The sequence below is a fragment of the Agrobacterium sp. D14 genome (assembly GCF_001526505.1).
In the GTDB taxonomy this organism is placed as follows: Bacteria; Pseudomonadota; Alphaproteobacteria; order Rhizobiales; family Rhizobiaceae; genus Agrobacterium; species Agrobacterium leguminum.
The window spans coordinates 115,181-172,235 of the sequence record NZ_ASXX01000032.1 but is presented as its reverse complement, the minus strand read 5'-3'; the positions used below and the strand labels follow the sequence as shown (position 1 = coordinate 172,235).

General features: G+C 58.9%; 56 protein-coding genes, 1 tRNA gene and 2 pseudogenes (2 of these 59 cut by a window edge). 36 read left to right on the top strand and 23 right to left on the bottom strand.

All coding sequences use genetic code 11. The annotated features are described in order from the left end of the window. Positions 1-141 carry the beginning of a PLP-dependent aminotransferase family protein gene (locus L901_RS17670; protein WP_059759144.1) on the bottom strand. It extends 1,272 nt beyond the left edge of the window, so 141 of the gene's 1,413 nt are visible here — the first part of the coding sequence; the start codon lies at positions 139-141; its stop codon lies beyond the left edge, outside the window. 116 nt (positions 142-257) lie between these two features. On the opposite strand from L901_RS17670, the gene L901_RS17665 reads away from it, so the two are divergent. Next, positions 258-1,133, top strand: a complete 876-nt coding sequence (locus L901_RS17665) for a DMT family transporter (RefSeq protein ID WP_059759143.1) — start codon at positions 258-260, stop codon at positions 1,131-1,133. Positions 1,134-1,145: 12 nt separating this feature from the next. Here the strand turns inward: L901_RS17665 and L901_RS17660 are convergent, their stop codons facing one another. The 4 genes from L901_RS17660 to L901_RS17645 all read right to left on the bottom strand — a co-directional run bounded on the left by L901_RS17660 (position 1,146) and on the right by L901_RS17645 (position 3,997). Beyond that, positions 1,146-2,258, bottom strand: a complete 1,113-nt coding sequence (locus L901_RS17660) for a GH25 family lysozyme (RefSeq protein ID WP_059759142.1) — start codon at positions 2,256-2,258, stop codon at positions 1,146-1,148. 178 nt (positions 2,259-2,436) lie between these two features. Continuing rightward, the gene (locus tag L901_RS17655) at positions 2,437-2,625 is read right to left on the bottom strand and encodes a YegP family protein (RefSeq protein WP_059759498.1); all 189 of its coding nucleotides are present in this window, start codon (positions 2,623-2,625) and stop codon (positions 2,437-2,439) included. 58 nt (positions 2,626-2,683) lie between these two features. Further along, positions 2,684-3,409, bottom strand: coding sequence for a type 1 glutamine amidotransferase (locus L901_RS17650; RefSeq protein ID WP_059759141.1), 726 nt, complete (start codon positions 3,407-3,409; stop codon positions 2,684-2,686). A gap of 138 nt (positions 3,410-3,547) precedes the next feature. Further along, entirely contained in the window at positions 3,548-3,997 is a 450-nt protein-coding gene (locus L901_RS17645; RefSeq protein ID WP_059759140.1) for a DoxX family protein, read from the bottom strand. 144 nt (positions 3,998-4,141) lie between these two features. On the opposite strand from L901_RS17645, the gene L901_RS17640 reads away from it, so the two are divergent. Continuing rightward, a complete protein-coding gene (locus tag L901_RS17640; protein ID WP_059759139.1) occupies positions 4,142-4,447 on the top strand; it encodes a SelT/SelW/SelH family protein in 306 nt (101 codons plus the stop codon). A gap of 119 nt (positions 4,448-4,566) precedes the next feature. Next, positions 4,567-4,653: transfer RNA gene (locus L901_RS17635), tRNA-Leu, on the top strand. A 188-nt stretch (positions 4,654-4,841) separates the two neighbouring features. Here the strand turns inward: L901_RS17635 and L901_RS17630 are convergent. After that, the gene (locus tag L901_RS17630; protein WP_020812471.1) at positions 4,842-5,252 is read right to left on the bottom strand and encodes a pilus assembly protein N-terminal domain-containing protein; all 411 of its coding nucleotides are present in this window, start codon (positions 5,250-5,252) and stop codon (positions 4,842-4,844) included. A 414-nt stretch (positions 5,253-5,666) separates the two neighbouring features. On the opposite strand from L901_RS17630, the gene L901_RS17625 reads away from it, so the two are divergent. From L901_RS17625 to L901_RS17585, 9 genes and pseudogenes are all read left to right on the top strand, one after another. Continuing rightward, complete coding sequence (locus tag L901_RS17625; RefSeq protein ID WP_003524475.1) at positions 5,667-5,858, top strand: Flp family type IVb pilin; 192 nt, start codon at positions 5,667-5,669, stop codon at positions 5,856-5,858. A gap of 99 nt (positions 5,859-5,957) precedes the next feature. Next, positions 5,958-6,470: a prepilin peptidase gene (locus L901_RS17620; RefSeq protein ID WP_059759138.1), complete on the top strand. Its 513-nt coding sequence runs from the start codon at positions 5,958-5,960 to the stop codon at positions 6,468-6,470. A gap of 127 nt (positions 6,471-6,597) precedes the next feature. Next, on the top strand, positions 6,598-7,404 hold the full coding sequence (gene cpaB, locus L901_RS17615) for a Flp pilus assembly protein CpaB (RefSeq protein ID WP_020810206.1): 807 nt from the start codon (positions 6,598-6,600) through the stop codon (positions 7,402-7,404). Further along, positions 7,401-8,983, top strand: a pseudogene (locus L901_RS17610) (type II and III secretion system protein family protein). The gene cpaB and the pseudogene L901_RS17610 overlap by 4 nt, the downstream one beginning before the upstream one ends. A gap of 56 nt (positions 8,984-9,039) precedes the next feature. Beyond that, a complete protein-coding gene (locus tag L901_RS17605; protein WP_059759137.1) occupies positions 9,040-9,732 on the top strand; it encodes a CpaD family pilus assembly protein in 693 nt (230 codons plus the stop codon). A 34-nt stretch (positions 9,733-9,766) separates the two neighbouring features. Next, on the top strand, positions 9,767-11,050 hold the full coding sequence (locus tag L901_RS17600) for a CpaE family protein (RefSeq protein ID WP_059759136.1): 1,284 nt from the start codon (positions 9,767-9,769) through the stop codon (positions 11,048-11,050). 33 nt (positions 11,051-11,083) lie between these two features. Further along, positions 11,084-12,556, top strand: coding sequence for a CpaF family protein (locus L901_RS17595; RefSeq protein WP_059759135.1), 1,473 nt, complete (start codon positions 11,084-11,086; stop codon positions 12,554-12,556). Positions 12,557-12,571: 15 nt separating this feature from the next. Next, positions 12,572-13,576 carry a type II secretion system F family protein gene (locus L901_RS17590; protein WP_059759134.1) on the top strand — a complete coding sequence of 335 codons (1,005 nt, stop codon included), beginning with the start codon at positions 12,572-12,574 and terminating at the stop codon, positions 13,574-13,576. Positions 13,577-13,584: 8 nt separating this feature from the next. After that, positions 13,585-14,571, top strand: a complete 987-nt coding sequence (locus L901_RS17585; protein ID WP_020810200.1) for a type II secretion system F family protein — start codon at positions 13,585-13,587, stop codon at positions 14,569-14,571. 74 nt (positions 14,572-14,645) lie between these two features. Here the strand turns inward: L901_RS17585 and L901_RS17580 are convergent, their stop codons facing one another. Further along, complete coding sequence (locus L901_RS17580) at positions 14,646-15,356, bottom strand: tetratricopeptide repeat protein (protein ID WP_003524462.1); 711 nt, start codon at positions 15,354-15,356, stop codon at positions 14,646-14,648. A gap of 256 nt (positions 15,357-15,612) precedes the next feature. Between L901_RS17580 and L901_RS17575 the strand changes: the two genes are divergently transcribed. Next, a complete protein-coding gene (locus L901_RS17575) occupies positions 15,613-17,007 on the top strand; it encodes a M17 family metallopeptidase (protein ID WP_035264577.1) in 1,395 nt (464 codons plus the stop codon). A gap of 108 nt (positions 17,008-17,115) precedes the next feature. Here L901_RS17575 and pncB read toward each other — a convergent pair whose 3' ends face one another. The 7 genes from pncB to L901_RS17540 form a co-directional block, all read right to left on the bottom strand. Continuing rightward, positions 17,116-18,420: a nicotinate phosphoribosyltransferase gene (gene pncB, locus L901_RS17570; RefSeq protein WP_003507389.1), complete on the bottom strand. Its 1,305-nt coding sequence runs from the start codon at positions 18,418-18,420 to the stop codon at positions 17,116-17,118. Between the two features lie 210 nt (positions 18,421-18,630). After that, entirely contained in the window at positions 18,631-18,990 is a 360-nt protein-coding gene (locus L901_RS17565) for a hypothetical protein (protein ID WP_031233696.1), read from the bottom strand. Between the two features lie 95 nt (positions 18,991-19,085). Then, positions 19,086-19,937, bottom strand: a complete 852-nt coding sequence (locus L901_RS17560; RefSeq protein WP_059759133.1) for an NlpC/P60 family protein — start codon at positions 19,935-19,937, stop codon at positions 19,086-19,088. A gap of 18 nt (positions 19,938-19,955) precedes the next feature. After that, positions 19,956-20,300, bottom strand: a complete 345-nt coding sequence (locus L901_RS17555; RefSeq protein WP_003524457.1) for a MarR family winged helix-turn-helix transcriptional regulator — start codon at positions 20,298-20,300, stop codon at positions 19,956-19,958. 362 nt (positions 20,301-20,662) lie between these two features. Then, the gene (locus L901_RS17550) at positions 20,663-21,769 is read right to left on the bottom strand and encodes a DUF475 domain-containing protein (RefSeq protein ID WP_059759132.1); all 1,107 of its coding nucleotides are present in this window, start codon (positions 21,767-21,769) and stop codon (positions 20,663-20,665) included. 291 nt (positions 21,770-22,060) lie between these two features. Then, entirely contained in the window at positions 22,061-22,978 is a 918-nt protein-coding gene (locus tag L901_RS17545) for a DMT family transporter (RefSeq protein ID WP_059759131.1), read from the bottom strand. A 123-nt stretch (positions 22,979-23,101) separates the two neighbouring features. Continuing rightward, a complete protein-coding gene (locus L901_RS17540; RefSeq protein ID WP_059759130.1) occupies positions 23,102-23,983 on the bottom strand; it encodes a LysR family transcriptional regulator in 882 nt (293 codons plus the stop codon). A gap of 106 nt (positions 23,984-24,089) precedes the next feature. Here L901_RS17540 and L901_RS17535 point away from each other — a divergent pair, with 106 nt between their 5' ends. The 3 genes from L901_RS17535 to L901_RS17525 all read left to right on the top strand — a co-directional run bounded on the left by L901_RS17535 (position 24,090) and on the right by L901_RS17525 (position 27,943). After that, a complete protein-coding gene (locus L901_RS17535) occupies positions 24,090-25,586 on the top strand; it encodes a CoA-acylating methylmalonate-semialdehyde dehydrogenase (protein ID WP_059759129.1) in 1,497 nt (498 codons plus the stop codon). A gap of 226 nt (positions 25,587-25,812) precedes the next feature. Next, positions 25,813-26,883: a YjgN family protein gene (locus L901_RS17530; RefSeq protein ID WP_059759128.1), complete on the top strand. Its 1,071-nt coding sequence runs from the start codon at positions 25,813-25,815 to the stop codon at positions 26,881-26,883. Then, positions 26,873-27,943: a M48 family metallopeptidase gene (locus L901_RS17525; protein ID WP_020809665.1), complete on the top strand. Its 1,071-nt coding sequence runs from the start codon at positions 26,873-26,875 to the stop codon at positions 27,941-27,943. Before L901_RS17530 ends, L901_RS17525 begins: the two co-directional genes overlap by 11 nt. Before the next feature lie 42 nt (positions 27,944-27,985). Here L901_RS17525 and L901_RS17520 read toward each other — a convergent pair whose 3' ends face one another. After that, a complete protein-coding gene (locus tag L901_RS17520) occupies positions 27,986-29,035 on the bottom strand; it encodes a Fe(3+) ABC transporter substrate-binding protein (protein WP_245289663.1) in 1,050 nt (349 codons plus the stop codon). Positions 29,036-29,208: 173 nt separating this feature from the next. Between L901_RS17520 and rirA the strand changes: the two genes are divergently transcribed. From rirA to L901_RS17485, 7 genes are all read left to right on the top strand, one after another. Continuing rightward, entirely contained in the window at positions 29,209-29,679 is a 471-nt protein-coding gene (rirA, locus tag L901_RS17515) for an iron-responsive transcriptional regulator RirA (protein WP_059759126.1), read from the top strand. Positions 29,680-29,849: 170 nt separating this feature from the next. Next, a complete protein-coding gene (locus tag L901_RS17510) occupies positions 29,850-30,896 on the top strand; it encodes an AbrB family transcriptional regulator (protein WP_059759496.1) in 1,047 nt (348 codons plus the stop codon). 141 nt (positions 30,897-31,037) lie between these two features. After that, on the top strand, positions 31,038-31,949 hold the full coding sequence (locus tag L901_RS17505) for an ABC transporter substrate-binding protein (protein WP_059759125.1): 912 nt from the start codon (positions 31,038-31,040) through the stop codon (positions 31,947-31,949). Between the two features lie 96 nt (positions 31,950-32,045). Further along, positions 32,046-33,212, top strand: a complete 1,167-nt coding sequence (locus L901_RS17500; RefSeq protein WP_059759124.1) for an ABC transporter permease — start codon at positions 32,046-32,048, stop codon at positions 33,210-33,212. After that, entirely contained in the window at positions 33,209-34,147 is a 939-nt protein-coding gene (locus L901_RS17495; RefSeq protein ID WP_059759123.1) for an ABC transporter ATP-binding protein, read from the top strand. Before L901_RS17500 ends, L901_RS17495 begins: the two co-directional genes overlap by 4 nt. Next, positions 34,144-34,884 (top strand): ABC transporter permease, encoded by a 741-nt coding sequence (locus L901_RS17490; RefSeq protein ID WP_059759122.1) that lies wholly within the window; start codon positions 34,144-34,146, stop codon positions 34,882-34,884. Before L901_RS17495 ends, L901_RS17490 begins: the two co-directional genes overlap by 4 nt. A 109-nt stretch (positions 34,885-34,993) precedes the next feature. Beyond that, positions 34,994-35,482, top strand: a complete 489-nt coding sequence (locus tag L901_RS17485) for a gluconokinase (protein WP_031234467.1) — start codon at positions 34,994-34,996, stop codon at positions 35,480-35,482. On the opposite strand, the gene L901_RS17480 is transcribed toward L901_RS17485, so the two are convergent. The 7 genes and pseudogenes from L901_RS17480 to L901_RS17450 all read right to left on the bottom strand — a co-directional run bounded on the left by L901_RS17480 (position 35,479) and on the right by L901_RS17450 (position 45,533). Beyond that, positions 35,479-36,780 (bottom strand): FAD-binding oxidoreductase, encoded by a 1,302-nt coding sequence (locus L901_RS17480; protein ID WP_059759121.1) that lies wholly within the window; start codon positions 36,778-36,780, stop codon positions 35,479-35,481. The genes L901_RS17485 and L901_RS17480 overlap by 4 nt on opposite strands. A gap of 1 nt (position 36,781) precedes the next feature. After that, positions 36,782-38,143, bottom strand: coding sequence for a glutamine synthetase family protein (locus L901_RS17475; RefSeq protein ID WP_059759120.1), 1,362 nt, complete (start codon positions 38,141-38,143; stop codon positions 36,782-36,784). A 172-nt stretch (positions 38,144-38,315) separates the two neighbouring features. Next, positions 38,316-39,563, bottom strand: a complete 1,248-nt coding sequence (locus L901_RS17470) for an FAD-binding oxidoreductase (protein ID WP_059759119.1) — start codon at positions 39,561-39,563, stop codon at positions 38,316-38,318. Positions 39,564-39,664: 101 nt separating this feature from the next. Then, positions 39,665-41,304: pseudogene (locus L901_RS17465) on the bottom strand (ABC transporter ATP-binding protein). Between the two features lie 5 nt (positions 41,305-41,309). After that, positions 41,310-42,455 (bottom strand): ABC transporter permease, encoded by a 1,146-nt coding sequence (locus L901_RS17460; protein ID WP_059759118.1) that lies wholly within the window; start codon positions 42,453-42,455, stop codon positions 41,310-41,312. Next, positions 42,455-43,549, bottom strand: coding sequence for a microcin C ABC transporter permease YejB (locus tag L901_RS17455; protein ID WP_003524435.1), 1,095 nt, complete (start codon positions 43,547-43,549; stop codon positions 42,455-42,457). The genes L901_RS17460 and L901_RS17455 overlap by 1 nt, the downstream gene beginning before the upstream one ends. 139 nt (positions 43,550-43,688) lie before the next feature. Continuing rightward, positions 43,689-45,533: an extracellular solute-binding protein gene (locus tag L901_RS17450; RefSeq protein ID WP_059759117.1), complete on the bottom strand. Its 1,845-nt coding sequence runs from the start codon at positions 45,531-45,533 to the stop codon at positions 43,689-43,691. Positions 45,534-45,738: 205 nt separating this feature from the next. On the opposite strand from L901_RS17450, the gene mepA reads away from it, so the two are divergent. The 4 genes from mepA to dapB all read left to right on the top strand — a co-directional run bounded on the left by mepA (position 45,739) and on the right by dapB (position 49,275). Beyond that, positions 45,739-46,788, top strand: a complete 1,050-nt coding sequence (gene mepA, locus L901_RS17445; protein ID WP_059759116.1) for a penicillin-insensitive murein endopeptidase — start codon at positions 45,739-45,741, stop codon at positions 46,786-46,788. A 100-nt stretch (positions 46,789-46,888) separates the two neighbouring features. Further along, positions 46,889-47,272: a methylglyoxal synthase gene (locus L901_RS17440; RefSeq protein ID WP_020812947.1), complete on the top strand. Its 384-nt coding sequence runs from the start codon at positions 46,889-46,891 to the stop codon at positions 47,270-47,272. Between the two features lie 22 nt (positions 47,273-47,294). After that, complete coding sequence (locus tag L901_RS17435) at positions 47,295-48,317, top strand: glucokinase (RefSeq protein ID WP_059759115.1); 1,023 nt, start codon at positions 47,295-47,297, stop codon at positions 48,315-48,317. A 130-nt stretch (positions 48,318-48,447) separates the two neighbouring features. Next, positions 48,448-49,275, top strand: a complete 828-nt coding sequence (gene dapB / locus L901_RS17430) for a 4-hydroxy-tetrahydrodipicolinate reductase (RefSeq protein WP_059759114.1) — start codon at positions 48,448-48,450, stop codon at positions 49,273-49,275. A 9-nt stretch (positions 49,276-49,284) separates the two neighbouring features. On the opposite strand, the gene phnF is transcribed toward dapB, so the two are convergent. Then, entirely contained in the window at positions 49,285-50,022 is a 738-nt protein-coding gene (gene phnF, locus L901_RS17425; RefSeq protein ID WP_059759113.1) for a phosphonate metabolism transcriptional regulator PhnF, read from the bottom strand. An 82-nt stretch (positions 50,023-50,104) separates the two neighbouring features. Here phnF and phnG point away from each other — a divergent pair, with 82 nt between their 5' ends. The 9 genes from phnG to phnD all read left to right on the top strand — a co-directional run. Continuing rightward, on the top strand, positions 50,105-50,566 hold the full coding sequence (phnG, locus tag L901_RS17420) for a phosphonate C-P lyase system protein PhnG (RefSeq protein ID WP_020812951.1): 462 nt from the start codon (positions 50,105-50,107) through the stop codon (positions 50,564-50,566). Then, positions 50,566-51,174, top strand: coding sequence for a phosphonate C-P lyase system protein PhnH (gene phnH, locus L901_RS17415; protein ID WP_059759112.1), 609 nt, complete (start codon positions 50,566-50,568; stop codon positions 51,172-51,174). Before phnG ends, phnH begins: the two co-directional genes overlap by 1 nt. 1 nt (position 51,175) lies before the next feature. Next, positions 51,176-52,285, top strand: coding sequence for a carbon-phosphorus lyase complex subunit PhnI (locus L901_RS17410; RefSeq protein WP_059759111.1), 1,110 nt, complete (start codon positions 51,176-51,178; stop codon positions 52,283-52,285). A 133-nt stretch (positions 52,286-52,418) separates the two neighbouring features. Beyond that, positions 52,419-53,321, top strand: coding sequence for an alpha-D-ribose 1-methylphosphonate 5-phosphate C-P-lyase PhnJ (locus L901_RS17405; protein ID WP_059759110.1), 903 nt, complete (start codon positions 52,419-52,421; stop codon positions 53,319-53,321). Further along, a complete protein-coding gene (phnK, locus tag L901_RS17400; RefSeq protein ID WP_059759109.1) occupies positions 53,318-54,094 on the top strand; it encodes a phosphonate C-P lyase system protein PhnK in 777 nt (258 codons plus the stop codon). Before L901_RS17405 ends, phnK begins: the two co-directional genes overlap by 4 nt. A gap of 4 nt (positions 54,095-54,098) precedes the next feature. Then, the gene (gene phnL, locus L901_RS17395) at positions 54,099-54,806 is read left to right on the top strand and encodes a phosphonate C-P lyase system protein PhnL (protein WP_059759108.1); all 708 of its coding nucleotides are present in this window, start codon (positions 54,099-54,101) and stop codon (positions 54,804-54,806) included. Beyond that, positions 54,803-55,420 (top strand): DapH/DapD/GlmU-related protein, encoded by a 618-nt coding sequence (locus tag L901_RS17390; protein ID WP_059759107.1) that lies wholly within the window; start codon positions 54,803-54,805, stop codon positions 55,418-55,420. The genes phnL and L901_RS17390 overlap by 4 nt, the downstream gene beginning before the upstream one ends. A 237-nt stretch (positions 55,421-55,657) precedes the next feature. Then, positions 55,658-56,518, top strand: a complete 861-nt coding sequence (phnC, locus tag L901_RS17385; protein WP_059759106.1) for a phosphonate ABC transporter ATP-binding protein — start codon at positions 55,658-55,660, stop codon at positions 56,516-56,518. An 85-nt stretch (positions 56,519-56,603) separates the two neighbouring features. After that, on the top strand, positions 56,604-57,055 hold the 5' portion of the coding sequence (gene phnD / locus L901_RS17380; protein ID WP_035264407.1) for a phosphonate ABC transporter substrate-binding protein. The gene runs 454 nt beyond the window's last position; the window shows 452 of its 906 coding nt (coding positions 1-452); its start codon is at positions 56,604-56,606; its stop codon lies beyond the right edge, outside the window.

The following is a 57,055-nucleotide window of genomic DNA, read 5'->3' as shown; positions in this document are numbered from 1 at the left end:
GGTGGAAACCTGCATGGTCTTCGCCAGCGCCCTGACCGACGGCAGGCGCGCGCCCGGCACGAGGCTGCGCGAGGCGATGCGTTGCCGCACACTTGCCATCACCTTTTCTATGCGCGTGCCCGTAGCGACTTGTCCGTCCAAACTTTCCTCCAACTGTACCGCTTGTGATACCATAACAGTTTGTTGAAATTGTATATGATTGTCGCTGTTCCTGCCAGCCATTCGGGATCAAGAAAGGCAAAACGCAGGAGTTGACAATGGACAAGACGACGAGCGGCTGGCTGAGCGGCCTGACAGGCGTGGTGATATTCAGCGGTTCGCTGCCCGCGACACGCATTGCGGTAACGGGTTTCGATCCGGTGTTCCTGACCGTCGCCCGTGCCAGCATTGCCGGCCTGCTGGCGCTGGCGCTGCTGTTTCTGTTCAGGCAAAGGCGCCCGGCGCGCGATGATCTGACATCGCTTTTCATCGTCTCGCTCGGTGTCGTGGTGGGCTTCCCGCTATTGACCGCGCTCGCCCTGCGGCATGTCACCTCGGCGCATTCCATCGTTTTCGTGGGGCTCTTGCCGCTCGCGACAGCAATCTTCGCCGTGCTGCGCGGCGGAGAACGCCCACGCCCGGTGTTCTGGTTCTTTTCCTGTCTTGGAAGCGCGCTTGTTGCGGGGTTTTCCCTGTCGAATTCGTTTGCCGCCGGGATCGAGGCCTCACTGGCCGGCGATCTTCTGATGCTCGGCGCAATCATCGTCTGCGGGCTCGGCTATGCGGAGGGTGCTGCCCTTTCCCGCAAGCTGGGCGGCTGGCAGGTCATTTCCTGGGCGCTGGTTCTTTCCCTGCCGGTAATGTTGCCGCTTGCTTTCTTCACCGGGCCGGAAACGCTTGCCGGCATCGACCCGCAGGCCTGGGCCGGCCTTGCCTATGTTTCCCTGTTCAGCATGCTGATCGGCTTCATCTTCTGGTATCGCGGACTGGCGCTTGGCGGCATCGCAGCCGTCGGCCAGCTGCAACTGCTTCAGCCCTTCTTCGGGCTCGCACTTGCCGCGACTCTGCTGCATGAGGAGGTGAGCCCGGCCATGATCGCCGTTACGCTTGTCGTGGTGCTCTGTGTTGCAGGCGCGCGAAAATTCGCGCGCTGAAGGCCGCCATCGTCAGCTCGAACGGCGGTCCACCCAGCGATGCCATGCATCCTCACTGCCGTTGAAGACATTGAGATCGATGCGGCCATCGACGCCATGCGACAGGCCGGAACCGGAATATTGCCAGAACAGCCACTTGCGGCCGGGATAAACCACTGACGGATGCTGGGCGACGGCGCGCAACCAGAAGGGGTAGTCCTGGAATTCGCCCTGGAGGTTGTCCTTGTAAAAATCGGGCGCCGTATAAATGATCGGCCGCTGGCCATAATGGCGCTCGAGCTTGTCCATGAAGACGCGCATCTTTTCCAGAACGCGTTCGCGGGAATGGCGCATCTTGCAGCTCGATTCGCCGTTATATTCCACGTCGATAACCGGCGGCAGCGCGTCCGGGTCGCGCGGTACATTACGAATGAACCAGTCCGCCTGTTCGCTGGCGTTGCGGCACCAATAGAAGAAGTGGTAAGCGCCGCGGCGAATGCCCGCTTCCTTCGCGCGCTGCCAGTTGGTGCGGAACATCGGATCGAGATGGTCGCCGCCATCCGTCGCCTTGATGAAGGCGAAATTGGCGCCGCGCGTGCGCAGCTGCGGCCAGTTTATATTGGCCTGCCAGCGGGATACATCCACCCCGTGGACCTGAAAATGACGCGGCTGGACCCTGCCGAAATTGATCGGCTTGGCATCGCTGAAGCTGGAGCGGAAAATGCGCGAGCGAATCTGCGCACCGGCGCTCGCCGCCGGGGCCGCAGCCATGGCCAACTGTACCGGACGCTCCATCTGGTTGATCGCGGGACGCTCCGCCGGCCGCACCATTCCGGCCGCCTGTGACGGAACCGGCAAACGGATTTCAGGTGCATTCTGCGTTAACGACGCCCTGGGGGTGACAGCGGAAAAGGCCTTGGGTTCGTCAGGCACCGGCCCGCCCCATGCCAGAACTTCCTGCCGCGGCTGGGCGGCGATGGCCTGGGTACCGACGCCTGCCTGCGGCACCGGTGCGGATGGCGTGACCGAACTCGTCGTTTCCTTCGAGGGCAAGCCGGCCATCAGGCTTTCCGGCCCGGAACTGGACGTGCAGCCTCCAAGCAGGAAGCAACCGAAGAAAAGTGCTGGCACAGCCGATGAACGCATGAGAACCCGTACGCAAAACAAATCGGGGGCACTCTGATGCCGCCCGGAGACCTCGAAATACAAATGCTAACGGAAGATTATCAAAAAAGACTGAATCTTATCTTTACGTCGGCACCCGCCGATGCGCCCGTCATTTCTGGCAGGCGAAACGGTTCGAGTTCTCGCGCAGCGGCGCGGCTCAGGCCGTCATGGCGGTCAGATCGACAGTGTCGGCACCGGGAGAATTTCTCTTGATCGATTCGATCGCATGGATGGCCGACGCCTTCGCCTTGTATCCTTCCGACGAGAACATTGTTTCCCCGTTGGATGCCTTGAAGCGAAAACGGTATTCACCGGCCTTGTCCTGATAGATTTCGAATTTGTACATGATCTTTGCGCCTCCTTTCGCGCGGTAGTCCATCAGCCGCAACTCTGTTCGGCCTCGATCACTTTCGCAACGGAAAATCGTCGATCTCAATGAGCCGTACCCAGGCTCGAGCGATTTCAAGCCCGGCTGCATCGGCCATTTCTGCGCGCAAGCCACGGTGGTCACGATAATTCTCCAGCCAGCCCGGCGACATTCTTTCGACGGAAGCAGGAAACGCCTGACACCAGCCGTCAACCACGGCGGTCGAGGCCTCGAAATGGAATTGCGTGCCATAGACTGCCCGGCCGATGCGAAAGGCCTGATTTCGTGTCGCGCCATTGGTCGCAAGCCGCGTGGCGTCCGGCGGAAGCGTAAATGTATCGCAATGCCACTGAAAAATCGGGAAGGTCTTTTCCAGCCCGGCCAATAGCGGATCGGACACGCCCTCTTCCGTCAGGGATATATCCTGCCAGCCGAATTCCGGCGGCCCCGAGAGAATATTCTCTCCGCCATAGGCGCGCGCCAGCAACTGGCTGCCGAGGCACACACCCATGACCGCTTTACCAGCATCGCCAAAGGCTTTCATGAGAAGGGAGAGATCGGCAAGATACGGATAAAGCGCATCGTCAAGCGCGTTCTGTTCGCCGCCCAGAACGACGAGCGCATCATGGTCGGCGGCATCGGTAGGGAGAGGCTCACCCGCATAGGCGCGGATGACGTGGATTTCCGCCGCCGCTTCTTCCAGCGCTACGCCGAGCTGCCCATGCGGTGTACCCGCCATGTTTTCTATGATTGCGACGCGCATAAGACCTCGTGGAGACGACAATGGATTCAACCGGCCAAGAGTGCCGATCGAATCCAGCTTCACCACGAGAAAAATCGATTTTCAAGAGCCGCGACATCGTCAGTGCGACGACAGGCGGATGACCTGATCTGGTGCGCCTTAGAATTCACGCGCCAGCTTGGCGTCTGCCGAATGCCGGTTGCCGCCGCGAACGGCGAAGAACAGGAAAATCGCGGCCCAAAGAATCGATTTTTCCGCGCCGTCAAGACCTTCCGCCTTTACGATGCCGTGAAAATAAACGGTTACCAAAAGAACGATCATGGCCGCGAAGGATGCCGGCCGTGTGAACAGGCCGATGGCGACCAGAATTCCGCCGAAAAATTCCGTGGCGGCAAGCAGCGGCGACCAGAAGACGCCGGGATAAAAGCCGAGGCTCTCCACCATGCCGACCGCGCCGAAAGGATTGACGATCTTGCCGAACCCATGGGTGACGAGGAGAAGCCCGGCCGTTACGCGCAGGATCGTCTCCACCAGATCATGTGTCGCATTATAAAGCGGTGCGACCGCCGGAACGAAAAGACGCTGACGATTATTCTCGAACTGGGCCATAGGATCTCCACGTTTCAGCCTTCGACAGCTTCTCTGTTCGCAAAGCCGCATGATAAGAACAAGCGTACGCCCGGTAAAACATGAGTATTATAGTTGACATTATCGTGAACATTATTGCCGCCGGGCGGTGAAGGAGACGTGAGGATGACCGAGACCAAACCCCGCATAACCATCCGCTACTGCACGCAATGCAACTGGCTGCTTCGGGCAGGCTGGATGGCGCAGGAAATCCTGCAGACCTTCGCTTCCGATGTCGGCAAAGTCAGCCTCGTTCCCTCAACCGGCGGCCTGTTCGAGATCACCGTGGACGGCACGACCATATGGGAACGCAAACGCGATGGCGGTTTTCCCGGCCCAAAAGAACTCAAACAGAGAATCCGTGACATCATCGACCCGGAGCGCGACCTCGGCCATGTGGACAGAACGAAGCATGAAGGGCTCGACACCTGACCCGGCGACATGTTTCAACAGCCCCAACCAAGTTTTTTCCCTTTAAAATCAATGATCGTCATAAAAGTTCAAAAAGTCTGTTGACACCGGGCGGCTGCCCTCGTACATCGCTCTCCGTCGCCCAGATGGCGGAATTGGTAGACGCGCCAGCTTCAGGTGCTGGTACTCGCAAGGGTGTGGAGGTTCGAGTCCTCTTCTGGGCACCATTCCATTTTTGATCTTAGCCAGATCAAGAACTTAGCCGAAAAAACAGCAACATATAGCCGACCGGTAAACGCCGGGAAGCGTGTTGCTTTTTTCGCTTTTTCCAGTTGTGAAAAAACTGCTAGCTAGGCCACTTCCGTTTTACCGGAAGCCCCGCCGTCCTGTCAGAATTATGATTGACCTTGCAGCGTTACGGCTGAGCGTCCTTGTCGCCGCTGTTTTGCGAATGCTGTTCGCAATTCGGCGTACAGGACAGAACGGTCCGCTCCGTCTGCCGGAAAACACGCACCGTATTGCCCTCGTCGATAGAGACGAGAATGCGTTCATCCACGATTGGATTGCCATCGGCATCCAGAAGCACGAGATTGGTTGTGCCGAAACTGCGACCCGTCAAAACAATCGTGGTGGCATCGGCAACCGTGGCATCGGCGACTTTGGAGTTGCCGACGATAACCTTGCTGACGGCGCGGTCGAGACGAAGGACACGGGCGTGATTCATCGAAACGCGCAAAATGTCATCCTCAGCAAAGGCGGGCTGCAGCGAACCCGATAGAAAGACGGACAAGCCGACCACAATTTTCGCCAATTTTCCGGATGACACGCGTTTGGCCCTTGCTCACTACCCGCACTTTATTGCTCCACAGAATGCGCGGTTTTAGTGAATGAAGCGTTAAATGGCGGAAATCCGCAACGAGGATGGTAACCATTCGTAATGTATTGATATTTTCACGTCTCTTTGCCCCGCGTCAAAACTGAACAGCTGCGCCTCTTTCAACCGAAACTTAGCCGGACGAGAGAAATGGCCAGCGTCTGAATATATTTGTTTATCAGCAAATATAAAAATGCAGACAATACTTTTCGTTTTTATTTACCAAGAGAAACTCATCCTGCCGTTTACTTTGAGTTAATCGTTTTTTTTAAGCGCTTGGAAATCGCTCCGTTGTAGTTTGAACCCAACCGAACAACGGAGAACAGTTGTCGGCGTGCTGAACCAACACAAGTTAGGAGAGACCCTATGACCAAGATTTTCGCTCGTTTCCTCAAGGATGAATCCGGTGCTACTGCAATCGAATATGGTTTGATTGCTGCACTTATTTCCGTTGGCATCATCGGTGGTACCACGGCAGTCGGCGGTAAGCTGAAAGACACTTTCACTTTCATCAGCACCTCGTTCACGAACTCGAAAGCCTCCACCGGCGGCGTTTGATTGATAAAAAGTATAATGCAGGTGATTTACCCAGAATTGGGAAATCACCTGCATTTGCTATTCTTCCAGCTGAATTGGATAGATTAAGGCAGGGTAATCATGATCGTTGCAGCGATTTTTCTTATTGTCCCGCTCTGCCTCAGTTTCGCTGCCTTGAACGATCTTTTCAGCATGACGATCCCCAACTCGATAACCGTCGTGCTCTTGCTATCTTTCGCTTTCGTTGCGCCCCTGTCGGGAATGGATTTGCAGACTTTTATCTTAAGTCTCGCAGGCGGCCTCGCCGTTTTTCTCTGCTGTTTTATGCTCTTCGCTGCCAATGTCATGGGTGGAGGAGACGCAAAACTGTTGACTGGAGCGGCAGTCTGGTACGGCTTCAACATTTCTCTCATAGAATTTTTACTTGCGGTGACGCTGATCGGCGGCGCATTGACAGTTGGCATACTACTGCTGAGATCACGGTCACAGGAAATCATAGCCATCGGCATACCGATCCCTGATTCCCTTATGGTTGCCAAGAAGATTCCATACGGTATCGGTATCGCTGCAGCGGGGCTTCTGACCTATGGGAATTGCCCCCTCGTAAAAGCGGCGATCACAAGCCTATACTAGATCAGGATTTCGATCCCAATCGTTTATAGAATTGTTAACTACAAATCCAAGCACACTATTAACCATAATTATACCAATCGCGCGCCATCCTCGGGGAAGAAGAATCTGATTCCCTCAAGGATCGAGCATGAAACCGTCGCGTATCTTCATTCTTTCCGTTGCTCTGGTGGCCGCCGGTCTTGCCGGCCTTGTCGCCATGCAGATTTCCGGCGCGAAGCAGGTCATCGAAAAAGCAGAAACGATCATCCAGAAAGAACCGACGGTCAACGTTCTCGTCTCTTCGGTCAATCTGCCCGTCGGTAGCCGCCTGAACGACAGTTCCGTGCGCTGGACACCCTGGCCACAGGGCAATGTGGTCGACAGTTTCATAACGGAAGCGAAAAGGCCTGACGCCATCACCGAACTCACCGGCGCGGTCGTGCGGCTGCCTCTGTTCGAAGGTGAACCGATCCGGCCGGAAAAAGTGGTCGATTCCAGCACGCGCATCATGTCCTCGCTTTTGCCGGCCGGGAAACGCGCTGTCGCCACCGAGATTTCCGTCTCGACAGGCGCAGGCGGTTTCGTTCTGCCGAATGACCGGGTCGATGTGATCATGGTCCGCAAGGGCGACAACAACAACTTTCTGACCGAAAATGTTTTGAACAATGTTCGTGTCCTGGCAATCGATCAGCAGATCAAGGAAGGCGAGGACGGAACGTCGGCGGTGGTTGGCGCAACCGCCACGCTCGAACTCACACCGGAACAGGCGAAGATCATAACGGTGGCGCAGCAAATGGCGGACCGTCTCACGCTTGCTTTGCGCTCCGTCGCCGATGCGCAGGAAAACGATACGCTTTCGGCTGGCCATCTTCTCAGCGGCGGTTCCGGACAGCCGGAAATTCAGGTGATCAAATCCGGCTCGATCGTGAAGAGCGGTCAAGGAGCATCACAATGACCGGAAGGCTCATGACAAATCGTCTCAACCAACGCCTGCGTTCATCGATAGCGGGTGGGCTCGCATTCTGCCTGGCCTTTTCAGGCGTTCCCGGCCAGCATTCCCCCAAGTTTCTGCGCGTCAGCGAAGCGGAGGCGCAAAGCGCAAGCATCGTGCGGATTACCGAAAGCGGCACAGGCATTCGCAAGCGCTTAAAGCTGGGTTTAAACAAGGCGCTGGTCATCGACCTGCCCGAAGATGCACACGACATTCTCGTTGCCGATCCGAGCCTTGCCGATGCCGTCACCCGCACGTCCAGGCGTATTTATCTTTTCGGTAAAACGGTAGGACAGACCAACATTTTCATTTTTGGTGAGGGCGGCCGGGAAATCGTCAGTCTCGATCTGGAAGTAGAGCGGGACATCTCCGGACTCGAGGCGAATATTCGCCGTTTCATTCCTGAGTCGGATATCAAGGTAGAAATCGTTTCGGACAACATCGTTCTTACAGGATCGGTGCGTACACCGCAGGACTCCGCACGCGCCGTTCAACTTGCCGACGCCTTTCTAAAAGGCGGTGAGGCCACCACCCGTAATATATCTCTGACAGGCGGTGACAATGGCGGCGATGCAGCGATTTTTGCGGAGCGCCGGCAGGTATCGCAAATTGTCAACATGCTGACGATTGAGGGGGAAGATCAGGTAACACTGAAGGTTACCGTCGCCGAAGTGAGCAGACAGGTTCTGAAGCAACTCGGCTTCAACGGCTCCATCAGCAGTTCAACAAGCGGTAATGGTTTCGAATTTGCGAATCCGTCTAATCTTGGCAATGTGATCGATGGCGCGTCAAGAATTGCCAGTGGTGCGATAGGCTCGGGGTCTCTCAGATTCGCTTCTTATCTCACTGCAATGGAGCAGGCGGGCGTCATGCGTACATTGGCGGAACCAAGCCTGACGGCTATTTCCGGAGAGCAGGCAAAGTTCTACGTCGGAGGCGATTTCAGAATTGCCGGAGAACAGGAAGTCGACATCGACGAGGACACCGGGCGGCCCACAATACGCGCACGACCAATACTGTCGATTATGGCATCACGTTAAACTTCAAGCCTGTGGTGCTTTCGCCAGGCCGAATAAGTCTCAAAATTGAAACCAATGTTTCCGAGCCCACCTACGAAGGCAATGTTGTAACCGGTAATTCGGGCCGCACGGTCCCAGGTTCGACCTACATGTCGGTAAGAAAGCGCGAAACCTCCACAACGGTCGAGCTTCCCTCGGGGGGATCGATCGTGATCGCAGGTCTCGTTCAGGACAATGTCCGTCAGGCCATGTCCGGGCTTCCGGGCATGTCGAAAATCCCGATTTTCGGCACGCTTTTCCGCAGCAAGGACTTCCTCCGCAACGAAACCGAACTGGTCATCATCGCAACGCCCTATCTGGTGCGGCCCGTTGCCCGCAATCAGATCGCCCGGCCAGACGATAACTTCAATCCGGAAAACGACGCAGCCATGTATTTCATGAACCGCGTCAACAAGGTCTATGGCCGCAAGGATCAGGTTCAGGCCGCGCCCTATCAGGGGTCAGTGGGGTTCATCTACAAATGACGACACGCACACAAAATCCCCTCATTACAGCAAGCCCGGTCAGGGCAGGAAACGTCATGAAGGAACCCTATTCCTCCTTTTCCCCCTACCTTTCCGGAAGACGGATCGGCCTCGTCGTCGTTGCCGCGCTTGCCGCCGGCCTGTTGCAGGGCTGCGCACGCGATCCGATGACCACCAACGCCATTCCCGACGATTATCGCACACGCCACCCGATTACCCTGTCGGAAGCGGAGCATTCGCTGGATATTCCGGTCTCGGCCAGCGACAGCCGGCTGACCACAGCGATGGCGGATAATGTCCGCGGTTTTGCCCAGAATTATGCGTCGATGTCGACCGGGATCATCAATATTCAGACCCCGTCGGGATCGGCCAATTCGGCGTCCGCGTCACGAATGGCGAAACAGATTCGCTCGACGCTTTCCGGCGCGGGTGTGGCGCCGGGCAACATCATGGAGACGCGTTATGCCGCTTCCCCTAATGGCGACGCCTCCCCCATCCGCCTGAGCTATGTCGCCGTTACCGCCATGACCGGCCAGTGCGGCCAATGGCCCGAGGATCTCTCGGATAATACCTTCGCCAACAAGAACTGGTACAATTTCGGGTGCGCGTCCCAAAGCAATCTCGCGGCGCAGATTGCCAATCCCATGGATCTGGTCGGTCCGCGCGGCATGAGCCCGATCGATGCCGAGCGCCGCGCGGTTGTCATCGACACCTATCGCGGCAAGACTTCGACCGCGGCAACAGATTGATGCGAATCCAACATTTGTCACGGCAGGAACGACGATGAGCGCTGTAGAATATGATATCAAGCCAAGCGGCGGCACAGAAGCCGAGCCGCCCGTGCGCGCTTCGGATATGGACCACCTGCGGCCCCTGCCCCGCATTTCCGTTCACGCTTTCTGCGTCAGCGACAATATGCAAAGCGTCATGGACGCATTGTCCAGCGACCGGCGCATGAGCAAGGTCACCCTGCGGGTGACCAAGGGCGATATCAATGCGGCAGCCACGATGTTTTCCACGTCGCCCACGCCCAATCTCATCGTTCTTGAAACGGCAAGCTCACCCGCCTCGCTGCTGGACGATCTCGCGCCTCTGGCGGAGGTTTGTGATCCTTCCACGCGTGTCATCATCGTCGGCCGGCACAACGATATAACGCTCTATCGCGATCTCATCCGTAATGGCATTTCCGAATATCTCGTCGCCCCGGTCAATATGGCCGATCTCCTGGCTTCGATCGCCGCGATTTTCGTCGATCCGGAAGCGGAGCCGCTGGGCCGCAACATCGCCTTCATTGGCGCCAAGGGCGGCGTAGGCTCGTCCACCATCGCGCATAATTGCGCCTTCGGCATTTCGAGTCTTTTCTCCACGGAAACCATTCTGGCGGATATGGACCTTGCCTATGGAACGGCGAATATCGATTTCGATCAGGACCCTGCCCAAGGCATGGCTGAAGCGGTCTTTTCGCCGGAGCGACTGGACGAGGTATTTCTCGACCGTCTCTTGACGAAATGTTCCGATCATCTGTCGCTTTTGGCAGCGCCGTCTCTTCTCGACAGGACCTATGATCTCGATCGTCAGGCGTTTCTGCCGATCCTCGAGGTTTTGCAGCGCAGTGCCCCGGTTGCGGTTCTCGATCTTCCCCACCAATGGTGCGACTGGACGCGGGCAGTCCTTTCGGAAGCCGATGAGGTGGTCATAACGGCGGTTCCCGATCTCGCAAACCTGCGCAATACGAAGAACCTCTTCGACGCGCTGATCAAGCTGAGACCCAACGATAAATTGCCGCATCTCGTTCTCAATCAGGTCGGCATGCCCAAGCGTCCGGAAATCGCGCTGGCGGATTTCCTTGAGCCGCTGGAAATCGAGCCGATCGCGATCATCCCATTCGACGCACAATTGTTCGGAAATGCCGCCAATAGCGGCCGTATGATCAGCGAGATGGATGAAAAATCCCAGACGGCGGAAACCTTTTCGCAAATCGCCCACACCATCACAGGCCGCTCCGTACTGCGCAAAAGCAGGCGCGGCGGTCTGGAAAAACTGAAGAATATTCTCAAGCGCAAGTAGGTCTTCTGCCTGCGTCCTTAGACGGAAACGCCGATGTTCGGAAAACGCGGGCCTGAAGGCCCAGCCAGAAGCACGAAGCCGGATCTTGCTGCACCTGCGCCCATGCAGGTGACGACAGCGCCTGAGCCTCGTTCTGCTGCAATTGACACTCTTGAACCTGGCCAATTACCGGCAATGCGTCAAGCAACCGCAAGCGCACCGCCCGCGCAGAGAAAACGCGCCCGCACGGAAGATTACTACAATACCAAGAGCCAGGTATTTTCCGCACTTATCGATACGATCGACCTATCGCAGCTCGCCAAGCTCGACGCGGAAAGTGCGCGCGAGGAAATTCGCGATATCGTCAACGACATCATCACGATCAAGAACTTCGCCATGTCGATTGCCGAGCAAGAAGAACTGCTCGAAGATATCTGCAACGACGTTCTCGGTTACGGGCCGCTGGAGCCGCTTCTCGCACGCGACGACATTGCCGATATCATGGTCAACGGTTCCGGCCAGACCTTCATCGAAGTCGGCGGCAAGACCATCGAATCCGATATCCGCTTTCGTGACAATGCGCAATTGCTTTCCATCTGCCAGCGCATCGTCAGCCAGGTCGGCCGACGCGTGGATGAATCGAGCCCGATATGCGATGCGCGCCTGCCGGATGGATCGCGCGTCAACGTCATCGCTCCGCCGCTTGCCATCGACGGTCCGGCGCTGACGATCCGAAAATTCAAGAAGGACAAGCTGACACTCGACCAGCTCGTACGTTTCGGAGCGATTACGCCCGAAGGCGCGACATTGCTCAAGATTATCGGTCGCGTCCGCTGCAATGTCGTCATTTCGGGCGGCACCGGCTCGGGTAAGACGACGCTTCTCAACTGCCTGACGAGCTTCATCGACAAGGATGAACGCGTCATCACCTGTGAAGACACCGCCGAACTGCAGCTGCAGCAACCGCATGTGGTGAGGCTCGAAACGCGTCCGCCCAATATCGAAGGGGAAGGCGAGATCACCATGCGCGATCTCGTCAAGAACTGCCTTCGCATGCGGCCCGAACGCATCATCGTCGGCGAAGTGCGCGGACCGGAAGTTTTCGACCTTCTCCAGGCCATGAACACCGGTCACGACGGTTCGATGGGAACACTTCACGCCAATACGCCACGCGAATGCCTCAGCCGTATCGAATCGATGATCGCCATGGGCGGCTTCACCCTGCCGGCCAAGACCGTGCGTGAAATCATTTCGGGATCGATCGATGTCGTCATTCAGGCGGCGCGTCTGCGCGACGGCTCGCGCCGGATAACGCAGATTACGGAAGTGATCGGCATGGAAGGCGATGTCATCGTCACCCAGGATCTGATGCGATACGAAATCGAAGGCGAAGATGCGAACGGCAAGCTGATCGGCAGACACATATCGACCGGTATCAGCAAACCGCATTTCTGGGATCGCGCACGTTATTACGGCGAAGAAAAACGTCTGGCGGCCGCGCTCGATGAGATGGAAAAGACATCCTAAGGGAAAGCGACTGCCATGGACCCGACAATAGTGTTACTGGCCGTACTTGTCGCCATCTCGGCAGGAGCACTCGCCTACGTCTTTCTTTTCCAGCAGATAGAGGTCGAGAAAAAGACCACAAGCCGTTTCAAGCGGGTGCAGGCCGCAGAGACGGATCACGTAAATATCAAAGCTGCACGCGATCGGGTCCAGGAACTCAGCAAGCGCCGCAAATCCATGCAGGACAGCCTGCGGGATATGGAAAAAAAACAAAATGAAAAGGCGAAAAAAGCAAAAAATGTGAGCCTGCGCGATAAACTCGTGCAGGCTGGGCTGGCAATCTCCGTTCGGCAGTTTCATCTCCTGAGCGCAGGTGCTTCGGCTTTCGCCACTCTCATCGCACTTCTATATGATCTATCATTAATAACCGCCCTGCTCATAGGCGCAGTGGTGGCTTTAGGGCTGCCCCGTTGGGTATTGGCGTTTATCCTCAAGCGCCGGCAGAAAAAATTCCTTGAGGAGTTTCCCAATGCGCTGGATGTCATGTGCCGCTCAATCAAATCCGGATTGCCGCTGAATGACGCCGTGCGACTGATCGCGTCGGATGGTCAGGAGCCGGTGAAAACAGAGTTTCAGCGGGTCGTAGACGCGCAGCAGGTTGGTATCGGGATTCCCCAAGGGATAGAGCGCATGATGCTGACCATGCCGCTTTTCGAAGTCAGCTTCTTCAGCACCGTCATCAATATCCAGGCACAGGCAGGCGGCAATCTTTCGGAGGCCTTATCCAATCTTTCAAAGGTATTGCGTGACCGAAAGAAAATGCGCGCCAAAGTGAACGCTCTGTCCATGGAGGCAAAAGCGTCGGCCGTCATTATCGGCGCATTGCCTTTCATTGTGATGCTGCTGGTGCACTTCACGTCGCCCGACTATCTTGCAGTCCTCTTCACGGATATGCGCGGGCACATCATTCTGGGTGCATCCGGACTATGGATGCTCATCGGAATTTTCATCATGCGCCAAATGATCAATTTCGATATTTGAGGTCACCGATGACGGGAAATCTCCTTTCAGACCTGACGAATCCGCAAACTATCATTGCGATTCTCGTAACAGTGGCAGTTTTCGCCACCCTTTATACGCTCATTACGCCTTTCTTCGAACGAAAGGACTTTGCCAAGCGCATGAAAGCCGTATCGTCGGAGCGGGAACTTATTCGCAGCCGCGAGCGCGAGCGTCTGGCAACTGCAACCAGAGACGGCAAGGCCTCCCTGCGTGGCAACAACAACAAGTCCGCACGGCGAATCGTTGAAAAATTCAATCTCCAGGAAGCGCTCGCCGACAAGAACACAATGAACAAGCTGCGTGCAGCCGGTTTTCGTTCGCAAAATGCGCTTAATACATTTCTTGCTGCCCGATTCATATTGCCGTTCATTTTTCTGGCCGTCGCATTCACCTGGATTTTCGTTCTCGGAAATCTTGCGGATAAAGCCTTCTTCATTCGACTGATGGCCGTTCTTCTTTTCGGCTATATCGGCTTTTATGCTCCCAATATCTACGTTTCTAACCGCATGACCAAGCGACAGGCCTCGATCAAGCGGGCTTGGCCAGATGCACTTGACCTGATGCTGATCTGCATCGAATCCGGCGTATCAATGGAAGCAGCCATGCGCCGCGTGGCGGAAGAGATGGGTGAACAGTCGCCTGAACTGGCGGAAGAAATGATCCTGACGACAGCGGAATTGTCCTTCCTTCAGGACAGGCGTGTCGCGCTTGAGAATTTTGGTATGCGCACCCAACTGGACGGTGTCAAAAGCGTGGTGCAGGCCCTCATCCAGGCGGAACGATATGGCACGCCGCTCGCACAGGCTCTGCGCGTTCTCGCGCAGGAAGGTCGAGACGAGCGAATGAATGAAGCTGAGAAAAAGGCCGCAGCGCTGCCGCCCAAACTGACTGTGCCGATGATAGTGTTCTTCCTGCCGGTTCTCATCGCCGTTATTCTCGGGCCTGCCGGCATTCGTGTCGCCGACACGTTCTAGCGACGGAAACGCGCAGGAGCGAAACCGGAAATCGTTCGATCAGGGCGCAACCCTTCTATACCTGCGAAAGCGTATCAACCAGCCGGCTTGCCGTCCTTTTTCGCCAGTTGCTGCCAGGAGTTCTGCTGCGAAAGCATGGCACGCAGATAGGTGAGGTTTGCCTGCGCCTGCTGTGGCGAGAGTTCCTGAACCGCGATGCGCTCGGCTTCGGCAAAGCGGCCCTGTAGACCGACCACGAGCGCAAGGTTCTGGCGAACGCGGCTATCGGCGCCCGGCTGGGCGATGGCGGATTGCAGATATGTTTCGGCAGTGCGCGGATCGCTCGACAGGACATAGGACATGCCGAGGTTGGACAATACGCTCGGGTCGTTCGGCTTCAGGTCAAGCGCCTGCCTGTAGCGGGAACGCGCCTCGTTCGAGCGTCCAAGTTGATCGAGCACGGCGCCCTCGGCGGAATAAAGCCGCCAGTCGGGCCGGTCCGGCGTCTGTGCCCGCTGGATGGTCGAAAGCGCCTGCTCCAGCTGGCCGGCGGCGGCCTGCGATTTGCCATAGGCGGCAAGCACATCACGGTCGGCCGGATTGGCGATGGCGATCTGCTGCATGACAGCGAGAGCCTGTGTGTTCTTGCCGGTCATCATCAGCACGCTGGCATAATTCATGCCGACCGATTTGTCCTTAGGGCTGCGCTCATAGGCTTTACCGGCGCTCTCCTCCGCCTGCCGAAGCTGCTCCATGTTCATGTGATCATAGGAGCGTGTGGCGGCGGGAATGGAGCCGGTGGACATGCGATCGGGCTTGTTGGTGCCCGCGCATCCTGAAACCGCAAGAACCAATGCGGCAAGACACGCTCCCCGCAGCAACCCTGTCCGGCCTGTCTCGCCCAAAGAAAATGCAGTCATGGCAGCGCCCCCGCCCAAGAATGATCAATCTTGCGCCCGACACACGACAGACTCACATGACGCAACTTTCGCTTAAGCAATAATCTGTTAACCCTAACAGAGCGTTAATCGCACCGATTCTCGACATTTACGGAAGCATACAATGGCGCCTTATCAGTTCATCGAACGCCCAACCCCTTTCAGCTCCAAGGCCGGCAGCACATTGCCGGTTTTCGCCGTCACGCCGGCCCATATCGAACAGGGCGCCATCGACCCTGTCGCTCTGGACTGGGCGAAGAAGGCGGGGTTCAAGGCAGAGGCAGGCGCCATCCTCCTCGTTCCTTCCGCCGATGGTTCGCTGGGCGGCGTGCTTCTCGGCCTCGGCGGCAATCCCTCGGAAATCCCCTTCATCACCGGGAAACTCGCCCGTGAACTGCCGGAAGGCGAGTGGCACATCGAGACAGCACCACTGACGGCCAATCGCCTCGCTCTCGGTTTCGGTCTCGGCAGCTACCGCTTCGACAAATACAAGACCACCAAGACGAACGGGGCAAAGCTCCTTATTCCGCAGGATGCAGAAGACGGCGAGATCAAGCGCGTTCTGGCAGGCGTTTTCCTTGCGCGCGACCTCATCAATGTTCCGGCCAACGATATGGGACCGGATGAGCTTGAGATTGCCTTCCGCGCGCTTGCCGCCCATTACAAGGCGAAGGTGAAGGTCACTACCGGCGATGATCTGCTCAAGGAAAACTTACCCCTGATCCATGCTGTCGGCCGGGCCAGCGAAAGCGCGCCGCGGCTTCTGGAGATGAACTGGGGCAAGAAGGGCAATCCGCGCCTCACCCTCGTCGGCAAGGGCGTCTGCTTCGATACAGGCGGCCTCGATATCAAACCCGCCGCTTCCATGGCGCTGATGAAGAAGGATATGGGAGGTGCGGCCAATGTCCTCGGCCTTGCGCTGATGATCATGGATGCGAAACTGCCGGTCGATCTTCGCGTTCTCGTGCCCGCGGTCGAAAACTCCATCTCCTCCAATGCCTTCCGCCCCGGCGATATCTACCGCAGCCGCAAGGGGCTGACGGTGCAGATCGACAATACCGACGCTGAAGGCCGTCTTGTTCTGGCGGATGCGCTGGCCTATGCGGACGAAGATGCACCGGACCTGATGATCGACATGGCGACGCTGACGGGCGCTGCCCGCGTCGCGCTCGGCCCGGATCTGCCGCCCTTCTATACCGATGACGAGGATTTAGCGCATGATATCGCGGAAGCCAGCATCGATACGGACGATCCGCTGTGGCGCATGCCGCTCTATATGGGCTACGACAAGGATATCCGCTCACGCGCAGCCGATATCACCAACGCGCCTTCGGGCGGCATGGGCGGATCGATCACCGCCGCCCTGTTCCTGAAGCGTTTCGTCACCAATACCAGGCGCTGGGCGCATTTCGATATTTACGGCTGGTCTCTGAGCGAGAGGCATCACTCATCGATCGGCGGGGAAGCGCAGGGTATCCGCGCACTCTTCCATTACATCGCACACCAGTTCGCGAAGTAATCTGCTGATAGGTTCGGGCTTCCACGGGCGCTTCCTCAACCGGAGCGCCCGTTCTCAATTTAGAGCATTTCCGGATGGAAAACGGGGCTCAACTTTTCCTGAAAAAGCTTAAACCAGAACCTTCTGTTCCTTGTGGTCCTCTTCGCCGAAGAACTTCAGGTAACGCTCCACTTCGGCCGGGTCGCCGGTGGCCTTTTGCGGATTGTCCGAGAGTTTCACCGCTGGCCGGCCATTGGCGTCGCTCACCTTGCAGACGATGGAGATCGGCTTGAGGCTGGCGATGGTTTTTGGCGCGCAGCCGGCAAAATCATTGGTGAGGTTGGTGCCCCAGCCGAAGCTCATGCGAACCCGGCCTTCGAAATGCCTGTAGGTGTCGATAATGGCGTCGACATCCAGACCGTCGGAGAAGATCAGCATCTTCTTGCGCGGATCGCGGCCCATCTTCTGCCACCACTCGATGATCTTTTCGCCGCCTTCGATAGGCGGCGCACTGTCGGGACGAAAACCCGTCCAGTCTGCCACCCATTCCGGCGCATTGCGCAGGAAAGCCGCCGTGCCGAAGGCGTCGGGAAGCACGATCAGCAGGTTGCCGCCATAAAGCCGGTTCCAGTCCTTCAGAACCTGATAGGGTGCTGCGGCCAGCTCCTCATTCGTTTGCGCCAGCGCTGCTACCACCATGGGCAGTTCATGTGCGTTCGTGCCCACGGCTTCGAGATCGGAATCCATGGCGAGCAGGACGTTACTCGTACCGGTAAAGGCGGGCCCGATGCCTTCCTTCAGCGCTTCGACGCACCAGCGTTGCCAAAGGAAGCTGTGGCGGCGGCGAGTACCGAAATCGGAAATGCGCAGGCCCGGCAGTTCCCGCAGCCGCTCCACCTTCTCCCACATCTTGGCCTTTGCGCGGGCATAAAGCACATCGAGCGTGAAATAACCGAGCGAACGCATGGCGCTGCGCGAGCGCAACTCGTTGATGATGGCGAGCGCCGGGATTTCCCAGAGCGTCGTGTCCATCCAGCGGCCATGAAAATTCAGCTCATATTGCCCGTCGCGCTTGAAAAGCTCGTATTCCGGCAATTGATAGCTCGACAGCCAGGAGAGGAATTCCGGCTCGAAAATCTGCGAGCGTCCGTAAAACGTGTTACCCGCAAGCCAGATGTTTTCCTTCTTGGAAAGACGCAGGGTGCGTGCATGATCGAGCTGTTCGCGCAGCTCCATCTCGTCGATCTCTTCCGCCAGCCGCACGGTCTTCGTGCGGTTGATCAGCGAAAACGTCGCGTCGACCTCCGGATAGAGTTTCCAGATCATCTGCAACATCAAGAGCTTGTAGAAATCCGTATCGATCAGGCTGCGGACGATAGGGTCGAGTTTCCAGGTATGATTGTGGACACGCGTGGCTATATCGGTCTTCGTCATACTCGCATTCCCCAATATCGGCCAAAGGTCAGAATAGCCGATGTCATTCCGCACCCCGGCAGGTATCAACCTGTCATGCGGAAGATTTATCTGAAAAAGCGACAACAAGTCCAGAGCACCGGCCAGGCAAATGCCCGCCGCCACCGCTCACGCATCGATTTTCCGAAGAGCGCAATGGGGTTTTCGGTCAGGTGCTGGAGCGATGCCGCCTCAAAAGGTCGGGTCTACGGGGTTTATGCCGGGATACCAGTCCTTGGAAACCGGGTTTCTGCCGCCGAAGCTGGAAATTCCGTTTTCATCGGTGCAGCGGTAACCCTGAACGGGAAGTCCACGGCTGCCGAAAACATTCCGGTAGGGGCCGCGCGAATATCCGGTCGAGCCAAGTGCGCTGTGGCAATTGTAACGGACCTTTGGCTGCAGCGTGCGCGGATCCTTGACGCCGGGCAGGTTTGCATAGGCATCCGGTGCGGGGGCAAAACCGTTCTGGAAAACAGTCTGCGCCTGCGCCGACGCGCTCAGCAAAACCGCCGTAAGGATCGCTGCCAATCGTGTCGCCGTTCTTGTCTTCATCGATGCCGGTCCCGAACCATCATCCAACCGATGTAGGCTGTCGGCGGCTCTCGCACAAAGGGCCGGGCAGGCACAATTTCGTGAAAGCCGCCTTTTCAGTCTTCCAGGCGTCGAAAAGCCGTCGGCTTTTCGTAAAGCCAGCCGATGCGCTCGATGGCCGCATCGAGATTTTCGCGTGCGACATTCATCGTATGGCCATTGGCATGCAGCAGCGTTTCCTCGTTTTCCATGAGGCCGACATGGCCCTTCCAGAAGACGAGATCGCCGCGACGCAATTCATCCCGCTCTATTTCCACGCCGAGCGACTTCACCTGCATGTCGGTATCGCGCAGAACCCGCCGACCCGTCATGGCCATGGAAAGCTGCACGAGGCCGGAACAATCGATACCGAAGCCGGAACGGCCGCCCCAGAGATAGGGGGTCTCGATAAAGCGCAGCGCCACCGCCACATAGTCCTCTTCAAGCGCCGCATCGACGGCGCGGCAATGGGCGGCGATGATGCCTTCGCCCTTTTCGGTCAGCAGGTAACGGGTGCCGCGTGTCTCCGCCTCGCCGACGATCTGGATCAGGCTACCCATGGACAGCGCTGCGACCGGCGGTTTGCGCAATTCAGCGGCTGGATAGAGAAAAGTGCGCGGTGCAATCACCCGATGGGTGGCGACAACGACATCGCCGATCGCCGTTTCCGGCACATAGCCGGCATAACCATCCGCATCCGCCTGCACCCATGCCCAGCCGTTCGCGTGCTCGAAAACACGGATGGTTTCGCCAGACAGCAGCTCGGTATCGATGCCGGCGGCAAGGTCCGGCGTGGGCCGCAAGCCAACAACCGGCACCGCGATCTGCGCGGACGAGCCGCTGACAAAACGTTCGGCCTGCACCACGCCCTGCAGCTTTTCATCGGCGAGATCGGAGCGGAAGACATTCAGGCGGCGGTCGAGCATCATGGGTTTCACATCCAGAGGTTAGATCTTGCGTGCCTGATCAATAATCAGATCGCCGAATTTTTCCAGATAAAGCGCACCGGCCACGGTGCGTTTTATCACGACATTGCGCTTGTCCCGCTCATCCCGAACCCGGTCGACCAGTCCGAGAGCACCGAGACTGTCGAGGGCGCGGGTAATAACCGGTTTGGTCACACCCAGCATGGCGGCGAGGCCCCGCACGGTGTGCGGCGGCGGCACAAGATAAATCTGCAGCAGGATGGCGGTTTGACGCAAGGTCAAATCCGGCTGATCGTCAATGACCTGCGCCGTGGATACACGATGCCAGAGACCCAGGGCCTCCGTGGGCGACAATTGTGCAGGCAAACCGTGACCCTTCCAGTCGTTGTCTTATCGTTTTCATTCAACCGAACGGAAAACTCAAGAACCATCCCGCACAAACAGAACCGCCGCACGGCGCAGATCAGAAAGATCGCGCGGCGCGGCGGTATTTGTTGACCCGTTTTCGAGCCATGATGTCCCCTCTGGACTTGCAGAATGAGATGCAGGAAGCGTGCCAGTTTTGATGCAACGCACAAATACTCGTAAAAACAGCGACTTAAGGCAAAAATTCCGCCTTTTGGCGAAATTTTTCGCAAAGGATAAACAGCAACAAAAACAGGCAAAAAATAATTCAATGCTTAAAAACTGCCTTCCGCCGCGACAGCGGAAGGCAAGGATATCGCGGATCAGATTTCCGCGCCACGCGCGGCATCGACCGCATCGGCACTCTGTCGCCGGTTATAGCGGATCGACGACCAGAGCGAGATGCCGATCAGGCCCGCACCGCCAAGCCCCGTGATGACCTCCGGTATATGCACCATGGTCTGCACGTACATGATGACGGACAGGATGAGGATCGCATAAAAGGCGCCGTGCTCCAGATAACGATATTCGGCCAGAGTTCCCTTCTCGACCAGCATGATGGTCATCGAACGTACATACATGGCGCCGATGCCGAGGCCGATGGCGATGATGAAGAGGTTCTGCGTCAGCGCGAAAGCGCCGATAACGCCGTCGAAGGAGAAGCTGGCATCCAGCACTTCGAGATAAAGAAACGCACCGAAGCCGCCTTTCGCCGCGCCTTCCAGCATTTCCTGGCTGCGGTCGAGAATGCCGCCGACGACTTCCACCAGCAGGAAGGTCAAAAGACCCCAGATCGCCGAATGGAAGAAGGTGTTAGCCGCGACCGGACCAAGTTCCGGATTATCGCTAGCACCGATGATGCGGGAAAAGATCAGCATGACGACCAGCACGAAGGCAATCTCGATGCCCTTGACGGAGGAATAGGTTGCAGCCTTTTCCTCGATCCAGCGCACCCAGTGCACGTCCTTTTCATGGTCGAAGAAGAAGTTGAGACCGACCATCATCAGGAAGGTGCCGCCGAAAGCCGCAATCGGCAGATGGGCGTCACGCATGATTTCCGCGTAACGTTCCGGCTGCGTGGCCGCCATCACGATTGCCGTCCACGGGCCGACATTGGCCGCGACGACCACGATGAGCAGCGGGAAGACGATACGCATGCCGAAAACGGCAATCAGGATACCCCAGGTCAGGAAGCGATGCTGCCAGACCGGTGTCATATCCTTCAGCTTGTTGGCGTTAACGATGGCGTTGTCGAAGGAAAGTGAGATTTCCAGCACCGCCAGCACGACGCAGATGAAGAAGATCGTCGCCGTGCCGCCGACCGTTCCGGTCATTTCCCAACCGAGATAACCGCCGAGGATCAAACCGACCACGGTGACGATAAAAGCCCACTTGAAGTAGGTAAGGGTGTTTTTCTGGGCAGCGCTCATGTCCGGTCGCCTCCCAAAACGAGGGCGTTCACGGACTGACGCAGGGCGTCAGGCCGCACGCAGAAAGCACGCGCGCGAAGCACATTCAGGTTTTTCATAGTTTTTAATCCGCCGGCCAATTTTTGCAGGCGGTACCGACATCGCGAGAGCGCCGTAAAACTCTCGCCAGAGGGGCCCGGCACCTTTGTTTCCTCTGCCGTTGCGAGACAAATCATCGCAGGGCTCTTTCTTACTCCTCGAAGATCACGCCTTCGTCAAGTCCCGTGATCGTGATCAAGGCCCTGAGAAAGATCAAACCTGCTCCGCGGCCAGTCCTTCAGCGGTTTCACGGCGGCGTTTGAGAGTATTTTCGCGGAAGAAGATATAAAGGCCGGAAAGAACGATCAGGCCTGCGCCGACGACGATACTCGTCTGCGGCACATCGCCGAAGAACAGCCAGCCGAAAATCACCGCCCAGAGCAGCAGCGTATATTGCAACGGTGCGACGGTGGCGGCATCGGCGAGTTTAAGCGCCCGGTTGACCAGCACATGCGCCGTCATGGCGACGACGCCGAGCAGACCAAGGAATGCCAGATCGAAACTGGACTGAACCGGCAGCCATCCCGATGGCGTGAGGAATACCGCGACAATGCCCGCAAGCGCCGCACCGATGATCTGCCAGAAGGCAAGCACCGTATCCGGCGTATTGCGCAGCTGGCGGCCGGATAACATCATGAAAGCGAAAGCGGCGCTGCCGAGGATGGAAAAGAGTGCGGCGGAGGTGAGGCTTGCCGAACTGGGCTTGAGCGCAATGAGAACGCCGACAAAACCGATGGCGATGGCAGTCCAGCGACGCCAACCCACCTTTTCTCCGAGCAGAAACGGTGAGAGCGCCGCCACATAGATGGGGGCGGCCAGCCAATAGGTCATGACATCGGCGAGCGGCAGGGCCGCGACCGCGAAATAGAAACAGAAAAGCTCTGCGGTGGAAAAGAAGACGCGCGCAAACTGAAGGCCGGGATGCTCAATTCTGACAAGGCCAGAGAGGCCGGCACGCCAGACGATCGGAACGAGGATAATAAGCGCCGCCGCGCTGCGAATGAGGATCACCTGACCCTGGCTATAGGTGGCTACGAGCCATTTTCCCATGGCGTCGTTCAGTGCGAAAAGCAGCATTCCAAGCAGCATGACGGCCACGCCGAGGCCAGTCGGCGAAAGCTTACGTATCATAGACATGTCAGTTCCGATCTCTCCCAATGGCTGCATTGGTCGTCCAGCCAGCCATCCTTTGTCAAGCCCCGAACGGCCGGGCCCGAACAATTAATAGTACTAATAATATCGGCATGTGGGATGTCAGGTGAAGATTCGCCGTTCTTCGGCTACGAGTTCCTGGAGAAAATCGACCACCGTGCGGACGCGGACCAGTTGACGGGCGGATTCGTGATAGGCCGTCCAGTAGGACCGGCTGATGGTGAGGTGCGGCATGATCCGCAGAAGTTCTGGATATTGCCCGGCGATGTAATTATGCAGGATGCCGATACCCGCACCGGAACGCACCGCCTCTGTCTGACCGGTGGCGCTGGAGATTTCAAAGGCAGCGTCCCAGTCGCGCATGATCTCACCGGTAAAGTTCAGTGAAGGCGAAAAGATCAGGTCCTCCACATAACCGATCCGCCGGTGGCGCTTCAGCGCCTCGACATCATGAGGCGTTCCATAGTCAGCCAGATAATCCGCGGAGGCATAGAGGCCCAGCGAATAATCAGTGAGCTTCGAAAACATCAGCCTGCCCTGCTCCGGCCTTTCGATGGTGATGGCTATATCGGCCTCGCGCTGCGACAGGGAGAAAGAGCGCGGCACCGGCACGAGCTGGATTTTCAGATCGGGATAACGCGCCGTCAGCCGGCCGAGCCGCGGCGCGAGGAAGGAAACGCCGAGACCATCCGGCGCGCCGATGCGCACCGTTCCCGCCACCGCCGTATCGACGCGGCCGAGATTAGCCTGGGCATTCAGCATTTCGGTTTCCATGCGCTCGGCCCCGGCAAGAAGGCGCTGACCTTCTTCGGTCAGCTCGCAGCCATTGGTGCTCCGCAGGAAGAGCTGCGTGCCGATGGCCGCTTCCAGTGCGGAAATGCGCCGGCTGAGGGTGGCATGGTTGACGCCAAGCTTTCTGGCCGCCGAAAGAAACTGGCCGCTTCGCGCCACGCTTAGAAACAAACGCACATCATCCCAGTTCACGGCACCCTCCTTATGTCTATTTTTGCACAATGGATGCTTATTTCAGGCGATTGATTTGTGCAAATCGAAAGGTAATGCTGCGCCATCACATTCTGGAGGAAAACCCATGAAGGAAATCGGTCATTTCATTAACGGCAAGCATGTGCCGGGCACCAGCGGCCGCACATCGAATGTCTACAACCCCGCCACCGGCGAAGTTCAGGCAACTGTCGCGCTTGCAAGCGACGCCGAACTGCGCGCCGCCGTGGAAAGCGCCAAGGCTGCGCAGCCGAAATGGGCCGCCACCAACCCGCAGCGTCGCGCCCGCGTTTTCTTCAAGTTCGTCGAACTTCTGAACCGCGACATGAACGAACTGGCGGTGCTGCTCTCCAGCGAGCATGGCAAGACCGTCGAGGATTCCAAGGGCGATATCGTGCGCGGCCTCGAAGTCTGCGAATTCGTCTGCGGCATTCCGCATCTGCAGAAGGGCGAATTCACCGAAGGGGCAGGCCCGGCCATCGACATGTATTCGATCCGCCAGCCGGTTGGCATCGGCGCGGGCATCACCCCGTTCAACTTCCCCGGCATGATCCCGATGTGGATGTTCGCGCCGGCAATTGCCTGCGGCAACGCCTTCATCCTCAAGCCTTCCGAGCGCGACCCGTCGCTGCCGATCCGTCTTGCCGAACTGATGATCGAAGCCGGTCTTCCGGCCGGCATCCTGAACGTCGTCAACGGTGACAAGGGCGCCGTCGACGCCATCCTGACCGATCCCGATATCGGCGCGGTCTCCTTCGTCGGCTCGACACCGATCGCCCGTTACGTCTATGGCACGGCCGCCATGAACGGCAAGCGCGCGCAATGCTTCGGCGGTGCGAAGAACCACATGATCATCATGCCGGATGCCGATCTCGACCAGGCGGTAAACGCGTTGATGGGCGCAGGTTACGGTTCGGCGGGCGAGCGCTGCATGGCTGTTTCCGTTGCGGTTCCGGTTGGTGAGGAGACGGCAAACCGTCTCGTCGAAAAGCTCATTCCGCAGATCGAAAGCCTGAGAATCGGCCCCTATACCGACGACAAGGCCGATATGGGTCCGCTCGTCACCAAGGAAGCGCAGACGCGCGTCAAGGGCCTGATCGACAGCGGCGTCGAACAGGGTGCGAAGCTTCTGGTCGATGGCCGCGACTTCAAGCTGCAGGGCTATGAAGATGGCTATTTCGTCGGCGGCTGCCTGTTCGACCACGTGACCCCTGATATGGACATCTACAAGACGGAAATCTTCGGACCCGTTCTCTCCGTCGTTCGCGCCAAGAATTACGAAGACGCGCTGGAACTGCCGATGAAGCATGAATATGGCAATGGCGTCGCGATCTATACCCGCGACGGCGACGCCGCCCGCGACTTCGCAAGCCGCGTCAATATCGGCATGATCGGCGTCAACGTTCCGATCCCGGTTCCGCTTGCCTATCACTCCTTCGGCGGCTGGAAAGCTTCGAGCTTCGGCGACCTCAACCAGCACGGGACGGATTCGATCAAGTTCTGGACGAAGACCAAGACGATCACCTCGCGCTGGCCGTCGGGTATCAAGTCGGGCGCTGAATTCGTGATGCCGACAATGAAGTAAGCGGGCAGAGCCCTCTACATTACAAAGAGCCTCGCTGTTTTCACGGCGGGGCTTTTTCGATTAAAAGATAACTTAAAAAATCAAGTTTTTCCTTCAAAATATTTCCACTTAAAGCTGTTATGGCGTAAGAGAGCAGTTGCGGCGTGGGGACGCTGCCAAACCGACGATAACGGGGAAGCCTGCAAACTCAATCTGCCCGGAGAGGGGCATGTCATGAGGGACTATTATGAGTGATATCTCAGTGAGTGCGGATCGGCGCGCGCTTGAACGCGGCTCGTTCAGCGGAAATGCCAAGGAATATTTCGGAATCTGGATCGTCAATATTCTGCTGACGATCATCACCATCGGCATCTATTCCGCCTGGGCAAAGGTGCGCCGTAAGCGTTATTTCAATGGCAATACCGTGCTGGCCGGTCGCGCCTTCGGTTATCACGCCACCGGCGGGCAAATCTTCAAGGGCCGACTGATCGCCTTTGCCTTCATCGTCGTCTCGCAGCTCGTCGGCCTCATCCATCCCTTCCTGGTTTTCGTGCCGGCAATCCTGCTGATGGTCTTCTTTCCATGGCTGATCACGCGCAGCATTCGGTTCAATGCGCGGGTGACGAGCTATCGCAATGTGCGTTTTGATTTTGTTGGAACGGCATGGGGCGCCTTTGTCTCCATCCTGCTTGGCAGCCTCGTTGCGTTCTTCTCCTTCGGCATTCTGGCGCCGCTGTCCAGCCGCTGGGCGAACCGCTATATTTTCAGCAATCTGCGTTACGGCGACCGGCCTTTCAGCGCCGATCCCAGAATCGGCAAGCTCTACCGGGTCTGGATCATTCCCGCGATCATGGTGGTGATCGGCGGCATCGTGGTCGGCTTTTTCGGCATTGCCGCCTTTGCGGCCAATAGCGCGATGCTCGAAGACGAGACGGCAGCCATGGCCACGGCGCTGGCTTCCCTTTATGTCGGAATTTTCGGCGCGTTTCTGGTCTATGGTCTAGCGGGTGTCGTCTATCGCACCGGCGTTCGCAATGTCGTCATCTCCTCCATGCTGCTGGACGGAAAGCACGACCTGCACAGCGATCTTCATCGCGGCCGCTACCTGTGGATCGTCATCTCCAACCTCATCGTCACCGTCTTCACGCTTGGCCTGATGCGGCCATGGGCGGCGGTGCGCGAGGCGCGATATACCGTCGAACGCACGGCAATCCGTTTCAATGGCGATGTCGGCGAGGTTCTCTCCTCGATGGAGGCGACAGGCGCCGCCGTCAGCGCCGAATATATGGATATGGAAGGTTTCGAATTTGGTTTCTGATACCGGAGAAACCGTTGCGGGCGAGTGGCATGCCGCTCGCTCCAACCTTTCCAGCGTCGCCAGGCTGAAGCTTGGCGGCACGGTCCTTCTCGTGCTCGACGCGAAGGACAACCACGTCAGAACCCAGGCCGAGATAAAAACGGTCGAGATCAGCCACCGGGTCGGCACCATTCCCCGGGAGTTGCATTTTCCCGACGGGTCGCTGTTCGAAACCCGTGACAATGATGGCGTGGACCGGCTGCTTGGCCAGCACATTACCAAGCGTTCCGGTTTCGTGCACTGGCTGGAACAGTTCCGCCCACGACTGATCGGCATCACCGCCGCAGCCGTTCTTCTGGCTTACGGCACCTACAAGCTGGCGCTTCCGGCGCTGGTGGAACTGGCGGTCGCCGTAACGCCGCCCATTGTTCCGCAGGTCATGTCGGCCAGCACCATGCAGGCCTTCGACCAGGCGGTGTTTTCTCCAAGCGAACTTCCGCAGGAAGAGCAGGACGCCATCCGCGCGGAATTTGCCCGGATCGTCGCCCATGCGGAAGGTTCGCCCGAGGACTACAAGCTGAATTTCCGCAAGGGCGGTTATATCGGCCCCAATGCCTTTGCGCTTCCCGATGGTACGCTGGTATTGACGGACGAGCTGGTGGAACTCGCAGGCGACGACAGGCAGATGATCACCGGGGTTCTCGCCCATGAAATCGGCCATGTGGAATATGAACACAGCCTGCGGCAGCTTTACCGCGCCGCCGGGGTTGCCGGTCTTGTCATGCTGATTGCCGGCGATGTCGGTTCGGCCATGGAAGATATTCTCACCCAGGGTGGCGGTCTTCTGGCGCTATCGCATTCGCGCGATGCCGAGCGGCAGGCAGACCAGCGCTCCGTCGAACTGATGCGCAAGGCCGGGCTCGACCCAACCGCCATCGAACGGTTCTTTGCGCTGCTGGAGGAAAAGCTGGGCGACAAGGACGGCACCAGCATCGTGTCCACCCATCCCGGAACGCCGGAAAGGCGCAAGGCCATTCTCGATTACAACGCTTCCCTGGATAACAAACCGGCGGGTAACTGACCCGCCGGTATCGCAACTCTCAGAGTTCGATCAAGAGCAAACTCAGTTGGTCGGACCGTCGTTGAAACCCACTTCATCCACCAGTTCGGACGCCTGCTTGCGATGGGCCGCTATGTCCGTCAGCGGCAGCTTGTCCGGATTGATGGGGCCGAAGCCCTTCACGACATCGGATGGCTCCGCGCCGGGCAGAACCGGATATTCGAAGACCTGCTTGGCGTAGATTTCCTGCGCCTCGCGCGAGGCCAGGAATTCCATCAGCTTCAGCGCATTGTCTTTGTTGGGGGCGTATTTCGTCAGCGCCATGCCGGAGATATTCACATGCGTGCCGCGATCCCCCGCATTGGGAAAGATCACCCGCACCGATCCGGCCCATTCCTTTTCTTCCGGCTCGCGATCATTGGTCAGCATCAGGCCGACATAATAGGTGTTGCCGAGCGCGATATCGCATTCACCGGAAAAGATCGATTTCGCCTGGCTGCGGTCGGTTCCGTCAGGCTTGCGAGCAAGATTGTTCTGCAGGCCGGTCAGCCATGTGCGGGTATAATCGACGCCGTGATGGGCGATCATCGAGGCGATCAGCGCGATATTATAGGAATGCTGGCCGTCGCGAATGCAGATCTTGCCCTTCCATTTCGGATCGGCAAGCTCCTCATAGGTAATATCCTTCTGGGTCACCCGCTCCTTCGACGCATAGACCACCCGGCCGCGCGTGGTGAGACCAAACCATTCGCCGTCGGGATCGCGCAGATTGGCGGGGATATCCTTTTCGATGACGGGATCGTTGAGGACCGGCTGGGTAACCTTGCCCTCCTTCGCCTCGACGAGACGGGCGATATCAACCGTCAGCAGCACATCGGCCGGCGAATTGACGCCCTCGGCCTGAATGCGTTCCACCAGCCCCTTGTCGAGAAAAAGCACATTCGCCTCTATCCCGGTTTCCTTCGTGAAAGCATCGAGCAGCGGCTGGATCAATTCAGGCTGGCGATAGGAATAGACGTTAACCTCCCCCTCTGCCAAAGCGACGGGTGCGGCGACAAGGATCGTCAGCCCTGAAAAAACGGCAGCGGAAAAGTATGATTTCAAGCTTGCCATTATGAATGCCTCCATTACATTCCGATTCTTGACTTGTTTGTTCATGAATCATCCGGACGGTCAACAAGGCTGTTCGAGAAATATCGGATGGGTGCCAGTTTTTTCAGTTTCTGGAATTGTTCTAAACTGAAAAAGAGACTATATAACTCCACATTGAGAGTTAGGAGACCAGCATGCGCTTGACCAAACAGACCAACTATGCCGTTCGCATGTTGATGTATTGCGCCGCCAATGAAGGCCATCTGAGCCGCATTCCCGAGATCGCCAAGGCCTATGGCGTTTCGGAGCTGTTCCTGTTCAAAATCCTGCAGCCGCTCAACAAGGCGGGCCTGGTGGAAACCGTGCGCGGTCGCAACGGCGGCGTGCGTCTTGGCAAACCCGCCGAAAAGATCAGCCTGTTCGACGTGGTGAAAGTGACTGAAGACAGCTTCGCCATGGCCGAATGCTTCGAGGACGGCGCTGTGGAGTGTCCGCTTGTGGATAGTTGCGGCCTCAACTCGGCGCTTCGCAAGGCGCTCAATGCCTTTTTCGACGTTCTGGCGGAATATTCGATCGACGATCTCGTCAAGGCGCGGCCCCAGATCAACTTCCTGCTGGGCCTCGATACGGAAATGCCGAAGATCGCCGCCCTTCCGGCTGCCTGATCATCCCGTTGCCGCATCGGCAATTGCCATAGCCCGTGTCCTTCAGGCCACGGGCTTTTCTTTTATAGAATACGCATGAAATGTAATATTTTTGATCCTGCGTGTTGACGTCGCGAATGGAAGCGGCGCATTTGGTCGCGAGCTTTTTCAAGCAACCAATCAGCGTCGCAATGATCATCAAGCCTGAATTCCATACATTTGCGCTCACCGCGCTCGTCGGCAGCATAGGGGCGCTACTCGCCAGCCTCATCGATATTCCGGCACCTTTTCTTTCCGGCCCGGCGCTTGCCGTGACGATCACGGGGCTGGCCGGTGTAAGGCTTGGCGTTCCCGCCTTCATCCGCAATGCCTGTTTCGTCGTCGTCGGCATTTCCATGGGAACGAGCGTGACGCCCTCCGTGATCGACGCGGCAAAGACCTGGCCCCTGAGCTTCGTCGTTGTGCTCGTCGCTGTCGTTATCATGCTCTATGTCGCCTATTGGATCCTGCATTATGGCTTCGGTTACGACCGGACAACGGCGATGCTGGGCGCCTCTCCCGGTCATCTCAGCTATATCATCAGCCTCGGCGCAGAGACGAAAAGCGACCTTGCGACCGTCAGCATCGTGCAAAGCGTGCGGGTGCTGGCGTTGACGCTTTCCGTGCCGCTGATCGTCGAATATTTCGATCTCGTCAGCACGGAACCGCTTGTGGCCAACCCGCCAATGGGCCTTTTCACGCTGGCGCTGACCATCGGCGCATCGCTTCTGACCGGCTGGCTTTTCCTGCGCTGGAAGTTTCCGGCCGCGCTGCTGCTCGGCGGCGTCGCCATTTCCATCGGCACCCACATTACCGGCCTTACCGAAGGCGGCGTTCCCACCTGGCTCAGCCTGCCCGTCTATGTGCTGATCGGCTGCCTCATCGGCACGCGCTTTTCGAATGTCTCACTGATGGACGTGCGGAAAGGCTTTCTGGCGGGCTTTGTCGTCACCATCGCCGTGATGCTGATTGCCGGAAGCATTGCCTGGGTGATTTCCGGCGTGACCGGCGTTCCGCTGAATGCCGTCATGATCGCCTATTCGCCGGGCGGCCTGGAAACCATGGCGGCGATGGCGGTGATGATGCATGCCGATACCGCCTATGTCGGCTCCCACCACGTCATCAGACTCCTGTTTCTTTCGGTTCTCATGCCGCTCGTCATGGGCAAGGACGCACGCAAGCGCGATGGCGAAACCTGACCATCGGCGTGTAGCCGGAGCCATCGACGCGAAAACGCAGATGGCATGCAACCATTTTTCCTCCCGGCCGTTTATATTCCGCCGCAATTGCGGCGGCGATCTTTCGCCTGTTCGGCAGGCTGACCCACCGGAGGAACATTCATGAACCGCTTGATGACGTTGACGGGCGCTGGACTTGTGCTTGCCCTTTCTGTTTCCATCGCTCAGGCGCAGGTGGTCGTGTCGTCGAAGATCGACACGGAAGGCGGTGTTCTCGGCAACATCATCCTCGCCGTCCTCAACCAGAACAAGATCGAAACGACGGATCGCATCCAGCTTGGCGCCACGCCGGTTGTGCGAAAAGCGATAACGGCCGGCGAGATCGACATCTATCCGGAATATACCGGCAACGCCGCGTTCTTTTTCTCCAAGGCCGACGATCCGCTCTGGAAAGATGCAGCCAAGGGCTATGAAGAGGCGAAAACACTCGACTTCGACGCGAACAAGATCGTCTGGCTGACGCCATCGCCGGCCAACAACACCTGGGCGATTGCGCTGCGCAAGGATGTCGCCGACAAGAACAATCTGAAGACGCTTTCCGATTTCGGCAAATATGTTGCCGATGGCGGCGAAGTCGTCCTTGCCGCTTCTTCCGAATTCGTCAACTCCGCCGCTGCGCTCCCTGCATTTCAGACCACCTATGGCTTCACCATGAAGCCCGACCAGCTGATCACGCTTTCCGGCGGCGACACCGCGGCCACCATCGCCGCCGCCGCCAACCAGACCAACAACGCCAATGCCGCCATGGTCTATGGCACGGATGGCGGCATCGCGCCTTCAGGTCTCGTGGTGCTGGAGGACGACAAACATGTGCAGCCGGTCTATCAGCCAGCGCCGATCATTCGCGAAGAGGTTCTGAAAAAGCACCCGAATATCGAAGAGTTGCTGAAACCCGTGTTCGAAAAACTCGATCTGGCAACGCTGCAGGATTTGAACGCCCGCGTACAGGTCGGCGGCGAACAGGCCAAGGCCGTGGCGCTCGACTTTCTGACAAAGAACGGCTTCGTCAAGTAACCGCTCGCGGCGCCGGAGCGGGGTGCGGGAACCGGTGCGTTCCCATGAACCCGTCCCAATTCAGAGTACACGGGCCAGAAGACAGGGGAGCAGGATTTGACGAAATGGCCTGACAAAGTGGGCGTGGTGATTTCGTGCCTGCTTCTTTATGCGCTTTTTGCATCGCCTTTCATGACATTCCGTGCCAACCGGATCGTTCAGGGTGAGACACGGACGATCTTCGAAGCGCTTCCGGGTTCGACTGCAACTATTCTCGCCACCATCGTTCTTCTTTCGGCCTTCATCGCCTTTTTCCGCTTTCCTACGCGATTGAAGCTCGCATTCGCGCTGGTCGGTCTTGCGGCACTGGCGGTTTTCGTCGGGCAGGCGGCTTCTTTCCTCACGCCGGACGGTAACGGTTTTGCCCGCGTTTCACCTGCCAGCGGCTTCTGGCTGATATTTGCCGGGCTGGCTCTGCTCGCCACGGATTGTATTGCGCGTCTTGAGCCGAAGCCCGTTGCCCGGATTTTGTTGCTGCTGGTAGCCATCGCCGCGCTCGCGGCCGTGCTGACAAGCGGCCTCTGGAACGACCTCTCCATCATCAAGGAATATACCGGCCGGGCCGATATATTCTGGACCGAGGCTTTGCGGCATGTGGAACTTGCCATCGGCTCGCTGATCGCAGCGACCGTAGTGGGTATTCCCCTGGGGATACTCTGTTACAAGGTCGAACGGTTGCGCGCAGGCGTGCTGAACAGCCTCAACATCGTCCAGACCATCCCCTCCATCGCCCTTTTCGGCCTCTTGATCGCCCCGCTCGGGTGGATTGCGGCCACTGTGCCGGGTGCCGCGAAAATCGGCATTGCCGGCATCGGCATGGCGCCCGCTTTCGTGGCGCTGTTTCTTTATTCGCTGCTGCCGGTGGTTTCCAACACAGTGGTCGGTCTTTCCGGCGTTTCGCAGGCGGTCCGGGAGGCGGCGCGCGGGCTTGGCATGACGCCGGTGCAGCGGCTGCTGCGGGTGGAATTTCCGCTGGCCATGCCGGTCATCCTCACCGGCATCCGCATCGTGCTGGTGCAGAATATCGGCCTGGCGACGATCGCCGCCCTGATCGGCGGCGGCGGCTTTGGCGTTTTCGTATTTCAGGGCATCGGGCAGACAGCGATGGACCTCGTGCTGCTCGGCACCGTGCCGACCGTTCTTCTCGGCTTTGCCGCCGCGATAACACTCGATGCCCTCATCGACAGCAATCTCTTCAGCGCAGGCGGAAGGCAAAAGGCATGATCGAAATCGACACCATCACGAAACGATATGGCGATGCAGCCGTCGTGGATCAGGTATCGCTAACCGTCCCGCCGCGCACCGTCACCGTCATCGTCGGCACGTCAGGATCGGGAAAAACCACTCTGCTGCGCATGATAAACCGGCTGGTGGAGCCGACCTCCGGCGCGATCCGTATCGACGGTGAGGATGTCAGCGCCATACCCGGCTTCAAGCTGCGCCGCCAGATCGGCTACGCCATTCAGGGCCATGGCCTGTTTCCGCACCGGACGGTGGCCGAAAATATCGCGACCGTTCCGCAGCTGATCGGCTGGGATCGCAAGCGGATCGAGGCGAAGATCGACGCGCTGATGCATCTCTTCCAGCTCGATCCCGCGCTTTATGCCGACCGTTTCCCGCATGAACTCTCAGGCGGTCAGCAGCAGCGTGTCGGCGTGGCGCGTGCGCTCGCCGCCGAACCGAACATTCTTCTGATGGACGAACCCTTCGGCGCGCTGGACCCGGTGATCCGCGCCAAGGCCCAGAACGATCTTCTCGATATCCAGAAAAAGCTCGGCGTGACCGTCGTTCTCGTCACGCACGATATGGACGAGGCCTTTCATCTGGCGGATCGTATCGCCGTGATGGACAAGGGCCGTATCGTGCAGGACTGCCCGCCGGCCGAACTGGTGCTGAAACCGGCGACGGATTTCGTGCGCACCATGATCGGCGAAAACGAACGGGCGCTGAAACTGCTGTCCGTTCTCTCCGTTGCCGATGTTGTGGAGCCGGGAAACGCAGAGGGCGAACCGCTCACCGAGCATACAAGCCAGCGCGACGCCCTGTCGGCTATGTTATGGGCGGGCTGCGATGCCTTGCCGGTCGTCAGGGACGATGGGCAACCCGCCGGCCGGGTTCGGCGTGACGTTCTCCTCCAGCGTGCCGCCGGAGCCCCATGAAAAACGCCTTATCCTTGTTTGCCCTCGGTTTCCTGACGCTGGCGCTGATCATCTTCCTTGCCGTGCCGCAGCTCTTCGCGCCGGTGTTCCGCCCTCTCGTACAGGCCAATGCACCCGCAATCTACACGCAGGCCAATCTGTTTTCCCTCACGCTGTCGCATCTAACAATCGTGGCGATTGCCACGGGGCTCGCCACGCTCACGGCGGGAGCACTTGCGGTTCTCGTCACCCGGCCATTCGGGGCGGATTTCCTGCCGCTGTCGCGCAGCATCGTCAATATCGGCCAGACCTTTCCGCCGGTAGCGGTGCTGGCGCTGGCCGTACCGATGATCGGTTTTGGCGAAAAACCAACGCTCATTGCCCTGTTTCTCTACGCGCTTCTGCCAGTATTCGAAAATACGCTGACGGGTCTTACGACCCTGCCCGCCACGGTGATGGATGCCGCAAGAGGCAGCGGCATGACCGGCTGGCAACGCCTTGTCAAAGTGGAGTTGCCGCTGGCCCTTCCAGCCATTCTCGCCGGCATCCGGCTTTCGGCGGTCATCAGCCTTTCGACCGCGACCATCGGCTCGACCGTCGCGGCGCGTACCCTCGGCGAAGTGATCATTGCCGGCCTGCAATCCAACAATCTCGCCTTCATTCTTCAGGGCGGGCTGATCGTTGCGGCGCTGGCGATCCTGATTCACGCTGTCTTTTCCGCGATGGAAAAGACTGCGGCGCGCAAAACCGGGCACTGACACAGGCAAGCCCCCGCATTTTTATATTCCCGATGCCTGCCGCACATGGTAGGGGCTGACCGTCGAAACAGAAACATTCGAGGTTCGGGTGACACAGGCAATTGTCGTGATGGGAGTGAGCGGCTCCGGCAAGTCCACGGTCGCGGAAGCAGTGGCGGAGAAACTGGGCGTTGCTTTCATAGAGGGCGACAAGCTTCACCCGAAATCCAACGTCGATAAAATGTCCGAGGGTATTCCGCTGACGGACGAAGACCGCTGGCCCTGGCTCGATCTGATCGGCGCGGAACTGCGCAAGGGCAGCGAAAGCAATGGTGTCGTCGTTTCCTGCTCGGCGCTCAAGAAAATCTATCGCGACCGCCTTCGCAAAGCCACCGGCGGCCCGCTGGCTTTCGTCTATCTGGATGGCAGTCTGGAGCTTCTCAGCCGGCGCATGGGCGAACGCAAGGGCCATTTCATGCCGCTTTCGCTGCTGCAGACCCAGCTCGCCACGCTGGAAGTGCCGACCGGCGAACCGGGCGTCGTGACCGTCAGCATCGATGCCACACCGGAGGATATTGCGAAGAACGCACTTTCCGGTTTGAAGACGGTGACGTTCTAAAATCCGAGCCTGTCGCGCAGGCCGTACCACCATGCGCCAAGCACGGTCAGCGGCACCCGGAAGGTCTTGCCGCCGGGGAACGGATAGTTCGGCAGCGAACTCCAGATATCGAAACGTTCGGCGTGGCCGGCAACGGCCTCGCCCAGTATCTTGCCGAGCAGATGGGTTGTCGTAACACCATGGCCGCTGTCGCCATGCGAGAAATAGATATTGTCCGACAGCCTGCCCATATGCGGAATGCGCGTCAGGGTCAGCGCGAAATTGCCGCTCCAGGCAAAGTCGATTTTCGTTTTTTCCAGTTGCGGGAAGGTTTTGAGCATGTTCGGGCGGATCACACCCGTCAGATCGGCCGGATCGCTGCCGCCATAACCGATGCCGCCGCCATAGAGCAGGCGATTGTCCGAGGTCCGACGATAATAATCGAGAATGTAGTTGGCATCCTCAACGCAATAATCGGCCGGCAGAAGAGCCTCGATCAGATCGGCATCGAGCGGCTCCGTCGCCATGACCTGGCTTGAGACCGGCATCATCCGGTCGCCGATTTCCGGCAAGAGTTTGCCGAGATAGGCGTTGCCGCAGACGAGGACATATTTCGTCTTGACGCTGCCTGTTGCCGTGCGCACCACGGGGTTTGCGCCCTGCTCCACCGCAATGACCCGCGAATTTTCGAATATGCGCGCACCGAGACTTTCGGCCGCCGCCGCTTCGCCCTGCACCAGATTGAGCGGGTGGATATGCCCGCCGAAGCGGTCAATCATGCCGCCGGCATATCGATCGGTCTTCACATAGTTGCCGACATCCGCCTTCGAGACCATTTCGAGACCGCCATGGCCGTGTTTCTCCCAATGGGTTTTGTGAGCCTCCATCTCGCGAATCTGTTTCGGCGTGAAGGCGGCGAAGAAACCGCCATCGACCAGATCGCAATCGATGGCGTATTTGGCGATGCGGTTGCGGATGATCGCGCCGCCTTCAAGCGACATTTCGCCGAGTTTCACCGCCTTGTCATTCCCGTAACGGCCTGCAATGGTTTCGAGATCGCGGCTATAGCCGTTGACGATCTGGCCGCCATTGCGACCCGAAGCGCCGAAACCGACGCGAACGCCTTCCAGAACGATAACGGAATAGCCGCGCTCACTGAGTTCCAGCGCGGCGGAAATGCCGGTGAAGCCACCGCCGATGATGCAGACATCGGCGTCCAGCGCGCCTTCGAGTGTCGGCCGCACGGTTTTGACATTGGCGGAGGCCGCATACCATGACGATGTGTGGCCGGGATTGGGAATATTCGTTACCTCAGCCATTTCACACCGTCCTGATATAGGCGTCATATTCGACGTCGGTTACACGCAGGGAAAATTCGGAAAGCTCCTGCTGTTTGCAGGCGGAAAACAGCGTGCGGTACTTCTGGCCGAGCGTCGCATAGGCAAAGCTCGAGCGCGTGAAGCGCTGCAACGCATAGTCCCAGTTGGTGGGCAGCGGCTCGTGATTGATCGCGTGGCTATCGCCGGCAATCGCGCCGCCCGGTTGGCGCTTCTCCTTCATGCCGGCCAATGCGGCGCTCAGGATCATCGCGACAACGAGATAGGGATTGGTGTCGGCGCCCGCGACCCGGTGTTCGATACGGGTCGCGGCCTTGCTGGCAACGATGACACGCACAGCCGCCGAGCGGTTGTCGATGCCCCAGGAGGCATAGGTCGGTGCGTGTTCGCTGGGGGTCAGGCGGCGATAGGAATTGGCATGGGGGGCGAAGATCGCCATGCTTTCACCCATGTTTTCCAAGAGGCCGCCGACAGAATGCATCAAGGCATCCGATGGACCGTCCTCTCCGGCGTAGATGTTCCTGCCGTCCCTGTCGAGAACGGAAAAATGCACGTGCATGCCATTGCCGGCCTGCAACCCGTAAGGCTTGGCCATGAAGGTGGCATCAAGGTCATGCCGCCGCGCCACGCCCTTGACGATGCGTTTCAGGAAGACCGCGAAATCGGCCGCCTGCAATGCATCCGGCACATGGTTGAGATTGATCTCATATTGGCCGGGACCGTTCTCCCGCAGCGTCGTATCGGCAAGCACGCCCTGTGCGCGGCAGGCCGTGGCAATATCATGGAAGACGTCTTCGAAATCCTGCAGTTCGGAAATCGACAGAACCTGTGTCTGGCCCGTATGCCACCGGCCCTCGCGGCTGTGCGGCGGACGAACGGGATCAAGCGCGGAGCGAACGGGATCGATCAGGTAAAACTCGAGTTCGGTGGCCACGACCGGCGTGAGGCCGGCCTTTTTATAGGCGCCCAGAACCTGCGCCAGAACATGGCGCGGATCGCCATAAAAGCCGGTTCCATCCGGGTTTTTCATTGCCAGCAGAACCTGTGCCGTCGGGCGGCCAAGCCATGTCACCCGCGACAGCGTGCCTGGAACGGGGAAACAAAATCCGTCCGGATCGCCCGTGCCTTCCGCAAGACCTGCGGCATGCACATCCCGGCCCCAGATATCCAGCGCATAGACCGACCGGGGAATGGCCATTCCCTTTTCAAGAACGTCGATTGCCCGTTCGCGCGGAATCCATTTGCCGCGCGGCACGCCGTTCGCGTCTATGACGAAAGCTTCGAGAATTTCGATATCGGGGTTATCGGCGAAAAATTTATTTGCGTTTTCAATATCATCCATCATGCACCAGCAAGCCGTTTCCATCTCGTTTCATGCGCAGCGAGTTGCGCTAACGAAAGTCGTCCTGCTGCTGATAGATGAGAAACCTCGCCACCATGATGACGTTTCGCCCCTTTTCCCTTTGCATGCGACCATGTTACGTGGCCTGTCCCCGGAAGGCCAGCGGATTTAGCTATCAGGGATTGAACCTTTCCGGGCGATAGGCGTCGATGGCGATAACCGGCGTTTCACCCAGCATGGTTTCCGCCAGCACACGGCCGGTGATCGGCCCAAGTGTAAGGCCATGGTGGGCGTGGCCGAAAGCAAACCACAATGTTTTATGGCGCGGCGCTTTGCCGATGATCGGCATCATATCCGGCGTGCAGGGCCGCGCACCCATCCACGGTTCCGCATCCAGCCGGCCGCCGAGAGGAAAGACGGTGCGCGCCACCCGCTCCGCCCGCTCGATCTGCACGGGAGATTTCGGTGCATCGCGTTCGGCAAATTCAGCGCCCGTCGTCAGGCGGATGCCCTTTCGCATCGGCGCAAGGAAATAACCGCGCTCGGCGTCGATCAGCCAGTTATTGAGCTTCGTGCCCTCCTGCGGCGCGTAATGCATGTGGTAACCGCGTTTCACACCAAGCGGAAAACGATAACCCAGCCGTTCCGTAACGGTGTCCGCCCAGGGGCCTAGCGCCACGACGGCATGTTCGGCCTCGACCGCGCCGGTTTCGGTGCGCACCGTCCACCCGCTCACCGTCTGGCTGAGGGTGGAAGCATCACCCCTGACGAAGCTTCCGCCGAGGCTCTCGAACAGCCGGACATAAGCGAGCGTCAGCGCATGCGGATCGCGCACCGACCAGGGATCGTTCCATTTCAGGCCGCCGACGAAATCATGGCTCAGATGCGGTTCGGCTGCGGCAAGTTCCTCGGCGTCGAGTTTCGTATGGGAAATACCGTGGTCGCGCGCCAGACGCTCGGCGAAAGCAAAATCGGCATCCCGCCTTGCGGCGGTTCTGTAGGCCTCCATCCAGCCGTTCTTGACGATGAGATCGCCGGCCTTCGCCTCGTCGATCAAAATGCTGTGCTCCGAAACCGAATGCTCGATCAGCGGCGCATAGGCGCGAGCAATTGCCGCATGGCGCGAGGCTGCGGAATTGTACCAGTAGCGGCCGAGAAAAGGCGCGATCTTCGGCAAAGCGGAGAGGTGATAGCGGGCATCGATGCTGTTGTTCAGGGAATAGCGCAACAGCAGGGCGAGATCTTGCGGGAAGGCATAAGGCACGACACCTTCTCTCTGGATCAGCCCGGCATTGCCGAAGGAGGTCTCCTCGCCCGGCCCGCGCCGGTCGACCAGCACCACCGACTTACCCCTGCGGGCCAGCTGCAGGGCGATGGAGACCCCGATGATCCCTGCACCCAAAACGATCACATCCGCTGCCATGGCAATCAATCCGTTTCCGCATCACATGCCCCTCAACATGGGTCGGCATTTTCCGCGAAGCAACAGAAAAATCATCACCTTAACAGAAACCGCAACGCGGCCTACTGGCTTATCGCCTTCGTTTTCATCGCCTCGATGTTGAAGGCGGCCGCCAGCAACGCCTTGGTATAGTCCTGCTGCGGGTTGGCGAAGATTTCCGCCGCTGGGCCGCTCTCCACCACCTTGCCGTGGCGCATGACGATCAGGTCGTTAGCGAGCGCCTTCACCACCTTCAGATCGTGGCTGATGAAGAGATAGGCGAGTTCATGTTTCGCCTGCAGATCGCGCAGCAGATCGACCACCTGCGCCTGCACGCTCATGTCGAGGGCGGATGTCGGCTCATCCAGCATGACGAAACGGGGTTTAAGCACCATGGCGCGGGCAATGGCGATGCGCTGGCGCTGGCCGCCGGAAAATTCATGCGGATATCGCCAGCGGGTGGCTGGATCGAGGCCGACCTCTTCCAGCGCGGTGGCGACACGCGTATCGCGCTCGTCGGCAGACAGAGACCGCTCATGCACCTTCAAGCCCTCGGCGACGATCTCGCCGACCGACATGCGCGGGCTGAGCGACCCATAAGGATCCTGAAACACCACCTGCAACCGGTTTCTGAGCGGCTTCATCATTTCATAGGAATAGTGGTCGATCGACTGGCCGATGAAGCTGATACGCCCCTCAGACGCAATCAATCGCGAGAGGGCCAGACCGAGCGTCGTCTTGCCGGAGCCGGATTCGCCCACCACGCCCACAGTCTGGCCGGCGCGCAGGGTGATATCGATGCCATCCACCGCCTTCACATGGTCGACCACCCGGCGCATCAGCCCCGCCTTGATGGGGAACCAGACCTTGATATCGTCGCCCTGCATGACCACTGGTTTGCTGGCGTCGGAATAGGGAGGCTCGCCCTTTGGCTCCGCCGCCAGAAGATGGCGCGTATAGGCGTGCTGCGGATCGGTAAACACCTGCTCCACCGTACCGGTCTCGACAATCTTGCCCTTGGTCATGACGCAGACGCGGTCGGCAAATTTGCGGACAATGCCGAGATCGTGGGTGATGAACAGCATGGACATGCCGTGCTTCGTCTTCAGATCACTCAGAAGCTCGAGGATCTGCGCCTGCACCGTCACGTCGAGCGCCGTCGTCGGTTCGTCGGCGATCAGCAGTTTCGGCCGGTTGGCAAGCGCCATGGCAATCATCACGCGCTGCCGCTGGCCGCCGGACAATTCGTGCGGATAGGCCTTCAGGCGCTTTTCCGGTTCGCGGATACCCACCTGCAACAACAGTTCCAGCGTGCGCGCCCGCGCCTCGGCCCCGGTAATCGCCTGATGCAGTTCCAGAATCTCGCCGATCTGCCGCTCGATGGTGTGGAGCGGGTTGAGCGAGGTCATCGGCTCCTGGAAAATCATGGTGACGTCGTTGCCGCGGACCGCGCGCAGGGAGCGTTCCGGCAAAGTCAGCATATCCTTGCCGTCGAACAGGATTTTTCCCGACGGATGGCTTGCCGCCGGATAGGGCAGCAATTTTAGAATGGAATTCGCCGTGACCGATTTGCCGGAACCGGACTCCCCAACGAGGGCGACGACCTCGCCCGGCATCAATCGAAGGAGACGTGGTCGACAGCGATGCTGGTCGCGCCGCCCTGATGGAAGGCGACGGAGAGATCACGGACGGAGAGAAGCGGCTGAATATTTGTTTCCGTCATGACGATCACCGGAACGTCTTGCGTGGGTCGAAGGCGTCGCGCACCGCTTCACCGACAAAAATCAACAGTGAGAGCATGATGGACATGGTGAAAAACGCAGTGAGGCCAAGCCAGGGGGCCTGAAGGTTGTTCTTGCCCTGCGCGATCATCTCGCCCAGCGACGGCGATCCGGGCGGCATGCCGAAGCCGAGGAAATCGAGCGAGGTAAGCGTCGTGATCGAGCCGGATAGGATGAAGGGCAGGAAGGTCAGCGTCGCCACCATGGCGTTGGGCAGAAGGTGGCGGAACATGATCGTCCAGTTACCGACGCCAAGCGCACGGGCGGCGCGGACATATTCGAAGTTTCTGGCCCGCAGGAATTCGGCGCGCACGATGCCGACGAAGCCAACCCATGAAAAGAGCAGCATGATGCCGAGCAGCACGAAGAAGCCCGGCGGCAGGATGGCCGCGATGATGAGCAGGATATAAAGCACCGGCATGGACGACCAGATTTCGATGAAACGCTGCAACAGCAGGTCAGTCCAACCGCCGAAATAACCCTGGATCGCACCGGCGGTGACGCCGACAAGGGCCGACGCAATGGTCAGCGTCAGGCCGAACAGCACGGAAATACGGAATCCATAGATCATCCGCGCCGTGACGTCGCGCGCCTGATTGTCGGTTCCGAGCCAGTTGAGATTGCCAAGCGTGCAGCCGGGATCGACATCGCCCTGCGGGTAAGCCGAGCAGCGATCCTTTTTATCCATCAGCCAGAAGGGCGCTGTGGGCGCCGAATGGGGAATATTGGAATTGACCGTCTGATAGGAATAACGGATCGGCGGCCAGATCATCCAGCCATTGGCGTTGATCTCATCCTGAATGAAGGAGGATTTGTAATCGGTCTGGGCCAGGAACCCGCCGAATTTTTCTTCCGGATAATCCACCATGACCGGCACCAGAATCTCGCCCTTGTAGGAAGCGAGAATGGGTTTGTCATTGGCGATGAATTCCGCGATCAGGCTCAGGAAAAACAGGATCAGAAACAGCCAGAAGGACCAGTAACCGCGCCGGTTTGCCTTGAAATTCTGCCAGCGGCGCTTGGTGGTGGGCGAAAACCACGGGCGCTTCGGCTTTTCTATCGTTTCGGCGGCGGCGGTATGGGCAAGCGTCATCACACGTCCCTCCGCTCGAAATCGATACGCGGATCGATCCATGTATAGATCAGGTCGGAAATCAGACCGACCACGAGGCCCATCAGCGAGAAGATGAAGAGCGTGCCGAAGACGATCGGGTAATCGCGATTGACGACCGAGAGATAACCGAGGCGGCCGAGACCGTCGAGCGAGAAGATATTCTCGATCAGCAGCGATCCGGTGAAGAAGGCCGAAATGAAGGCACCCGGAAAACCGGCGATCACGATCAGCATCGCGTTGCGGAAGACATGACCATAAAGAACTCTACGTTCGGTAAGGCCCTTGGCGCGGGCGGTGATGACGTACTGTTTCTTGATCTCGTCGATGAAGGAATTCTTGGTCAGAAGCGTCGTCGTCGCGAAGGCCGAGAGTGACAGTGCGATGAGCGGCAGGGTCAGGTGCCAGAAATAGTCGATGATCTTCTGCCACCAGTTCAGCTGATCAAAATTATCCGACACCAGACCGCGCAGCGGGAACCAGTCGAAGAAGGATCCGCCGGCGAAGAGCACGATAAGCAGGATACCGAAAAGGAAGCTCGGCACGGCATAACCGATGATGATGATGCCGGAGGTCCAGACATCGAAGGTCGAGCCGTCGGACACGGCTTTCTTGATGCCGAGCGGAATGGAGATGATGTAGGAAATGATCAGGATCCAGAAGCCGAGCGAGGCCGAGACCGGCAGCTTGTCGATGATGAGATCGATCACCGAGGAATTGCGGAAGAAGCTGTCGCCGAAATCGAAGCGGATATAATTCCACATCATTTCGAGAAAACGGGTGAGCGGCGGTTTGTCGAAGCCGAACTGTTTTTCGAGCTTGGCGATCAGTTCCGGATCGAGACCCTGCGCGCCGCGATATTTCGAACCGCTGTCATCGAAACCGCCGGACTGGCCCATGAGATCGCCGCCGCCCGAGAGCCGGTCGGAGGCGCTGTCGCCCTGCCCGGTCAATTGCGCGACGACCTGTTCCACCGGCCCGCCCGGTGCGAACTGGATGACGAGAAACGAAATGCCCATAATACCGACGATGGTCGGGATCATCAGCGCCAGACGTCTGAGGATATAGGCGCCCATCAGCCTCTGCTCCCGGCCGATACGTCAGCGGTTTTCGTTTCTGTCAAACCAGGTCCTTTCCTGAAAGCGCTGCCTGCGCTTTAAGCGATTCGTCTCGCCCTATGTGAATCAAGCCTTCGGCGCGAAAGCAAGGCCAGCGTCAGTTCGCGGCCTGGCTGGACCACCATGCTTCCGGAAAACCGACACCATATTGGGGCAGGTTTTCCGGACGGATGAGCGTGTTCCAGTAGGCGATGAACATCTCGCCGCGGTAGAATTGCGGTATGACGTAACTGTTTGCCAGAAGTACCCGGTCGAGCGCGCGTGCGGCGGCGACCTGTTCATCCCGGTTGGGCGCAAATATGACCTTTCTGACCAACGCATCGACGGCGGGGTTCTTGATGCCGGCAATATTGTTGGAACCCTGCCTGTCGGCGGCGGCCGAGCCCCAGAAATCCGCCTGTTCGTTTCCGGGGTTCGCGGAAGTCGCCCAGAGCTTGACGATCACGTCATAATCGAAGCTGCGGGTGCGGTTGGTATATTGCGAGGCGTCGACGGTCCGGATCGTCGCGTTGATGCCGATCTTCTTCAGATTCTGGACATAGGGAAGGATGGTTCTTTCCATGCCGGCGGAATCGATCAGAAACTCCATATCGAGCGGCTGTCCGGTTTTCGCATTGACCATGCGGTTGCCGCGCAGCTCGTAACCGGCCTCTTTCATCAGCTTGACCGCCTCGCGCAGATTGTCACGCTGCTTGGCCGGATCACCCGCGACCGGATTGCGATATTCGGTGGTGAAAACCTCCGGCGGAACCTGATCCTTCAGTTCCTGAAGAATCTCCAGCTCTCGCCCGGTCGGCAGGCCGGACGAGGCCAGTTCACTGCCCATGAAGAAGCTGTTGATGCGCTGGAACTGGCCGTAAGCCAGCGTTCGGTTCAGCTCCTCGAAATCGAAAGCGTAGTTGAGTGCCTTGCGCAGGTTCGGGTTCTGGAACTTTTCGCGGCGCATGTTCGGCACAAAGGCCTGCATGATGCCGACGGAACGATAGATATTCGGCAGTTCTTCCTTCTTGACGCGGCCTTCCTTGACGGCCGGGAAATCATAACCCGTGACCCAGCGGCTGGAGGAGGCTTCCTGACGGAAATCGACGGTGCCGGACTTGAAGGCCTGGAATTCCACATCCTGATCGGCAAAGAAGGTGTAGGCGATGGTTTTGAAATTGTTCAGCCCGACATTCACGTTGACGTCCTTGCCCCAGTAGTCGTCGCGGCGTTCGTAAGCGATTGTCGAGCCGGGAGAGACTGAGGCAATCCTGTAGGGGCCGGAACCCATCACCGGTTCCAGCGTGCCGCGCGATATGTCGCGCGGCTTGCCATCCGGGCCGGCGGCTTCCCACCAGTGCTTGGGAACGATCAGCAATTGCCCGACGATCTGCGGCAATTCGCGATTGTTCTTTTCGTCGAAAGTGAAGGTGATGTCCCTTTCGCCGCTCACCTCCGCCTTGGTGACATGGGTGTAATAGGTCGCAAGCTGCGGGCTCAGATCCTTGGCTTTTTCGAAGCTGAAGACGACATCCTCCGGCGTCACCGGCTTGCCATCGGCCCATTTCGCCTCGGCGCGCAGCCGGAAGGTAGCTTTCGAAATATCGTCCGGATAGCTCACGCCCTCCGCCAGAAGACCGTAGGAGGCCGACAGTTCCTCTTCCGTCGATTTCATCAACGTATCGAAAACCAGCGAAAGGCCGGTCGCCGCCTCGCCCTTGGCAAGCAGCGGATTGAGGGTATCGAAGGTGCCCGCCGTCGACAGGCGAAGGGTGCCGCCTTTCGGCGCCTTGGTGTTCACATAGTCGAAATGATCGAAGCCATCGGGATGTTTCAGTTCCCCGACCGTCGAAATCCCCTTTCGCCACACATCAGCCGATTGTGCGAAGGCCGCCGCCGGTATCAGCAGGGCGGATGCCGCAAGAGCAATGAGGAGACGGGATTTCAGTGGTGCCAATATCATCGGGGGAATGTCCCTGTTTTCGCGTTTGTTGAAGAGAGCATAAAACAAAGATTGGCAAAAAACAGATGCGCTGGCTCACAAGCTCTTTATCCGCACCTTTATCCTCCCGCTTTGCAACAGGCGGGGCGAAACATGGTTTCAACAAAATCCCGTTCCAGTTTATCTTAAGGGGAAGAGAATCATCTGATCGGACGGGCACGACGATATGACGGCGGGATCATCGAGAGTTTTCAAGGCGGCCATGCTGGCGATTTCGGTCGTCTCCGCGCTGCAGTTGCAGATGGAAACCGCATCGGCCGAGGACAGGCCCGCGAAAGAAGTGTTCGGCCACATGGCGCTGCCTTCCGCCACGGGCTCGCAGCCGATCGGCTCCTATGCCAAGGGCTGCCAGTCCGGCGCCATCGCCATGCCGACGGACGGTCCCGGCTGGCAGGCCATGCGCCTTTCCCGCAACCGGCGCTGGGGCCAGCCTCAGATGATTTCCTTCCTCGAGCAATTTTCGCAGGATGCCCAGAAGATCGGCTGGCCGGGATTGCTGCTGGGCGATATTTCCCAGCCGCGCGGCGGGCCGATGCTGACAGGCCATGCGTCGCACCAGATCGGCCTCGATGTCGACATCTGGTGGCGACCGATGCCGACCCCGCGGCTGAGCGTGGAGCAGCGCGAAACGGTGCCTTTCATCTCCATGCTGGACAAGAGCAAGTTCCTGACGGTCGATGACCGCAAGTGGTCACCGCTCAATGCCCGGCTGGTGATGATGGCGGCAAGCTACCCGCAGGTGGAGCGTGTCTTCGTGAACCCGGCGATCAAGCAGAAACTCTGCCAGACATGGACCGGCGACCGCACCTTCATGGGCAAGATCAGGCCGATCTACGGCCATGACGAGCATTTCCACATCCGTCTCGAATGCCCGCCCGGCGCGCCCAATTGCAAACCGCAGGCGGCCGTGGGCAAAGGCGACGGCTGCGACAAGTCGCTTGCCTGGTGGTTCAGCAAGGAACCATGGGCGCCGCCGAAAAAGGACCCCAATGCCAAGCCGGTGAAACCGCGCCCGGTCATGGTTTCCGATCTGCCCTCGGCCTGCGCCGCCGTGGCTGCCGCCCCTTCCGCCAATCCCGAGGGACTTGCGGCCCAGGCCTATTCGCCTGCTCCGGCAACGCGCCAGCAAAACGTGGAACAGGTCATTCAGGCAGCCCCCGCCCTGCAGCCGCCTTCGGATATTCCGCTTCCCACCCAGCGCCCGACATTGAACTGAAACAGAAATGGGGCATTCAACAGCTTCCCTTTTCAAATGGCGGCAAGCTGTTATAGAAGGCTTCAAATCGATTTAATTCTTGATGGAACGGGCTGGGACCATGGAAGAACAACGCTGTATCGCGCTCATCGCTCATGACGAGAAAAAGGACGATATGGCGGATTTCGCCCGTCATCACCAGAAAGCGCTCGCCGGTTTCAGGATCGTCGCCACCGGCACGACGGGCGGGCGCGTGCAGGAAGCCTGTCCGGGGCTCGAAGTCATTCGCCTCAAAAGCGGACCTCTCGGCGGCGACCAGCAGATCGGCGCGATGATCGCCACCGGCGAGGTGGATATGCTGATCTTCTTCACAGACCCACTGACGGCCATGCCGCATGATGTTGATGTAAAGGCGCTGACCCGGCTTGCTACGGTTTACGATATTCCCATGGCGCTCAACCGCGCCACCGCAGAAAATCTCATCGACTTCCACGTCGCCAATTGAACCTCCCAACATGGAACAGGCAATGCCGAAGACGTCCGATACCGAATATCTGTCCTTTCCGATCCTTCTTGGCGACATCGGCGGCACCAATGCCCGCTTTTCCATTCTGATCGATTCCTTTGCCGAACCGGTGCACCTTACCACCGTGAAGACGGCGGAATATCCGACCATCGATGACGCCATCCAGCAGGCGGTTCTGGACAAGACCTCGCTCCAGCCGGTCTCGACCATTCTGGCGATTGCCGGCCCCATCGAAGGGGACGAGATTCCGCTCACCAACTGCCATTGGGTCGTCAGGCCGAAGGACATGCTGGCCAATCTCGGCCTGAAGGATGTCATCGTCATCAACGACTTCGAGGCGCAGGCTCTGGCGATTGCAGCGCTTGACGACGACAACCGCGAATCCATCGGCTCCGGCCGCAAGGATGTGCTGGCATCGCGCGTCGTTCTCGGACCGGGCACGGGACTTGGTGTCGCCGGGCTGGTTTACGCCCGCCATATGTGGTTCCCGGTGCCCGGCGAAGGCGGCCATATCGATATCGGCCCGAGAAGTGCGCGTGACTATGCGGTTTTCCCGCATATCGAAACCATCGAGGGCCGTGTCGCCGGTGAGCAGATCCTTTGCGGGCGCGGGCTGGTCAATCTTTACCGGGCCGTCTGCACCGCCGATGGCATCGAGCCTGTCTTTTCCGATCCGGCCGACATTACCTCACAGGGCCTTTCGGGCGAGAACCGGCAGGCGAAAGAGACCCTGTCCCTTTTCAGCACCTATCTCGGCCGCGTGGCCGGTGACCTCGCGCTGATTTTCATGGCCAAGGGCGGTGTCTATCTGGCCGGCGGCATTTCGCAGAAGATCATTCCGGCGCTGAAGAGCCCGGAATTCCGGGCTGCCTTCGAAGACAAGGCGCCGCACAGCGCGCTGATGCGGACCATTCCCACCTTCGTCGTCACCCATCCGCAGGCGGCGCTTTCCGGCCTCGCCACCTATTCGAGAACGCCGTCCGATTTCGGCCTGTCGCTGGACGGGCGACGCTGGAGGGCCTGATCGTTTCCAACGGTCAGCCCTTCGTGATGCTTGCGAAGCGGGCGGGCGGTCTTTAACGTCGCTGCTGCAAACATCAATCGACCGATACCGGCGGATCTCGATCCGCCCGAGATGAAAAGTGAGTGACAGCATGGGCAGCAGCGGCATGAAACTGGTGGTGGTCGGCGCGGCGGGCCGCATGGGACAGGCGCTGATCCGCCTCATTCACCAGACGCCCGGTGTCCAGCTACATGCCGCCGTCGCGCGCGAAGGCTCGGCTTTTGTCGGCCGCGATGCGGGCGAGATCGCCGGTCTCGGCCCGATCGGCGTCGAGATCACCAGCGATCCGCTGCAGGCATTTCTGCATGCGGAAGGGGTGATCGATTTCACCTCGCCAGCAACCAGCGTCACCTTTGCCGGCCTCGCCGCACAGGCCCGCATCGTGCATATCATCGGTACCACGGGCTGCTCAGCGGAAGACGAGGAAAAATTCAAAGCGGCGTCGCGCCATGCCCGCATCGTCAAGTCGGGCAATATGAGCCTCGGCGTCAACCTGCTCAGTGTTCTCACACAGCAGGCGGCGCAGGCGCTGGATGCGCAGAACTGGGATATCGAAATCCTTGAAATGCACCACAAGCACAAGGTGGATGCGCCCTCAGGCACCGCCCTTCTGCTCGGCGAGGCGGCGGCGGCGGGCCGCAAGGTCGATCTCACCACATCTTCCGTTCGCGTGCGCGACGGGCATACGGGTGCGCGTGAAGCCGGGACCATCGGTTTTGCCACGCTGCGTGGCGGCTCGGTGATCGGCGAACATTCGGTGATCTTCGCCGGAGAGGGCGAGCGCGTGGAGCTTTCGCACTATGCCGGCGACCGCTCCATTTTCGCACGCGGCGCGATTGCTGCAGCCGTCTGGGCCTTCGACAAGAAGCCGGGCTTCTATTCGATGCTGGATGTGCTGGGGCTTTCGCAGGCGGAGTAAGCTTTCGGCTTAATTCTCCACCGTGAATTCGACCGTATCGGCCGAAAAACGGCTGATGGCATATTGCACCGGCACGCCATCCATATCAGCATTCAGCGCCTGGGTGACGAGCAGGATCGCGCCCGGCGACAATTCGAGATCAGCCAGATCCTGCGTGTCCGCATGGCTGGCGGAGATGACGGTGGAAATACGCACGTAATCCGCCACGCCCAGCATATTGAAGGCAGCGGTAATCGAGCCGCTCTTCTGATAGGCCTCCCCTATTCCGACGAAACGATCGGCCGGAAACCATGTGGTCGAACGGGAAACCGGCCGGTTATCGGCCTTGCGCAGCGTTTCGAGACGTATGAGCGGCGCACCCGCCGGCAATTGCAGCCGCGCCGCCAGATCGGCATTGGCCGGTTCGGTTGTGTGGGAAAGAAGCAGCGCCTCCATTTCCTTGACCTGATCGGCGATCCCCGCCGTGAACCGTGTGCGCCGTGAAATCGGAAAACTCAGGCGCTCCTTGCGGGCGATCATGGTGCCACGCCCCTGCACCGGCTCGAGAATGCCTTCACTGGCGAGTGCGGCAATGGCGCTTCGGACGGTATGACGGTTGACGCCGAATTTTTCGGCCAGCGCCATTTCCGGCGGCAACATGCCGGTTTCATCGTGATCGCCCGCCGCGATCTCGCCTCTGATCCTGTCGGCGATCTGCCGCCAGAGCGCCACGCCGTTCTTTCTTTTCATCGCTGCCGAAGGGCTCATGTCACACGCTTGTCATTCACGAACGTTAAATGTACCTTATATTGTATAGTTGTCTATATCAATAGACATTAGAGGTCAAGCGATGATTCACGAAACTGCAGACTTGCATGCAGACAGAAAGCGGGTGGCGGCGCTTCTTGCCCGCGCCACCGTGCAGGAACTCGAAACCGTCTGGAACCGGCAGGATGAGAGCCCCCGGACGGAAAATGTGCGCGGGCCGGAAACCGGCCTCGTCATGGTCAAGGGCCGCATCGGCGGCGGCGGCGCGCCCTTCAATCTGGGTGAGACGACCGTGACCCGGGCAACCGTCAAGCTTGCCTCGGGCACCGTCGGTCACGCCCATGTTCTCGGCACCGGCCGCAAGAAGGCCTGGTATGCCGCCGTTTTCGATGCGCTCTGGCAGGAAAGCCCGACCCGCGGCTTTATCGAGACCGAGCTTCTTTCACCGGTCGAGAAGCGACTGGCCGAGGAGAAGGACAGGAAAACAAAAGAGACCGCCGCCACCCGGGTCGATTTCTTCACCATGGTTCGAGGAGAGGATTGATGAGCGTCAAGGCCGAAGCATTGACGGGCGGTTTTTCCGACGCCGTCTTCGATTCCCAACGGATTTTCAAGAAACTCATGGATGGCATGGCCCGGCCGGGCACGCCGCAGACAATCGAAACCGCGGTCGCCCCGCCATTGCCTCTCGCCCCCGCCACCGGCGCGGTCCTGCTGGCGCTCTGCGATCACGATACGCCGGTCTGGCTGAGCGGCGCGCTACGAAAAACCACCGTCCCCGGTTGGGTCGCATTTCATACCGGCGCGGTCGCGACGGATGAAAAAAATGCGGCGCATTTCGCCGTCATCGAAGCGGGCAGCGCCATAGCCTCCTTCGGTCTCTTCGCCCAAGGAAGTCAGGAATATCCCGACCGCTCCACCACGATCATCATCGAGTTGCCTGATCTGGATGGCGGGCGGGAATTGCTGCTCTCCGGCCCCGGTATCCGCCACGTCAACATCATCAGCCCAACAGGCCTGCCGGACATATTCCCGAGGCTGTGGGCGGAGAACAATGCCATTTTCCCGCGCGGCGTCGATGTCATCCTGACATCCGCCGACAGATTTGTCTGCCTGCCGCGCACGACGCGCATTCAACCCGTGGAGGCATAAGATGTATGTTGCTGTCAAAGGCGGGGAAACCGCAATTGCCAACGCCCACCGGCTTCTGGCCGACAAGCGGCGCGGAGACCGCGACCTGCCCGCGATGACGGTCGCGCAGATCGTTTCGCAGCTTTCGCTCGCCGTCGACCGGGTGATGGCGGAAGCGTCTCTTTACGATCAGTCGCTTGCAGCCCTTGCCGTCAAGCAGGCCCGTGGCGACATGATCGAGGCCATCTTCCTGCTGCGCGCCTACCGCACGACGCTGCCGCGTTTCGGTTATTCGGTTCCGGTCGATACCGCTGAGATGACGGTGCAGCGGCGCGTTTCCGCGACCTACAAGGATTTGCCGGGCGGACAATTGCTGGGACCGACCTTCGATTACACCCATCGCCTGCTCGATCCTTCGCTTCTCGAAGACGAAACCGTTGAGACAGCCACCCAGCGCGAAGGCGAGCCGGAACATGTCATGCGGGTTTCCGATATTCTGGCCCAGGAAGGGCTGATCGAAACCGACGGCGATATGCCGGCTGACCATATTGCCGGCGACCTAACACGGGAGCCGATGGAATTTCCAATGCCGCGTGACCTGCGCCTGCAATCGCTGGCGCGCGGTGATGAGGGTTTCCTTCTGGCGCTCGCTTATTCGACGCAGCGCGGCTACGGCCGCACCCATCCGTTCGTCGGCGAAATCCGCATCGGCGAGGTGGCGGTCGAACTGGACGTGCCGGAACTCGGGTTTTCCGTCTCGCTGGGCGACATACAGGTCACCGAATGCCAGATGGTCAACCAGTTCAAGGGTTCTGCCAAGGCGCCGCCGCAATTCACGCGCGGCTACGGTCTGGTGTTCGGCCAGAGCGAGCGCAAGGCGATGGCCATGTCGCTGGTCGACCGGGCGCTGCGGGCAGGCGAATTCGGCGAGGACGTCGTGGCCCCCGCGCAGGACGAGGAATTCGTCATTTCACACGCCGACAACGTTCAGGCGACGGGTTTCGTCGAGCATCTGAAACTGCCGCATTACGTGGATTTTCAGGCCGAACTCGGTCTGGTCAGGAAAATGCGTGCCGATTTCGAGGCGATCAACGCCAATGGCGCGGAGTGGATGGGCGATGCGGCCGAATAGCTCAGCGGCTGTGCTGCTCGCCAAACCAGTAAGCGCAAAAGACGGTCGATGCTGCAAACACAGCAAAGAACACGGCTGCAAGAATTCCAATCTCCATGAGCTTGTACTCCTTTTTTCACAAGGCTAACGCGCAATGCTTGAAGAAGTTTCATTTCACGACGGACTGGCTGCCTACAACTTCGCCTATCTGGACGAACAGACCAAGCGAATGATCCGCCGGGCGATCCTGAAAGCCATCGCCATTCCCGGTTATCAGGTTCCCTTCGCTTCCCGCGAAATGCCCATGCCCTATGGCTGGGGCACCGGCGGCGTGCAGGTAACCGCCTCCATTCTCGGTCCAGAGGATGTGCTGAAGGTCATCGACCAGGGCGCAGACGACACGACCAATGCGGTTTCCATCCGCGCTTTCTTCCAGAAGGTGGCGAATGTCGCGGTTACCACCCGCACCAAGGATGCGACCATCATCCAGACGCGGCACCGCATTCCGGAAGAAGAACTGCATTCGGGTCAGGTTCTCGTCTATCAGGTTCCCATTCCTGAGCCGCTGCGCTTCCTCGAACCGCGCGAGACCGAAACGCGTGTCATGCACGCGCTGGAGGAATACGGCCTGATGCACGTCAAGCTTTACGAGGATATCGCCCGCAACGGCCGTATCTCCACCACCTACGCCTATCCGGTGAAGGTGGCCGGGCGTTACGTGATGGATCCGTCGCCTACCCCGAAATTCGACAATCCGAAAATGCATCTCTCGGACGCCCTGCAGCTCTTCGGCGCAGGACGCGAAAAGCGCATCTATGCCGTGCCGCCCTATACCGACGTCGTCAGCCTCGATTTCGAGGACCATCCCTTCGAAATCCAGCGCTTCGACAAGCCCTGCGCGCTGTGCGGTGCGGAGAATGTCTATCTGGACGAGGTGGTGCTTGATGATAAGGGCGGGCGGATGTTCGTCTGCTCCGATACCGATCATTGCGAGGACCGCCGCGCCCATGGCCATAAAGGCCACCTGCTGGCGGATGTGAAGGAGGCCGCAGAATGAGCGACGCACCGCTTCTGAAAGTCAGGGACGTTTCCAAATATTACGGCGAGCGGGCCGGTTGCCGCAACGTCTCATTCGAGCTTTATCCAGGCGAGGTTCTGGCCATTGTCGGCGAATCCGGTTCCGGCAAGACCACGCTCCTCAACTGCATTTCCACCCGGCTGATGCCGACGGCGGGCAGTGTGGAATATCGTATGCGCGACAGCTCGGTGCGTGACCTCTATCACATGGGCGAGGCCGAACGGCGTTTCCTGATGCGGACCGACTGGGGTTTCGTGCACCAGAACCCGGCGGACGGGCTGCGCATGGCGGTTTCGGCCGGCGCCAATGTCGGCGAGCGGCTGATGGCCGTCGGCAACCGGCATTACGGCAATATCAGGCAATCGGCCAGCGAATGGCTGGAACGGGTGGAAATCGGCACCGACCGCATCGACGACCAACCACGCGCCTTTTCCGGCGGCATGCGCCAGCGCCTGCAGATCGCCCGCAACCTCGTCACCTCGCCGCGCCTCGTCTTCATGGATGAACCGACCGGTGGGCTCGATGTTTCCGTGCAGGCGCGCCTGCTCGATCTGGTCCGCGGTCTCGTCAACGATCTCGGTCTGGCCGTCGTCGTCGTCACCCATGATCTGGCGGTGGCGCGGCTGCTTTCCCATCGCATGATGGTGATGAAGGGCGGCGATGTCATCGAGCATGGTCTGACCGACCGGGTGCTGGACGACCCGCGCGAGCCCTATACACAATTGCTTGTTTCCTCTATTCTGCAGGTTTGACGCCATGCCGACGCCTCTCATCGTTTCGGAAGTCTTCAAAAGCTTCACCATGCATCTTCGCGACGGCATCGAATTGCCTGTTGTCCGCGATGTCAATTTCTCCGTTTGCGGCGGCGAATGTGTCGTGCTCGGCGGTCCCTCCGGCATCGGCAAAAGCTCGATCCTGAAAATGCTCTATGGCAACTACGCCATCGACAGCGGGCAGATTCTCATCCGTCATGAGGGCCAGGTCGTCGATATCGGCAACGCCTCGCCGCGCACGATCCTCGATATCCGTCACCGCACCATCGGTTATGTCAGCCAGTTCCTGCGCACCGTGCCGCGTGTCGCTGCCATAGATGTCGTCGCCGAACCGCTTCTGGCACGCAAGGTTGCAGCCGATGAAGCCCGTGAACACGCAGCCATGCTGCTTTCGAAGCTCAACCTGCCGCGGGAACTATGGTCACTCCCCCCGGCGACCTTTTCTGGCGGCGAACAGCAGCGCGTGAATATCGCGCGCGGTTTCATCACCGACCATGCGATCCTGCTTCTGGACGAGCCGACGGCCTCGCTCGACGCCCTTAACCGGCGTGTCGTCGTCGATATGATCGTCGAGAAAAAACAGAAGGGCACGGCACTGCTCGGCATTTTCCATGACGAGGAGGTGCGGGAAGCCGTGGCCGACCGCATTCTGGACGTCTCACAGTTTTCTCCCAGAAAGGCAGCGGCATGAGCGTCAAGGTCGGTCTGGAACCGGTCATCCATGAGACCGCCCGTGTCAGCAACTCCGCGATCGGCCGCTATACCGAAATTTCGGAACGCTGCCGCATCGAGGAGGTCGAGATGGGCGACTACTCCTATGTCATGCAGGATGGCGCGATCTGGTGCGCCACCATCGGCAAATTCGTCAACATCGCCGCCTCCGTCCGCATCAACGCCACCAATCACCCGATGCAGCGGGCGACGCTGCACCACTTCACCTATCGTGCCCACAACTATTGGGACGATGCGGAGGATGAGACGGACTTCTTTACCGCCCGCCGCGCCAAACGCGTCGTCATCGGCCACGATGTATGGATCGGCCATGGTGCGACAATCCTGCCCGGTGTCACGGTCGGAAACGGCGCGGTGATCGGGGCGGGTGCAGTCGTCTCAAAAGACGTCGCGCCCTATACCATCGTCGGCGGCGTGCCCGCCCGGCTGATCCGGCAACGCTTCCCGGCGGAACTGGGCCGGCAAATGGATAATCTGAAATGGTGGGACTGGGACCACGCTACATTGCGCGTCGCTCTCGAGGATTTCCGTAATCTGGACGCCGAGGATTTCGTCGCGAAATATGGCGGATGAAATCTCCCTCTGCCGAACACCTGCAAATCCCGGGGCAAAACCCCGGGATTTTTGTTTATGCGATCAAAAAAGACACGCGGACTTGAACGGTCCAAGATTCCTCCCGAAAGCTTTGTCGGCGAACAGGCGGATGCGAAATCCGTGAAATCTGTAATATTTTATTCATCAAACTGACATCCACACTTCACGCACCGCTGTTACGCCGAACCCCGTCAAAAAAGAAGATTGGACGGGGAAATGAGCTTTCACCTGAAGCAAGTCACGCGCCGCTTTGGCAACCACACTGCGGTCGATTCCGTGAATGTCGAAATTCCGCAGGGCCAGATGGTTGGCGTTATCGGACGCTCGGGTGCGGGAAAATCGACGCTGCTGCGCATGATCAACCGCCTCGTCGATCCGTCCTCGGGTTCCATCCATTTCAACGACACGGAAGTTTCGGCGCTGAAGGGCGCGGCGCTTCGCAGCTGGCAGCGCGACTGCGCCATGATTTTCCAGCAGTTCAATCTGGTGCCGCGCCTCGATGTGCTCACCAATGTCATGCTCGGTCGCCTCAACCACCGTTCAACGGCGCTCAGCCTGTTCAACATCTTCACCAATGACGAGCGCCTGATGGCCATCGCCGCCCTGGAAAGGCTTGGCATCGAGCATGTGGCCATGCAGGCTGCCGGCACGCTTTCCGGCGGTCAGCAGCAGCGCGTCGCCATCGCCCGCGCCCTGATGCAGTCTCCGAAGATGGTTCTGGCCGATGAGCCGATCGCTTCCCTCGACCCGCTGAACGCCAAGATCGTGATGGACGCGCTGCGCGACATCAACGAACGCGAAGGCATTACGGTTATTACCAACCTGCATACGCTGGATACGGCGCGCAATTATTGCGAACGCATCATCGGCATGTCTCAGGGCCGGGTCGTCTTCGACGGAACCCCTACTGAGCTGACGGCCGCGGCCGTCACGGAGATTTACGGAACCGATTCTCAAGGGTCCGGCATCGACGAGACCATGACCTCGACCAGCATCAATATTCCCGGCGCGCAGCTTCCTGCGCGTCCGGTGCACCAATCTGCCGGCCCCGAACCGCTCGCTCTCGCCGGGCTCTGAGGAACCGCTCAGCATCGTTTGCGCCCGCGTCAAGGGCCGATACTTCACAACAAACTCCGGCTCGCCGGGAAACAGGAGAAAGTCCATGTTGAAGAAAGTCCTTCTTTCGGCAGTCGCGCTTGGCGTTCTGGCCGGTTCCGCCATGGCTCAGGACGTCAAGGTTCTGCGCATCGGTCTCGACGGCTCCGAAAACGAAGCCGACCAGATCCGCAACACCAAGTGCGTTGCCGATGGCCTGAAGGCCGCGACCGGCGTTGCCGAAGTTCAGGTTTTCCCGTCGCCGGACTATAACGGCGTCATCCAGGGTCTTCTCGGCGGCACCATCGACATCGCTTCCATGGGCGCGTCCTCCTACGCCAAGATCGCGCTGGCCGACCCCAAGGCTGTCGACCCGATTCTGACCTATACGGGTTCTGACGGCTCCAGCGGTTATTACACCATCATGGTTGCCCGCAAGGACAGCGGCATCAAGAAGCTGGCCGATGCCAAGGGTAAGAAGATCGGCTTCGCCGACCCGGATTCCACCTCCGGCTTCCT

Bases quoted from the DNA above. Each gene is read 5' to 3' on its own strand.
- L901_RS17405 (WP_059759110.1), top strand. From the start codon at position 52,419: ATGCTTGAAGAAGTTTCATTTCACGACGGACTGGCTGCCTACAACTTC.
- L901_RS17560 (WP_059759133.1), bottom strand. From the start codon at position 19,937: ATGATGCTCGACCGCCGCCTGAATGTCTTCCGCTCCGATCTCGCCGAT.
- pncB (WP_003507389.1), bottom strand. From the start codon at position 18,420: ATGACGAAGACCGATATAGCCACGCGTGTCCACAATCATACCTGGAAA.
- L901_RS17575 (WP_035264577.1), top strand. From the start codon at position 15,613: ATGGCGCCTTATCAGTTCATCGAACGCCCAACCCCTTTCAGCTCCAAG.
- L901_RS17470 (WP_059759119.1), bottom strand. From the start codon at position 39,563: ATGGCAGCGGATGTGATCGTTTTGGGTGCAGGGATCATCGGGGTCTCC.
- L901_RS17490 (WP_059759122.1), top strand. From the start codon at position 34,144: ATGAAAAACGCCTTATCCTTGTTTGCCCTCGGTTTCCTGACGCTGGCG.
- L901_RS17450 (WP_059759117.1), bottom strand. From the start codon at position 45,533: ATGATATTGGCACCACTGAAATCCCGTCTCCTCATTGCTCTTGCGGCA.
- phnG (WP_020812951.1), top strand. From the start codon at position 50,105: ATGATTCACGAAACTGCAGACTTGCATGCAGACAGAAAGCGGGTGGCG.
- phnL (WP_059759108.1), top strand. From the start codon at position 54,099: ATGCCGACGCCTCTCATCGTTTCGGAAGTCTTCAAAAGCTTCACCATG.
- L901_RS17390 (WP_059759107.1), top strand. From the start codon at position 54,803: ATGAGCGTCAAGGTCGGTCTGGAACCGGTCATCCATGAGACCGCCCGT.
- L901_RS17620 (WP_059759138.1), top strand. From the start codon at position 5,958: ATGATCGTTGCAGCGATTTTTCTTATTGTCCCGCTCTGCCTCAGTTTC.
- cpaB (WP_020810206.1), top strand. From the start codon at position 6,598: ATGAAACCGTCGCGTATCTTCATTCTTTCCGTTGCTCTGGTGGCCGCC.
- L901_RS17640 (WP_059759139.1), top strand. From the start codon at position 4,142: ATGACCGAGACCAAACCCCGCATAACCATCCGCTACTGCACGCAATGC.
- L901_RS17595 (WP_059759135.1), top strand. From the start codon at position 11,084: ATGTTCGGAAAACGCGGGCCTGAAGGCCCAGCCAGAAGCACGAAGCCG.
- L901_RS17440 (WP_020812947.1), top strand. From the start codon at position 46,889: ATGGAAGAACAACGCTGTATCGCGCTCATCGCTCATGACGAGAAAAAG.
- L901_RS17665 (WP_059759143.1), top strand. From the start codon at position 258: ATGGACAAGACGACGAGCGGCTGGCTGAGCGGCCTGACAGGCGTGGTG.
- L901_RS17605 (WP_059759137.1), top strand. From the start codon at position 9,040: ATGAAGGAACCCTATTCCTCCTTTTCCCCCTACCTTTCCGGAAGACGG.
- L901_RS17455 (WP_003524435.1), bottom strand. From the start codon at position 43,549: ATGGGCGCCTATATCCTCAGACGTCTGGCGCTGATGATCCCGACCATC.
- L901_RS17590 (WP_059759134.1), top strand. From the start codon at position 12,572: ATGGACCCGACAATAGTGTTACTGGCCGTACTTGTCGCCATCTCGGCA.
- L901_RS17510 (WP_059759496.1), top strand. From the start codon at position 29,850: ATGATCATCAAGCCTGAATTCCATACATTTGCGCTCACCGCGCTCGTC.
- L901_RS17475 (WP_059759120.1), bottom strand. From the start codon at position 38,143: ATGATGGATGATATTGAAAACGCAAATAAATTTTTCGCCGATAACCCC.
- L901_RS17645 (WP_059759140.1), bottom strand. From the start codon at position 3,997: ATGGCCCAGTTCGAGAATAATCGTCAGCGTCTTTTCGTTCCGGCGGTC.
- L901_RS17505 (WP_059759125.1), top strand. From the start codon at position 31,038: ATGAACCGCTTGATGACGTTGACGGGCGCTGGACTTGTGCTTGCCCTT.
- L901_RS17600 (WP_059759136.1), top strand. From the start codon at position 9,767: ATGAGCGCTGTAGAATATGATATCAAGCCAAGCGGCGGCACAGAAGCC.
- L901_RS17580 (WP_003524462.1), bottom strand. From the start codon at position 15,356: ATGTCCACCGGCTCCATTCCCGCCGCCACACGCTCCTATGATCACATG.
- phnK (WP_059759109.1), top strand. From the start codon at position 53,318: ATGAGCGACGCACCGCTTCTGAAAGTCAGGGACGTTTCCAAATATTAC.
- L901_RS17625 (WP_003524475.1), top strand. From the start codon at position 5,667: ATGACCAAGATTTTCGCTCGTTTCCTCAAGGATGAATCCGGTGCTACT.
- dapB (WP_059759114.1), top strand. From the start codon at position 48,448: ATGGGCAGCAGCGGCATGAAACTGGTGGTGGTCGGCGCGGCGGGCCGC.
- L901_RS17660 (WP_059759142.1), bottom strand. From the start codon at position 2,258: ATGCGTTCATCGGCTGTGCCAGCACTTTTCTTCGGTTGCTTCCTGCTT.
- phnC (WP_059759106.1), top strand. From the start codon at position 55,658: ATGAGCTTTCACCTGAAGCAAGTCACGCGCCGCTTTGGCAACCACACT.
- L901_RS17520 (WP_245289663.1), bottom strand. From the start codon at position 29,035: ATGGCAAGCTTGAAATCATACTTTTCCGCTGCCGTTTTTTCAGGGCTG.
- L901_RS17535 (WP_059759129.1), top strand. From the start codon at position 24,090: ATGAAGGAAATCGGTCATTTCATTAACGGCAAGCATGTGCCGGGCACC.
- phnH (WP_059759112.1), top strand. From the start codon at position 50,566: ATGAGCGTCAAGGCCGAAGCATTGACGGGCGGTTTTTCCGACGCCGTC.
- L901_RS17545 (WP_059759131.1), bottom strand. From the start codon at position 22,978: ATGATACGTAAGCTTTCGCCGACTGGCCTCGGCGTGGCCGTCATGCTG.
- phnF (WP_059759113.1), bottom strand. From the start codon at position 50,022: ATGAGCCCTTCGGCAGCGATGAAAAGAAAGAACGGCGTGGCGCTCTGG.
- L901_RS17480 (WP_059759121.1), bottom strand. From the start codon at position 36,780: ATGGCTGAGGTAACGAATATTCCCAATCCCGGCCACACATCGTCATGG.
- rirA (WP_059759126.1), top strand. From the start codon at position 29,209: ATGCGCTTGACCAAACAGACCAACTATGCCGTTCGCATGTTGATGTAT.
- L901_RS17485 (WP_031234467.1), top strand. From the start codon at position 34,994: ATGGGAGTGAGCGGCTCCGGCAAGTCCACGGTCGCGGAAGCAGTGGCG.
- L901_RS17565 (WP_031233696.1), bottom strand. From the start codon at position 18,990: ATGAAGACAAGAACGGCGACACGATTGGCAGCGATCCTTACGGCGGTT.
- L901_RS17550 (WP_059759132.1), bottom strand. From the start codon at position 21,769: ATGAGCGCTGCCCAGAAAAACACCCTTACCTACTTCAAGTGGGCTTTT.
- L901_RS17655 (WP_059759498.1), bottom strand. From the start codon at position 2,625: ATGTACAAATTCGAAATCTATCAGGACAAGGCCGGTGAATACCGTTTT.
- L901_RS17530 (WP_059759128.1), top strand. From the start codon at position 25,813: ATGAGTGATATCTCAGTGAGTGCGGATCGGCGCGCGCTTGAACGCGGC.
- L901_RS17435 (WP_059759115.1), top strand. From the start codon at position 47,295: ATGCCGAAGACGTCCGATACCGAATATCTGTCCTTTCCGATCCTTCTT.
- L901_RS17585 (WP_020810200.1), top strand. From the start codon at position 13,585: ATGACGGGAAATCTCCTTTCAGACCTGACGAATCCGCAAACTATCATT.
- mepA (WP_059759116.1), top strand. From the start codon at position 45,739: ATGACGGCGGGATCATCGAGAGTTTTCAAGGCGGCCATGCTGGCGATT.
- L901_RS17650 (WP_059759141.1), bottom strand. From the start codon at position 3,409: ATGCGCGTCGCAATCATAGAAAACATGGCGGGTACACCGCATGGGCAG.
- L901_RS17495 (WP_059759123.1), top strand. From the start codon at position 33,209: ATGATCGAAATCGACACCATCACGAAACGATATGGCGATGCAGCCGTC.
- L901_RS17410 (WP_059759111.1), top strand. From the start codon at position 51,176: ATGTATGTTGCTGTCAAAGGCGGGGAAACCGCAATTGCCAACGCCCAC.
- L901_RS17460 (WP_059759118.1), bottom strand. From the start codon at position 42,455: ATGACGCTTGCCCATACCGCCGCCGCCGAAACGATAGAAAAGCCGAAG.